This window comes from Larkinella punicea (genome assembly GCF_003334855.1).
GTDB classification, from domain to species: Bacteria; Bacteroidota; Bacteroidia; order Cytophagales; family Spirosomataceae; genus Larkinella; species Larkinella punicea.
Genome location: NZ_QOWE01000008.1, coordinates 172,059 through 229,729 on the forward strand (window position 1 = coordinate 172,059; position 57,671 = coordinate 229,729).

The 57,671-nt window shown below is 52.3% G+C and carries 40 protein-coding genes (2 of these 40 cut by a window edge); 27 read left to right on the plus strand and 13 right to left on the minus strand.

Features of this window, described 5'->3' with window-relative positions; genetic code table 11:
• The 6 genes in view from DUE52_RS11545 to DUE52_RS11570 are tightly spaced (at most 17 nt apart) and all read left to right on the plus strand, a layout consistent with a single transcriptional unit that may run on beyond the window.
• Positions 1–1,080 carry the 3' end of a baseplate J/gp47 family protein gene (locus tag DUE52_RS11545; protein WP_114406166.1) on the plus strand. Its footprint begins 1,878 nt before the window's first position, so 1,080 of the gene's 2,958 nt are visible here — the last part of the coding sequence; the start codon falls outside the window, past its left edge; the stop codon is at positions 1,078–1,080.
• Positions 1,081–1,096: 16 nt separating this feature from the next.
• Positions 1,097–3,796, plus strand: a complete 2,700-nt coding sequence (locus DUE52_RS11550) for a contractile injection system baseplate wedge protein (protein ID WP_114406167.1) — start codon at positions 1,097–1,099, stop codon at positions 3,794–3,796.
• 4 nt (positions 3,797–3,800) lie between these two features.
• Complete coding sequence (locus DUE52_RS11555) at positions 3,801–6,800, plus strand: PKD domain-containing protein (protein WP_114406168.1); 3,000 nt, start codon at positions 3,801–3,803, stop codon at positions 6,798–6,800.
• A gap of 17 nt (positions 6,801–6,817) precedes the next feature.
• Positions 6,818–8,281, plus strand: a complete 1,464-nt coding sequence (locus tag DUE52_RS11560; protein WP_133299823.1) for a contractile injection system tape measure protein — start codon at positions 6,818–6,820, stop codon at positions 8,279–8,281.
• Complete coding sequence (locus tag DUE52_RS11565) at positions 8,278–11,661, plus strand: eCIS core domain-containing protein (protein ID WP_114406170.1); 3,384 nt, start codon at positions 8,278–8,280, stop codon at positions 11,659–11,661. The genes DUE52_RS11560 and DUE52_RS11565 overlap by 4 nt, the downstream gene beginning before the upstream one ends.
• Positions 11,651–12,967, plus strand: coding sequence for an ATP-binding protein (locus DUE52_RS11570; protein WP_114406171.1), 1,317 nt, complete (start codon positions 11,651–11,653; stop codon positions 12,965–12,967). The genes DUE52_RS11565 and DUE52_RS11570 overlap by 11 nt, the downstream gene beginning before the upstream one ends.
• Here DUE52_RS11570 and DUE52_RS11575 read toward each other — a convergent pair.
• A complete protein-coding gene (locus tag DUE52_RS11575; RefSeq protein WP_114406172.1) occupies positions 12,943–14,010 on the minus strand; it encodes a LacI family DNA-binding transcriptional regulator in 1,068 nt (355 codons plus the stop codon). The genes DUE52_RS11570 and DUE52_RS11575 overlap by 25 nt on opposite strands.
• A 325-nt stretch (positions 14,011–14,335) precedes the next feature.
• Between DUE52_RS11575 and DUE52_RS11580 the strand changes: the two genes are divergently transcribed.
• From DUE52_RS11580 to DUE52_RS11605, 6 genes are all read left to right on the plus strand, one after another.
• Positions 14,336–17,389, plus strand: coding sequence for a SusC/RagA family TonB-linked outer membrane protein (locus DUE52_RS11580; RefSeq protein ID WP_114406173.1), 3,054 nt, complete (start codon positions 14,336–14,338; stop codon positions 17,387–17,389).
• Between the two features lie 99 nt (positions 17,390–17,488).
• Positions 17,489–18,964 (plus strand): RagB/SusD family nutrient uptake outer membrane protein, encoded by a 1,476-nt coding sequence (locus tag DUE52_RS11585; protein ID WP_114406174.1) that lies wholly within the window; start codon positions 17,489–17,491, stop codon positions 18,962–18,964.
• Positions 18,965–19,112: 148 nt separating this feature from the next.
• Positions 19,113–20,243 (plus strand): hypothetical protein, encoded by a 1,131-nt coding sequence (locus DUE52_RS11590; RefSeq protein WP_133299824.1) that lies wholly within the window; start codon positions 19,113–19,115, stop codon positions 20,241–20,243.
• A gap of 86 nt (positions 20,244–20,329) precedes the next feature.
• Complete coding sequence (locus tag DUE52_RS11595; protein WP_114406176.1) at positions 20,330–22,132, plus strand: FAD-dependent oxidoreductase; 1,803 nt, start codon at positions 20,330–20,332, stop codon at positions 22,130–22,132.
• Positions 22,133–22,242: 110 nt separating this feature from the next.
• Entirely contained in the window at positions 22,243–24,564 is a 2,322-nt protein-coding gene (locus tag DUE52_RS11600) for a discoidin domain-containing protein (protein ID WP_165840918.1), read from the plus strand.
• 81 nt (positions 24,565–24,645) lie between these two features.
• The gene (locus DUE52_RS11605; RefSeq protein ID WP_114406178.1) at positions 24,646–27,153 is read left to right on the plus strand and encodes a glycoside hydrolase family protein; all 2,508 of its coding nucleotides are present in this window, start codon (positions 24,646–24,648) and stop codon (positions 27,151–27,153) included.
• A gap of 27 nt (positions 27,154–27,180) precedes the next feature.
• Here DUE52_RS11605 and DUE52_RS32395 read toward each other — a convergent pair whose 3' ends face one another.
• Positions 27,181–27,333 (minus strand): hypothetical protein, encoded by a 153-nt coding sequence (locus DUE52_RS32395; RefSeq protein WP_165840919.1) that lies wholly within the window; start codon positions 27,331–27,333, stop codon positions 27,181–27,183.
• A gap of 27 nt (positions 27,334–27,360) precedes the next feature.
• On the minus strand, positions 27,361–27,801 hold the full coding sequence (locus DUE52_RS11610; protein ID WP_114406179.1) for a DUF6934 family protein: 441 nt from the start codon (positions 27,799–27,801) through the stop codon (positions 27,361–27,363).
• Positions 27,802–27,834: 33 nt separating this feature from the next.
• On the opposite strand from DUE52_RS11610, the gene DUE52_RS11615 reads away from it, so the two are divergent.
• The 8 genes from DUE52_RS11615 to DUE52_RS11655 all read left to right on the plus strand — a co-directional run bounded on the left by DUE52_RS11615 (position 27,835) and on the right by DUE52_RS11655 (position 37,609).
• Complete coding sequence (locus DUE52_RS11615) at positions 27,835–29,562, plus strand: sodium:solute symporter family protein (RefSeq protein WP_114406180.1); 1,728 nt, start codon at positions 27,835–27,837, stop codon at positions 29,560–29,562.
• An 8-nt stretch (positions 29,563–29,570) separates the two neighbouring features.
• Entirely contained in the window at positions 29,571–31,613 is a 2,043-nt protein-coding gene (locus tag DUE52_RS11620) for a glycoside hydrolase family 2 protein (RefSeq protein ID WP_114406181.1), read from the plus strand.
• Positions 31,588–33,885 (plus strand): FAD-dependent oxidoreductase, encoded by a 2,298-nt coding sequence (locus tag DUE52_RS11625; protein WP_114406182.1) that lies wholly within the window; start codon positions 31,588–31,590, stop codon positions 33,883–33,885. The genes DUE52_RS11620 and DUE52_RS11625 overlap by 26 nt, the downstream gene beginning before the upstream one ends.
• Positions 33,886–34,221: 336 nt before the next feature.
• The gene (locus DUE52_RS11635) at positions 34,222–34,473 is read left to right on the plus strand and encodes a hypothetical protein (protein ID WP_114406184.1); all 252 of its coding nucleotides are present in this window, start codon (positions 34,222–34,224) and stop codon (positions 34,471–34,473) included.
• A gap of 113 nt (positions 34,474–34,586) precedes the next feature.
• Positions 34,587–34,868 carry a hypothetical protein gene (locus DUE52_RS11640; protein ID WP_114406185.1) on the plus strand — a complete coding sequence of 94 codons (282 nt, stop codon included), beginning with the start codon at positions 34,587–34,589 and terminating at the stop codon, positions 34,866–34,868.
• A gap of 321 nt (positions 34,869–35,189) precedes the next feature.
• Positions 35,190–35,744 carry a peroxiredoxin gene (locus tag DUE52_RS11645; RefSeq protein WP_114406186.1) on the plus strand — a complete coding sequence of 185 codons (555 nt, stop codon included), beginning with the start codon at positions 35,190–35,192 and terminating at the stop codon, positions 35,742–35,744.
• Positions 35,745–35,854: 110 nt separating this feature from the next.
• Complete coding sequence (locus DUE52_RS11650; protein ID WP_114406187.1) at positions 35,855–36,445, plus strand: carboxymuconolactone decarboxylase family protein; 591 nt, start codon at positions 35,855–35,857, stop codon at positions 36,443–36,445.
• A 162-nt stretch (positions 36,446–36,607) separates the two neighbouring features.
• A complete protein-coding gene (locus DUE52_RS11655) occupies positions 36,608–37,609 on the plus strand; it encodes a c-type cytochrome (protein ID WP_114406188.1) in 1,002 nt (333 codons plus the stop codon).
• A 99-nt stretch (positions 37,610–37,708) separates the two neighbouring features.
• Here the strand turns inward: DUE52_RS11655 and DUE52_RS11660 are convergent, their stop codons facing one another.
• The 3 genes from DUE52_RS11660 to DUE52_RS32400 are packed head-to-tail and all read right to left on the minus strand — an operon-like array spanning position 37,709 to position 39,620.
• Positions 37,709–38,293: a Uma2 family endonuclease gene (locus tag DUE52_RS11660; RefSeq protein ID WP_165840920.1), complete on the minus strand. Its 585-nt coding sequence runs from the start codon at positions 38,291–38,293 to the stop codon at positions 37,709–37,711.
• A 41-nt stretch (positions 38,294–38,334) separates the two neighbouring features.
• Positions 38,335–39,414 carry a ferrochelatase gene (gene hemH / locus DUE52_RS11665; protein ID WP_114406190.1) on the minus strand — a complete coding sequence of 360 codons (1,080 nt, stop codon included), beginning with the start codon at positions 39,412–39,414 and terminating at the stop codon, positions 38,335–38,337.
• A 50-nt stretch (positions 39,415–39,464) separates the two neighbouring features.
• On the minus strand, positions 39,465–39,620 hold the full coding sequence (locus tag DUE52_RS32400) for a hypothetical protein (RefSeq protein WP_165840921.1): 156 nt from the start codon (positions 39,618–39,620) through the stop codon (positions 39,465–39,467).
• On the opposite strand from DUE52_RS32400, the gene DUE52_RS11670 reads away from it, so the two are divergent.
• A complete protein-coding gene (locus DUE52_RS11670; protein WP_114406191.1) occupies positions 39,619–40,554 on the plus strand; it encodes a hydrogen peroxide-inducible genes activator in 936 nt (311 codons plus the stop codon). The genes DUE52_RS32400 and DUE52_RS11670 overlap by 2 nt on opposite strands.
• Here the strand turns inward: DUE52_RS11670 and DUE52_RS11675 are convergent.
• The 4 genes from DUE52_RS11675 to DUE52_RS11690 all read right to left on the minus strand — a co-directional run bounded on the left by DUE52_RS11675 (position 40,551) and on the right by DUE52_RS11690 (position 45,206).
• Positions 40,551–41,819 (minus strand): DEAD/DEAH box helicase, encoded by a 1,269-nt coding sequence (locus tag DUE52_RS11675; RefSeq protein ID WP_114406192.1) that lies wholly within the window; start codon positions 41,817–41,819, stop codon positions 40,551–40,553. The two genes, DUE52_RS11670 and DUE52_RS11675, sit on opposite strands and share 4 nt — an antisense overlap.
• Positions 41,820–41,935: 116 nt before the next feature.
• A complete protein-coding gene (locus DUE52_RS11680; protein ID WP_114406193.1) occupies positions 41,936–43,651 on the minus strand; it encodes a DUF262 domain-containing protein in 1,716 nt (571 codons plus the stop codon).
• Positions 43,652–43,753: 102 nt separating this feature from the next.
• Positions 43,754–44,056: a hypothetical protein gene (locus DUE52_RS11685; protein ID WP_114406194.1), complete on the minus strand. Its 303-nt coding sequence runs from the start codon at positions 44,054–44,056 to the stop codon at positions 43,754–43,756.
• 67 nt (positions 44,057–44,123) lie between these two features.
• Positions 44,124–45,206 carry a complex I subunit 1/NuoH family protein gene (locus tag DUE52_RS11690; protein ID WP_114406195.1) on the minus strand — a complete coding sequence of 361 codons (1,083 nt, stop codon included), beginning with the start codon at positions 45,204–45,206 and terminating at the stop codon, positions 44,124–44,126.
• Positions 45,207–45,421: 215 nt separating this feature from the next.
• On the opposite strand from DUE52_RS11690, the gene DUE52_RS11695 reads away from it, so the two are divergent.
• The 3 genes from DUE52_RS11695 to DUE52_RS11705 all read left to right on the plus strand — a co-directional run bounded on the left by DUE52_RS11695 (position 45,422) and on the right by DUE52_RS11705 (position 50,227).
• Positions 45,422–46,744 (plus strand): cryptochrome/photolyase family protein, encoded by a 1,323-nt coding sequence (locus DUE52_RS11695; protein ID WP_114406196.1) that lies wholly within the window; start codon positions 45,422–45,424, stop codon positions 46,742–46,744.
• Between the two features lie 91 nt (positions 46,745–46,835).
• Positions 46,836–49,193: a TonB-dependent receptor gene (locus tag DUE52_RS11700; RefSeq protein WP_229312142.1), complete on the plus strand. Its 2,358-nt coding sequence runs from the start codon at positions 46,836–46,838 to the stop codon at positions 49,191–49,193.
• On the plus strand, positions 49,193–50,227 hold the full coding sequence (locus tag DUE52_RS11705) for a DUF4249 domain-containing protein (RefSeq protein ID WP_114406197.1): 1,035 nt from the start codon (positions 49,193–49,195) through the stop codon (positions 50,225–50,227). Before DUE52_RS11700 ends, DUE52_RS11705 begins: the two co-directional genes overlap by 1 nt.
• A gap of 3 nt (positions 50,228–50,230) precedes the next feature.
• Here DUE52_RS11705 and DUE52_RS11710 read toward each other — a convergent pair whose 3' ends face one another.
• Entirely contained in the window at positions 50,231–51,475 is a 1,245-nt protein-coding gene (locus tag DUE52_RS11710; RefSeq protein ID WP_229312143.1) for a lytic transglycosylase domain-containing protein, read from the minus strand.
• Positions 51,476–51,709: 234 nt separating this feature from the next.
• Entirely contained in the window at positions 51,710–51,919 is a 210-nt protein-coding gene (locus DUE52_RS11715; RefSeq protein WP_114406198.1) for an alkylphosphonate utilization protein, read from the minus strand.
• 164 nt (positions 51,920–52,083) lie between these two features.
• Here DUE52_RS11715 and DUE52_RS11720 point away from each other — a divergent pair, with 164 nt between their 5' ends.
• The 3 genes from DUE52_RS11720 to DUE52_RS32405 all read left to right on the plus strand — a co-directional run bounded on the left by DUE52_RS11720 (position 52,084) and on the right by DUE52_RS32405 (position 56,076).
• Complete coding sequence (locus DUE52_RS11720) at positions 52,084–54,579, plus strand: glutaminase family protein (RefSeq protein ID WP_114406266.1); 2,496 nt, start codon at positions 52,084–52,086, stop codon at positions 54,577–54,579.
• A 25-nt stretch (positions 54,580–54,604) separates the two neighbouring features.
• Positions 54,605–55,459 (plus strand): sugar phosphate isomerase/epimerase family protein, encoded by an 855-nt coding sequence (locus DUE52_RS11725; RefSeq protein WP_374755896.1) that lies wholly within the window; start codon positions 54,605–54,607, stop codon positions 55,457–55,459.
• Positions 55,460–55,932: 473 nt separating this feature from the next.
• Positions 55,933–56,076 carry a hypothetical protein gene (locus DUE52_RS32405; RefSeq protein WP_165840922.1) on the plus strand — a complete coding sequence of 48 codons (144 nt, stop codon included), beginning with the start codon at positions 55,933–55,935 and terminating at the stop codon, positions 56,074–56,076.
• A gap of 48 nt (positions 56,077–56,124) precedes the next feature.
• On the opposite strand, the gene DUE52_RS11735 is transcribed toward DUE52_RS32405, so the two are convergent.
• Positions 56,125–57,671, minus strand: the 3' portion of a protein-coding gene (locus DUE52_RS11735; protein ID WP_114406201.1) for an adenylate/guanylate cyclase domain-containing protein. 436 nt of this gene lie beyond the right edge of the window; only the last 1,547 of its 1,983 coding nucleotides appear in the window; its start codon lies beyond the right edge, outside the window; the stop codon is at positions 56,125–56,127.

Sequence of the window (57,671 nt, forward strand, 5' to 3'; positions counted from 1 at the left end):
AACCAGGTCCCGACGGTGGAATGGAGCGTGCTGGCCCGGAATCAATGGCGTTTGCTGACGCGGGACGAGGTACTTTCCGACACCACCAACCACCTGCTGACGTCCGGCATCATTCAATTTATCCTTCCGAAAGAAACAACAACTGACAATACGCTATTGGATGCTGGTTTTGTCTGGCTGCGTGCTGAACTGAAAACCAGTTCGGGGGCCGCGCCGATCGACAGCGTGTGCAATTTCGTGGGCCTGCACCCCCAGGCGGTTCTCGCCAACTTTACCGACCAGAACAACGATCCGGCGCATTACGATTTGCCGCTGGCGGCCGGAACCATCCAGAAGTTGCGCCGGAGCCTCGCGGCAGTGAAAGCCATCAAACAACCGTATGCGTCGTTTGGTGGTCAACCGCAGGAATCGGACGCAGCCTATTACACCCGCGTCAGCGAACGGTTGCGACACAAACAGCGGGCTGTCAGCATCTGGGACTACGAACACCTGGTTTTGCAGACATTTCCCAATGTGTATAAAGTCAAATGCCTGAATCACAGCAAAGTAAATACCAATGACCAGACCTTAACGGAACTCGCCCCCGGTCATGTCACCCTTGTGGTCGTGCCGGATCTGCGAAATTTGAAAGACGTAAACCGGTTTGAACCCCGGGTTGACCTGAACACATTGAGCGCGATCGCCCAATTTCTGCAACACCGGGCGGGCAAACCAGTCACAATTCAGGTCACCAACCCCCGCTACGAACGCGTGAAACTTCGTTTTCAGGTGGCCTTCCGACCCGGTTTTGAGCCTGCGGTTTACAAGAAAGTGCTCCAGCAGGATCTGATTGCCTACCTGACGCCCTGGGCGTTCGATACGCAGGCCGAAATCGCTTTTGGGGGAACGATTTACAAAAGCACCCTCCTCTACTTTATGGAACGAAGAGCCTACGTGGCGTTTGTCACGGAACTGAAAATGCAGCATTTCGTGGGCGACACCAGCACCGGGGAAGACCAGGAAGTCATTTCGGCATCGGACGCCCGGGCGGTTTTGACCTCCTTCAGCGCGCATGAAATAAACGACTTTACGGGATGTTAAGGCCCACCAACGACCGATGACCACCGCTTCCATCACGATATCGCCCGCTCCTCCCCTGCAACCGGCCTCCGATTATGCGGCCCTGCGCGAAGCCGGATTGGCCTACATCGAACGCTATGCGAGCGCGAACTGGACGGATTACAACACCCACGATCCCGGCATTACGCTGCTGGAACTCCTGTGCTACGCGATTACCGACCTGAGCCTCCGAACCTCGCTGGACATGAAAGACCTCCTGGCGTCGTCGTTCGGCAGTGGGGACGCGATGCAGGCGAGTTTTGTGACGGCCGGAAAAGCCCTGCCGACCAGCCCGGTTTCGGACCTGGATTACCGCAAACTTTTTATCGACATCGACGGCGTTCGGAATGCCTGGCTCGAACCGGCTTCGCAAACCATCTTTGTGAATTGTCAGGCAAAAAGCGGGGAAGCCCAGCTTGCTTACCACGCCTTCCCGGGCGTTTTGCCCAACAACCAGACTTCGTTTGCGCTGAAAGGACTCTACGACATTCAGGTGGATTTCGACCATTTTTTCGTTCAGCAGCAGGTGCGGGCCGGGACGTTTGCGGATGAAGCCGCTGGCCGTCAGGCGGTTTTAAAAAAGGTGCGGGAAACGTACCTCGCCAACCGAAATCTTTGTGAAGACGTGATGACGATCGGCGCGGTGCCCGTGCAATACGTCATGTTCTGCGCCGACATCGGCCTGGACAATGAAGCCAACGTCAGCGAGGTCTACGCCGAAATTCTGTTCCGCGTTCAGGACTACCTGGCTCCGCCGGTCAAGCGGTATTCGCTGGCGGAACGGCAGAACCATACCGACGCGGATGGAAACCGGCTGACTACCGACCAGATTTTTGACGGCCCGCGGCTGGCGAACGGATTCATCGACGACGACGAACTGGAGCAATCGGAACGGCGCAGCCGGGTGTATGCTTCCGACCTGATCAACCTCATGATGAGCGTGAAGGGCGTGAAAGACGTCCGAAAAGTATTGATGAACAAATGGAAAGCGGGCGATGCCTGTCTGAACGGCCCTCCCCTTGCCAATGGCGAACAGCGCTGGTGTCTGCACATCGATCCGCTCCATCAGCCGCAACTCTGTGCCAAAAACGTCGCCCTCTCGTTTTTTAAGGACATTATTCCGGTTGGTAGTCTGCGGGATAAAACGGCGGCATTGAACCGGTTTCAGGAATTGCAGGAAAAAGCGTACCGGGAAAACCGCAAAACCGTGAACGATCTGCCGGTGCCAACTGGTGAAATGTACGATTTGAAAGCCTACTCGTCCATCGCCAATGACCTGCCGCAAAACTACGGCGTCGGGCGTTTTGGGCTACCGGCCTCCGCTTCGGCCGAACGCCAGGCACAGTCCCGTCAACTGAAGGCGTATTTGCTTTTTTTCGATCAGATACTCACCAATTATCAGGCGCAACTCGCCAATCTGAAATCGTTTTTCAGCGCCGACCAGGACGCCCGGACCTATTTCGGACAACCGGTTACGGAACTGGCTGGTATTGACGAACTGTATGTCGACCCGGCGGGAGTATCCGATACCATCGATAACGTGCTGGCGAAACTGGAAGATTTTGAGGACAATCCTGTTCGGAAAAACCGCTTCCTGGACCACCTGCTCGCCCGTTTTGCCGAAAATTTCAATGATTATGCGCTGCTGATGCATTCCCTGTTTGGGGAGCGGGGAAGCGAAGAAATCCTGGAGGACAAGGTTCATTTTATCCGGGAATACGGTGAAATCTTCCGCTCGAAAGCTTATAATTATTGTAAACCGGCCTGGGAAACCGCGAACGTCGCGGGCATCACCCGCCGACTCGCCCGGCTGACCGGTATTCGCGGGAATAATTACCAGACATACACAGCCTCAGCGGTGACTGTGATGACCGCTTTTCCTTCGGCTGAAAACCCCGCCTTGTTTCAATTTCAACTGAAGTCACCGGAAAACGACACCCAATTTCTGGTGTCAACGACCGAATTTAACAGCGTGGAACGAGCCGAAAAGGCGATGAAAACCGCCTTTCAGAAAGTGCCTGCCAAAGGCCGTTTCAGGATGGAAGCCGTCGAAAACCGCTTTACCTACGCCTTGCTCGACTCGGTAAACCAGCCGATTGCCCAGTGTCCACGAACGTTTTCGACGCGAAAAGAGGCCGATCAGGATCTCGAAACCGCCCTTGAAACCCTGATTTACAGCGGAGAAGCTCTGTTTCTGGTTGAACACAGCCTGCTCCGCCCGAAAACAGAACCTTCAGATGCGTGGATGACGGTTTGCGTGGAACCCGGTTGTGACCACTGCGAACCGCTCGATCCATATAGTTACCGGGTGAGTATCGTTTTGCCCGGTTACACCATGCGGTTCCGCAACATCGACTACCGCCGGTATATCGAAAACCTGATTCGTTCGGAGCTTCCGGCTCATGTGCTGGCCCGCATCTGCTGGGTGAGCCGCGAGCAGTTGCACCATTTCGAGGTAGTTTACCAACCGTGGCTCGACGCCCAGGCGGCAACCTGCGCGGACCCAACTCTGGCCAATGACCAAGCAAAAGCGTTGATCGACCGACTAGAACACCCTGACTTTCATACCATTTACGAAACGGGGGTACTGCACGATTGCGACAACGAAGACGAAGAAATCCCGATCATTCTGAACCGTACGGCCCTGGGTACACTACCCCTGTCCAAACCGGAAGACCCTCCAACCCCCGACTCCTAACACCATGGCGAATCCTTATTTTGACGAAGTATATCCGGCAACGGGCACCCAACACTTCGATTTCAGCAAGTATGGACTGACCATTTTTCGGCCGGATTCCATTCTGACTGCCGAACAGCTAAACCTGTTGTTTGGCTTTTTGCTCAATCAGGAACAATTGACCCGAACCCGGTTGCTGGGCGTTGGCGTGGTGTGCGGACTGAAACCCAGCCTGAATCCGGACAACACCATCACGGTTTCGGCGGGTTATGGCGTCACCACCGACGGCGATTTGCTGAGCCTGGAAACGACGATTTACACCAAGGCGGTCGATTACGTCCTGATCGACCACCCGGATTACAAGCCCTTTGACGACAATTCGGATTTGAACCTCTGGGAAATCTTTCCGGCGAATTACACGGACGATACGCAAACGATCCTGCCCCTGACGGACCTTGATTTGTCGGACAAAGTGGTTGTTTTGTACCTGGAAAGCGAAGCGAAAGTTGACGACAAATGCACCGGTGTAGCCTGTGATGCGAAGGGAAAAGTGTTTTTGAATCAGCTTCGGGTGATGCTCGTTCGGAAGTCCGACGCCAACGCGCTGATTTCGACCGGTCTCCGTCAGGCGGCCGCTGCCTGCACCCGGCTACCGGTTTTGACCATGACGCGTGTGCGGCTCGACGACCGGCCTTATACGCCATCGCTGCAACGGTTTCAGGTGTTTCTGCGCAGAACCGCCGTTCGGCTCGCGGACGGTTTGCGCGATGCGTATGAACTGATCCGGGCGGTTGATCCGGCCAACCTCACACCCATGACCGCTCCGGCGAACACCTTGCTGGAACTGACACGCAAGGTCAGTGCCAATTACAACAGCCAGTATGTCTACGACTGGCTGAAGGATTTACACGACGCCTACACGGCGTTTCGCGAAGCGACTTGCCACTGGCTGGTTGCCTGTATGCCCCTGAACAACTCGTTTCCGAAGCATTTGCTGGCTGGCGAACTGGTCACCGAACCGGGTCTGTGCCAACCGCAATTCCGGCACGAATGGATCCGGTCGCAGGCTGTTGCCCCCGCAGCCGATTCTCGCCGGAAAGCCTTCTGGCTGTATCAGCGAATCCTGAAAATGATCGAGCTTTTCGATGTTCCCGAAACCCGTTTCGACCGGTTTTCCATCACAGGCCGTGGCACCGTCACGACGCTTATCTCCCTGAAAATCACGCCCGATCCTTACCGGAAGTCGCCAATCGATCAGCGGGCGATGCCGTTTTATTACCAGCCGGCCATGCGGGCGTTCTGGAGTTACGAGCAGCACAAACATTGCCGGACCGGGTTCATCCACTCCTATCACCGCCCCCAGCCAGCACTGCCTGAAATCCAGAATCCGTTTGCCTACGCCCTCGAAACCTACCCGTTTTACCGCATCGAAGGGTTTGTTGGCGCGGGGGTTTTGACCACGCTGAATGAGATTTTATCCCAGCGACGCATCCACAACCTGGCGTTCGAGGTGCTGGCCCTGCGGCTGGATGCCGACCAGTTGTTGATCACGCAGGATCAGCCGTTCGACTTTGCCGATCTGACGGCTGATTTCGAAGATCTTCAAGCGCAGATTCTTTGCCACGTCCCCGAAGTGGACGGCAGAATCCCGCCATTTGACCTCGCTCTCCCAATGACTCCGGCCATCTTCCGGGTTAGGTGGTCCAATTATCAACTCATTGTAAGTCGATTCGCAGGGCAGCGAGCAGCCATGTGTATTCTGGCCAAACTGCCCTTGCTGCAAAAATTAAAGGATGCGTACGAAAAACGCAAAGCCGCTTTTGAAGCCAACCTGACATTCGGGCCGTTTTTACTCCAACATCCGGGACTGGAACACGGCGCGGGCGTACCGCCGGGCGGAACGTTTGTGATGGTTTATAAAGATCCGGTGATGGCCCGAAAAGACCGCCGGTTGCGGAAAGGTGGTGAGTCCATCGTGGTGGCTGATTTTTACCTGCCCTACCGCTGCTGCGGCTCCGGCAACGGCATGCAGTTCGTCCTGCCCGAACCGCCCCCAACCGTCGAAATGCGGGACTCGTTCTGTCTGAATTCGTCAAAAGAGAAAATCGACGTCTCGCCCGATACCGGCTCGTTCGACAGCCCGCTGGTCACGAAAGAAGACGGGACTTTCTTCTTCAATCCAACGGAGGTGGGTACGCACAAACTGACGTACACCGTTCTTAACCGGGTGCCGGTTTTCGTTGAGGTGCGGGTACTGGCCCTTCCCACCGTCGGTTTCGATTCGGACAAATTGGCTGAGAACGAGGTCGTATTTGTCTACCGCTACACCGACGCCAAAATCCTGACCTTTGACTTTGGCGACGGTTTGGAACCGGAAAAAATAGCGGTGAACGGAAGTGGGGAAGGCCGGGTCAATCACAAGTTTTTGCTGAAAGAAGACGGTTCCGGGGAATTTGTCGTCACGCTGACAGCGACCAATGGACGCTGCGAAACCACCGAACCAGTCACAAACCGCGTCATTTTTGAACCGACTCCGCCAGAACCGATTGAACTCAAAGCCGAGGAATTCGTCTGTTTTAGCAAAGACATTAAACTGAAAGTTACGGGTAAACCTGCAGGGGGCAAATTTACTTCCGATACCCTGGAAATCAGCACCCGAACGGGTTCGTTCATCCCCAATGTCGAAGGGCTGCACACCGTTCTGTACACGGTGGGCAATCGGGCCGAAGGGGTCAAATTCTTCGTTCTACCGGAAACGTTTGCCATTGAAAACATCCAGACGCCCGTAACGAACATCTCCATTTCGTTCGAGATTGTTATTATGACTCCACCGGATGGGGTTGTGTATCAGTGGCGAATCGATGATCAACCGGCGATCACCCCCCTATCCTCTTCCCAGGAAGGGGGCAACAAAACCCGGTTTAAATTTGCCCGGCTGAGGCTGCTGGGCCAACAAATGAATTTGCAGATTTTTGCCAGAGACAAACCCGTTTGTGACATCAAAACGGTCGCGTTCCGTAGATAACCTTTTCGTTTCGACCTGTGTCTGTTCCGGTTTCCCATATCATCCAGCGCCAAACCGTCCGGTTGCACCTTCGCGAGCAGACGGATAGCTGGGCTGTGCAGGAACGGGCGAGTCGAATCCTCCAGCAAACGGACCTGTTAACCACCCTCGATGCGGTGCTGTCGGCCTTCGATTCAGCAGATGAATGGATCGAACTGGAACGGGTTGAGGTGGATTTGGGTGTGCTGTCGGCAGTCGGTTTTGAGGAACAGATTACCCGGAACTTGCCGGATTTGCTCCGACGGCAATTGGCTGACCTGATCCCGGAAGCTCGTTTTCACCACCCAAAAACCGCCGTTCGAAAAACCGGCGAGGTGGTCTTTGAAACGTTCCTCTATTTTCTGGAGACTGGGTTGCTCCCACCCACTACGCTCTGGCCCGAATCAAATCCGGCCTTTGAACAGGAGATTCGATCCGCCCTGTCGAGCCTAAACACCCCGCAAAAAGAAACGCTACGGGCGGTTTTGGTTCATCCCGCAACCCGGTTTCGGTTGGTAAACCAGTTTTCGGAGAACGTGCTGAGTGCGGTTTTCCGGGCATTGGGTTCCGGTCAGGAATCCGTGAGTCTGCGGTTGTTGAAGCATTTGCAGGCTTGGCGCGAAAGGCTCCCGGCGAGTCACTATCGGGCGCTGCTGACGGCCTTGACCGAAAAAACCGTTCAGGACCCGGAAGCGGTTTTACCAGCGATCGAAAACCGCTGGGCCGACATCCAGCCGTCCGACCCGGCCTTCAACCCGGCTCTTGAACTCCTCCTTCCTGCGTTTCAACAACCGGATCTCAAGTCGCGCATTTCCCAACCGAACAGCGCGAATCCAGGGGATCAGGTGTCCGAAAACGATGCTGGAAAAGAGAAAAGCAAGTCCAAAAAGGCTTCTTCAGATAATCAGATCGAAAACCGCCGGGAATCACCGACCGAAGTTCCCGTTGATGCGGTTTTTTACGTCCGAAATGCGGGCGTCGTGCTGTTGCATCCGTTCCTGCGGTTTTGTTTCGAAGCCTGTGGCTGGACGCAGGATGCGGTTTTCAGCAATACGGAAAGTCAGGAAAGAGCCCTGACCATGCTTCATTTTCTGGCAACCGGCGAACCCACAGCGGCCGAATATGACCTGTTGTTGCCTAAAGTACTCTGCGAAATACCCTGGAATTCGCCCGTTTCCGGAAAAATTAGCTTGACCGATGCCGAACAGGAAGAAGGCATCGGCTTGCTGAATGCGGCCATTGGGCATTGGGCGGTTTTGAAAAATACGTCACCCGACGGTTTTCGGGAAGGTTTTCTGCAACGGGATGGAAAACTGACGCTCCTGCCGAATGGGCTTTGGGAGTTGACGGTTGAATCGAAGGCGCAGGATATTCTTCTGAATCGTTTGCCGGTTGGTTGGGGTGTCGGCACGGTTTTGCTCCCGTGGATGAAAAAACAACTGACGGTCAACTGGGAATCATGAAAGCGACGCGCCAACACCAGCCCCTCGTTCAGCCGAAAACGACCAGCTCGTCTTCGAATCACGCGACGACGTCTCAGCCTTTTTTTGCCAAAACCGGCACACCATCGCGGAGTCAGCCGGAACCGTTTTTCAAAGCGCCCGTACAGACTAAACTGACGGTGGGCCGGGCCGACGACCGGTTCGAACGCGAAGCCGATGCCACTGCCGACCGCGTGATGCGGATGCCTGCTCCCAATCCCTCCGCCCGCCCGTTTTTCCCCGCTTCCGGGTTACTCCAACCGAAATCCGACGAAAAAGAAAAGAAAGAAGTTCGGCGAAAGGAAGCGGATACCGATACGCCGGTGATTCAGTTGAAAACCGAGGAGGAAGACAAAAAGAAAATCCAAAAAAAAGGCGACTCCGCAACTCCGGCTGTCAATAGCGGTTTCGAATCGCAGCTTTCGGCCAGCCAGTCGGGCGGACAACCGCTGAGTGCCGACACCCGGCAGTTTATGGAACCCCGCTTCGGTGCCGACTTTTCGGGCGTTCGCGTGCATACCGACGCACCCGCCGTTCAGATGAGCCAGTCCATTGGTGCACAAGCCTTTGCCTACCAGAATCACGTTTATTTCAACGAAGGAAAATACAGTCCCGGCACGCGTTCTGGGCAACATTTGCTGGCACACGAGCTTACCCACGTTGTACAGCAGGGTGCAGCCATTCAGCGAAAACCGCTGATTTCATCGGCAATGCCTGCGGTTCAGCGGCTGTTCGGACTTGATGTGGCCGGCACCATCGACGGCTGGCTGGCCAACTTGCCCGGCTGGCGTCTCCTGACGGTTCTGGCTGGTTACAATCCGGTGCTCCAGCGCGAAGTTCCCCGCTCGACAACCAACCTGATCGAAGGATTTCTGACGCTGGGCGGCCCCATCGGGGTATTGCTCTTCAACAAACTTCGCACGGAAGGCATCGTTGGCCGGATGGCCGACTGGATCGATACGCAGGTGGCCACGCTCGGCATTTCGTATGCCTACATCCGGGGTCTGTTCAGCCAGGCCTGGGACGACATGGGCATTACCCTCGGTATCAGCGGCAATCTGGACATCATCCGCCGGGTGTTTGCGCCACCCTTTGACCGGATCACGGCCTTTGTCAGACGGGTGATCAGTCAGGTTGTCGTGTTTATCAAAGAAACGATTGTTCGGCCACTGAGCACGCGGGCCCGGCAAATGCGCGGTTTTACGCTGCTGACGGTCATTATTGGCAAAGATCCGTTCACCGATGAGGTGGTGGAACGCAGCCCGACCAACCTCGTGGGCGGTTTTATGAGTCTGATGGAAAACGGCGACGAGCGGTTCCGGCAGATGCAGCAATCAGGCGCCTTGCAACGAGCTTTTACCTGGTTCAATGTAGAAACCACCCGCCGAAACCTGACCTGGGAGCGCATCAAGGGAATTTTTACCGCCGTCTGGAATGCGCTCACGCCCGAAGCCGTGCTGCATCCGCTGGAAACCATCAGCCGGATTGCCGGTCTGTTTTTCGGTCTGGCTGCCGACATCGCCGGTTTTGCGGGAGCCGCCCTGCTGCAAATGCTGGAGTTTATTTTCGAAGCCGTCATGGGTGCGGGGGGAGCGCGGGTACTGGCCATTCTGAAACGGGCGCGGGCCACGTTCCTGATCATCATCCGCGATCCGGTGCGGTTTGTCGGCAATCTGGTGCGGGCGGGGGTGCAGGGATTCCGGCAGTTCATGCAAAATGCCCTTACCCACCTTCAGCGCGGCCTGGTGGGCTGGCTGCTGGGCGCGCTGGAAGGAGCCGGACTCACGCTTCCACAAACCTTTGATTTACATGGCATTTTATCACTGGTCTTGCAGATTCTGGGGCTTACCTACCAGAACATCCGTGCCAAACTGGTGCGGGCGACGAGTGAGCAATTCGTCAGCCGGATGGAGCAGGTGTTTGATTTCCTGCGGATTCTGATCACCCAGGGACCGGCAGCGGCCTGGCAAAAGATTGTGGAATACCTCGGCAACCTGCGCAACATGGTGCTTGACGGGGTCATCGCCTGGGTTCGGCAAACAGTGATTGGTCAGGCCATTATCCGCATTGCCTCCATGCTGAACCCGGCCGGGGCGGTGATTCAGGCCATTATGGCGACCTACAACACGGTGATGTTTTTCGTTGAACGCATCAACCAGATTGCCGCCGTGGTGGAGTCGTACGTCGATTCGATGGCTGCCATTGCCGCCGGTAACATTGTCGCAGCCGCCAACCGGGTGGAAACCACGATGGGGCGAATGGTGCCGGTCATGATCAGCTTTCTGGCGCGGCTGCTGGGGCTGGGCGGTATTTCTAACACGATCCGGAACACCATCGCCCGCATCCGTCAACCGGTCGACCGGGCTTTGGACCGCGTCGTGGATTGGGTCGTGGCGCAGGGACGGCGGCTGGTGGGGCGTGTTACGGGCGGCACCCCTGCTGAACGCGTTAATAGTGCGTTGGCAACTGCGATTCCAATTGTTAATCGTTTTGCTGGCCGACCAGTCACCAGCGTAGTATTGATGCCGCTACTGGCGGCTTTAAAGGTGCGCTATCAGCTAAGTTTACTGGAAGTAATACCTACCGACCAAGGGGTTTGGGCTGTTCGTGCCGCTGCCAGCCCTCCTACTCAGCAAAACACCCAGGCGCAAGTCCCAGGTGCCGGAGCAAACGCATCCACAACTCCTACCACTTTGGTTCCCATTGGCTCATGGATCAAAAATTTGCAAATGAATGGTTTTGAACGGGTGAGCAACCAAGCAAGCGTTCTTCGAAGAATTGCCGCTACTGGTCAACTTCAACCTGTTTCCTTCCTGACAGATAAACCCGACGGGGGTGGCAATACATTGAGCTATTCCGGCGAAGGTACGCAATGGCAGCGCACAGCATTTACCCACGGCTCCAGTTATGTCATGCCAGCTGGCTCGGGTGCCGGTTTCGTGTTAAAAATGCCCCATCGTGGGTCAGCCGCCATCAGACCCAACTTTTACAATGACTCCTCCAGCAGCCGAAGCGCCATTGTAAGAAGCAAATTACCCGCGCTACTTCATCCCACCCAACCTACTAAATTCTTAAGTGATGCCCCCTTGTCAGACGAACGAAGAGAAGGATATATGGAAACATTTAACGGGAAAGCTGTCATTCCGATCGGTAAAGCTTCAGCGGATCATACACCCTCTTTAGCCGAACACTGGACAAATAACCAAGGAAATTCAGTTGCTCAAGCCATCCGTTTGTCCTGGAATCAGTCAGCGGGAAATTATCGGATCACATCTTCCGAATATAACATCAGACGAGGCAGTGGCGGCACCCAATACACTGAAGTCGTAGGAATTTCTTTCAGAGGACCCAATGAACCATAATCTCATCAAAACCGTCGATTATCTTCGCATCCGAATTGGCTGGCGTCTGGATCTGGCGTCAAAGTCTGGCGCAGCAATTCCCTTACTTCCGGATTTAGATTATGAAGAAAGTACTTTTTTTACCCACTTTTTAGCCCAAAGCGGGCTTAATGAATTAGAATTGCTTTTTCTCCTCCTCGCCCTCGCTCCCCACCTCCAACCCGGTTTTTTCGATGCCATCATCCGCGAACACCTGCCCGATGGCGGGGATTTTCCGGAATTCGGCGGGGTGCGCGGCTCCAACCACCGGGGACTTTTGCCCACCGGCGAAACCGCCCTGTTCGTGCTGGCAGGGAATGACCTGGAAAAACGACTGGCACTGTACGACTTATTCAGCCCCGACCATTTTTTCGCCCGCGAACGAATTCTGTCCCTCGAAGACGTCAAAACCGGCGAACCGCGCCTGAGCGGTCGGCTCATTCTCGATCCTGACTATGTAGAATTGTTTACCACCGGGCGGGTGTCGGCTCCGGCCCTGAGTATGAATTTCCCGGCGCAGCGCATCCGTACCGACATGGAATGGACAGATCTCGTGCTGCCCGTGCCAACCTTCACCCAGATTCGCGACATCGAACACTGGATTCAGCATTACGACACGCTGCGAACGGACTGGAAGATGGGGCAAAGGCTGAAACCCGGTTATCGCGTCCTGTTTTACGGCCCGCCCGGTACGGGCAAAACCCTGACGGCCACCTTACTCGGCAAATACACCAACCGAGACGTCTACCGCGTGGATTTATCACTGGTGGTTTCCAAATATATCGGCGAAACGGAGAAGAACCTGGCTAATCTGTTCGATAAAGCCCACGCCAAAAACTGGATTCTGTTCTTCGACGAAGCCGACGCTCTCTTTGGCAAACGCACCGAAACCCGCGATGCCCACGACCGGTATGCCAATCAGGAAGTGGCGTTTCTGTTGCAGAAAATCGAAGAATTCGACGGTCTGGTCATTCTGGCGTCCAATTTGAAGAGCAACATCGATCCGGCTTTTGCCCGGCGGTTTCAGGCCATGATTCATTTTCCACTCCCCAACGCAGCCGAACGCTTGCTGCTGTGGCAGAAATGCCTGCCGCCCTCCGCCCGGCTGGCCCCCGAGCTTCCGATGGAGCAACTGGCCGGTCGGTACGAACTTTCGGGCGCGGCCATTCTCAACATCATCCAGTTTTGCGCCCTCCGCGCGCTAAGCCGGAAAACCGACGTTCTGGCAACCGCCGATGTGGTGGAAGGCATCCGGCTGGAATTTCAGAAAGAAGGCAAACTGGTCTGATCGGCAAATCCGGTCGGGTTTTCGCCGGTTACCGTTGAGCCACGAATAATCAGTCGCGTTGGCAAAACCACCAGCTCCGGTTCCGGACGTTCGTCGTCGGCGGCCAACTGATTGAGCAACAGACGGGCCGCTTCCCGGCCAATTTCATCGACCGGTTGAGAAACCGTCGTCAAGCCGGGTTCGATGAGGGCCGAAATCGGGTCGTCGCTGAAACCGACGATGGCAATGTCTTCCGGAATGCGCAGCCCCCGGCTTTTAATGACTTTCAACGCTTCGATGGCCGTGGGGTCATTGATCGCAAACAGGGCGTCGGGCGGCTGGGGCAGATTCAGCAAATGGTTGACATAAATGTTGGCTTTGTCGAGCGTCAGGTCGTAAGAAATAATCAGCGCCGGATCGATAGGAATCTGGTGGTTCGTCAGGGCATCCCGGTAGCCGTTCAGGCGGGAGCGGCTGTTTTGCAACGAATCCGGCCCGGAAAGGTGGGCAATCCGCCGTTTGCCGGTTTTGATCAGGTGTTCGACGGCCTGGTAAGCGCCTTCATAGTCATCGACGGCCACTTTCGACACACTCATCTCATCGACAATCCGGTTGAAAAACACCACCGGAATCCCTTTCCGGTCGAATATCTTAAAGTGCTCGAAATTCCGCGTCTCCTTCGTGTGCGACACCAGAATTCCGTCTACCCGACTGGCTAACAGCAACTTGGTGTTGACAATCTCCGTTTCGTACGACTCGTTCGAGTGGCAAATCACGACGTTGTAGCCCGCTTTGGCCAGGACATCCTGCGCCCCAATGATCACCTTTGGAAAAAAAGAACTCAGGAACTCCGGTACCATGATGCCGATGGTCTGCGTCCGGTTGGTCAGCAATGAAATCGCCAGTTGGTTGCGCTGGTAATCGAGTTCGGCCGCCAGTTCCAGCACCCGCTCCCGCGTTTTTACTTTCACGTTCGGATGCCCCGTCAGCGCCCGCGAAACCGTCGACTTCGACAGGTTGAGCGTATTGGCAATATCGATAATGGTAATCTGATGACTCTTCATAAATAGTACTATTCAAATAAATATAGCCTTTTCAGGGCAATAATACAACATGATTCCCGATAATTGCGCCTTCTTTTTGGGAACATTCCCATGATTTTGGGAATGTTCCCAAAAATATAATTCAATTTTTTCTTTTCAAAATTACTATTCAGTCGTAATATCAATCAGGAAAAGCAAAAAAACCAGATTTAGTTGGTTTTAACCCGGTAAAAGACTTATTCAACGGTCAAACCGTCTTCTCAAACTAAACTGGCTGGCCCTTTTTCTTAAATTGTAAATTTTCAATACCAACCTTTAACCATAAGGACAATGTCCAGATTTACGTATGCGGCCTCTTAAACCTAACTGGCTGGCAAGCGGACTACTCTGTCTCCTCTTGCTGCCCCTCTCTTTCTCATCTTTTGCTCAGGCTGGCCGTGGTGCCGCCATCCGCGGTCGGGTCACCTCCGGTACGGAAGCGTTGCCGGGTGTCAACGTCATTTTGAAAGGTACCCAACAAGGTACCACCACCGATGTCAATGGCCAGTATTCGCTGACCCTGCCGGATGGGGCTGCCGAATCGGCCACGCTTACGTTTTCTTATATCGGCTACGCTTCGCAGGAAGTGAAAGTCGGAAACCGCACCACGATCGACATATCACTTGAGTCGGACGACCGGGCGCTGAGCGAGGTCGTCGTCGTTGGGTACGGTACCCAGCGTAAAGTGGAAACCACCGGGGCGATTGCGTCGGTAAAAGCCGCCGATCTGGTGCAGACGCCGGTGGCCAACGTCGCGCAGGGTTTGCAATCGCGGGTGGCCGGGGTTCAGGTCAACCAGAATACCGGCGCGCCGGGCGGTAACATCAGCGTCCGGATTCGGGGAACGAACTCGATCAACGGCAACTCCGAACCGCTGTATGTCGTCGACGGTATTCAGATTTCCAACAGTGGCGGCATCAACGACGTCAGCCCACTTTCGACCATCAACCCGAACGACATCGAGTCGGTGGAAATCCTGAAAGATGCCTCGGCGTCGGCAATTTACGGTTCACGCGCGGCCAATGGCGTCGTGCTGATCACGACCAAACGCGGAAAAACCGGGGCCACCCGGGTTACCGTCGACAGCTATTACGGTGTTCAGAAAGTGAATAAAACCTTACCGGTTTTGAATGCGTCACAATTTGCACAACTGGAAAACGAGGTATTCAAGAACAATTTCTACCCGAATCCTTCTACGCTCGGTGAAGGCACCAACTGGCAGAACCTGATTTTCCGCGAAGCACCCATTCAGAACCACCAGTTGTCGATCAACGGGGGGACGGAAAAAACGCAGTTGGCTCTCTCGGCCAATTACTTCGATCAGGACGGGATTATCATTAACTCGGCTTTCAAGCGGTATTCGTACCGGCTGAATGTGGATCACAAAGTGAGCGACCGCGTCAAGATTGGCACCAGTATCTTAGGCAGTTACGCCATCAACTCCGGCATCACGACGGGTTCACAAACCATCGGCGACGCGGCTGTCGTAACGGCATCCATTCTGGGTGCAGCCATTGGCGCTCCGCCAACGCTGGTGCCTTACCGGACCGACGGCACGTTGTTTCCGTTTGGCGAGCAGGCCGGTGGGCAATACCGGGAAGTGACTAATCCGCTTAACTTCGCCAGCGTCCTGAACCGGAACGCCATCAAGCGGACGCTCGTTAACTTCTACGCCGATTTCAACATCCTGAAAGGCCTGAACTACCGGGCTTCTTTCAACGCTGATATTCAAAGCAATTTGCGCGACGGCTACACCCCCCGCTCCATTGTCAACCGGTCGGACCTGAACGACAATTCCGGCTCCGGGTTTAAAGTCAACGGCAACGGTCTGGCACTGCTGCACGAAAGTATTCTGACGTACAGTACGAGTTTCGCCACCAACCACACCTTTAAAGCTACGGCGGTGATTGCGTCGCAATCGGAACAGTATAACTCCAACCAGATCAACGCCAACGGTTTTCCGAACGATGCCACCCAGAACGACGCTCTTCAACTGGCCCTGAACCGCACCGTAACGAGCAGCCGGGACCGTCAGCGCCTGGATTCCTACCTCGCCCGGGTCAATTATGGCTACAAGGACAAGTTCTTTCTGGATTTGACGGCGCGGGTCGATGGATCGAGCAAGTTTGGCGCCAACCACAAATATGGTTTGTTTCCGGCGGTTTCGGCAGCCTGGCGGCTCATCGAGGAACCGTTTGCCAAAAACCTTTCCTGGCTTTCGGATCTGAAACTGCGGGGTAGCTACGGGATTACCGGGAATGCCGCCGGGATCAACCCCTACCAATCGCTGGCGACAGTGTCGGCTTCCGGCAGTGACTACAACCTGAATCACCTTTTCGTCACCGGCATCAACCCCTCGGGTATTGCCAACCCCGATTTGCGTTGGGAACGTTCGGCCCAGGCCGACATTGGCCTCGACATCAGCCTGCTCAACAACCGGATCAGCTTCATCGTCGATGCGTACCAGAAAACCACGAAAGATTTGCTGTATGTGAAAGCCCTGCCGTTGAGTTCAGGCTACAGCACGATTACCGGCAACTTCGCTTCGCTCGAAAACAAAGGATTGGAGTTCGCGGTGAACGCCCGGATTCTGGACGGCCCGCTGAAATGGAGTGTATCCGGTAACATGACGTTCAACCGCAACAAGGTGGTGGATCTGGACGGTGGCACCACGCAGGAACGGTTCATTACGGCCTATTCCGTCTTGAAAGTCGGTCAGCCCCTCGGCCTTTTCAAAACCTACGTGTATGACGGCATCAACCAGACCGGTGAAACCATTTTGCCAGGCTACGACGGGCGACTGGGTGGGCTGAAAGTGAAGGACATCAACGGTGACGGTGCTATTTCGGCCGCCGATCAGATGATTACCGGCAATCCGAACCCGGATTTTATCTACGGTTTTTCTACCAATGCCTCCTTCAAAGGCTTTGATTTGAGCATGTTCCTGTCGGGTTCACAAGGCAATGACATCTACAACGCGGCCCGTCTTTCGTTCGAGATGCCGCTGGGACAACGGAATCAATTTGCGGGTCTGGCCAACCGCTGGTCGGCCACCAACCCGAGCAATACGTACGTAAGTGGTGCTCAGGCGGGTCGTTTGCCGGTCACCAGCCAAGTGATTGAAGATGGTTCGTACCTGCGCTGCAAAAACTTGACGCTCGGCTATACCGTGCCCCGCATCAAGGGAATTCAGCAGATCCGGGTGTATGTGAGCGCCAACAACCTGTTTACGCTCACCAACTACAGCGGTTTCGATCCGGAAGTGAATACCTACGCCGGTTCAAACACCGCCATTGGCATCGACAACCTGGTGTATCCACAAGCCAAGTCGTTCCTTGGTGGTTTACAGGTCACGTTTTAATCGTTGCCCCTAAATCCCCTAAAGGGGACTTGGACACAGAACTCCGTATCTAAAGTCCCCTTTAGGGGATTTAGGGGCAATAAACCCACAAATCAAACTATGAAAAAAATAATCATCCCGATACTAGCCGCCCTCTGTTTGACGGGCTGCGAACTGGACGAAACGATTTACTCGTCCATCTATACCGAAGCGTTTTACAAAACCGCTGCCGACGCCGAAAAGGGTCTTATTGCGGCATACGATCCCTTTGCGGATATGTACAGCGGCCCGGCCGGAACCCTGATTGCGGATTTCAGCGACGACCAGACCTATCCACGGGGTGTGGTGGGTCGGAACACCCTGACCCTCTTCACCTACGACGTCAATTACACCACCCAGAAAAGTAACTCCCGGACCAACGAATCACCCCAGCAAATCTGGGCGTCGGGTTACGACGGGATTGAAAAAGCCAACTGGATCATTGCCAAGGTTCCGGATGCGGTGATGGACGAAACCCGCAAAAAGCAGATCATTGGCGAGGCTTATTTCCTGCGGGCATTCTACCACTGGATGCTGACCAAAAACTTCGGTGATGTGCCTATCAAAACCACGCCCAGTTATTCGGAAGCCGATGCGGTGGTAGGAAAAAGCCCGAAAGCGGAGGTTTACAAACAAATCTATGCCGATCTGGACCAGGCTTTTGCCGCCGGTTTGCCCTCCTATCCGGCCGTAGATAAAGGTCGCCCGGCCAAGGAAGTGGTCAACGCACTTTACGCCAAAGCGGCTCTGTATAATGAAGAGTGGGCCAAAGCCCTCGAAAAAGCGCAGGCCGTGATTACGTCAGGAAAATATTCCCTGATGCCGGATGTGCGCAATGTCTACAAATACGATCAGGAAGATGCTGCCCGCATCGAAAACATGTGGGCCTACGAAGTCGATCCGATCTCGCCGGGCCGGTCACACCAGTTGGTGGGTCTGTGTGGCCCGGCCGCCAGTGGTGGACCGGAATATGGCCGGACGACGTTCGGGTCAATGTTCGCCTATATGTCTTTTTACAAATCTTTTTCGACACAGGACAAACGTCGGCAGTTATTGGACACGACATACGTGGATAAAACCGGCAAAACCGTTCCGCAACGAAGCATTACGCCGATCACGACCGAAGGCGTTCTGATCAAGAAATACCAGGACCCGGTTTCTACACAGGGCTTGATTCCGAACATTCCCATCTTCCGCCTGGCTGATATGTATCTGATTGCCGCCGAAGCCGAAGCCCGTTTGAACGGCGCAACACCGGCTGCCTACGGCTACATCAACACCGTTCGGAAACGCGCGGGTCTGGCAGATCTGGCGACAGGTTTGAGCAAAGATGCATTCATCGAAGCGGTTTTGCAGGAACGGGCGTGGGAGTTTTTTGCCGAAGGCGACCGCTGGTATGACCTCACCCGCACCGGTAAATTCCTGACGGTAATTCCGAAAGCAGTCAACCCGGTGTATCCCGTCCGGAACGTCACGGCGAAGAACAAATACTTCCCGATTCCGCAGGATGAACTGAACGCCAATCCGAAACTGGAGCAAAATCCGGATTGGAAATAGTGGATCGGTTTTACGCTTGTTGCCCCCAACCCCCTAAAGGGGGCTTCCACCATCTGGATGTTTAAGCCCCCTTTAGGGGGTTGGGGGCAACAAGCGAAGAAATGGTGTACGTCTAAACAGCCTCATCATACCCTTTAAACGACCCTACATGAACCAACTACGTGGTTTATTTTCACTATTGGTAGTCTTTCTGCCGCTTTTTCGGTTTTCGGAAGTGGCTGCGGCTGCGGAAACGAAGCTGGAAAACGTCCGGGAATTTACCATCACCGAAAACGACACCACGACCTACACGCTCAAACTGGCATTGGACGAAAACGACCAGCCGTCGTATTTCTTCCGGAATATTTTCACACCGGTTTGCCTCACGGGCGAGTGCAAACCGGTGTATATCAATTTTTACTGGGATTTGCTGGGCAACTACACCCGATTCGATTTTCCACCCGGCGAGGTGTTAACCAAAATGGACCACCGGGAATTCAAACAGGAGGACTACGACAAGTTGCAGGACATTCTGAGCCGTCCGAATTCGCTGCTCAAAGACATTGCGATGGAGGATCTGGTTGGCAAAGGCACCGAAAACCTGGCCGACTCGGTGGATGCGAAAGCCGGGGCTACCCTGAAAACCGTGAAGAATGAGGTGATCGACGGGGCGGTTTATACCTGTTATACCCTCTGGCACATCGCCCACGGTTCGGTGGTCGATGAAATGCTGAAAATTACGGAAAGCTACAAAAGTGAGCCGTTGCTCCACCGGTTTCTGACCGGCACCAACCATTTTTACCAGTATTGGGCAATGGAGCGGGTGATCGACAAAACCGGAAAGCTGGCTGAACCGTTCAGCACGGATGTTCTGAAGATCATTCGCGGGAAGAACGTGTTCACGGCGCGATTTGCGTTGCAGAAGATCGGTGATCCGTATTTTTTCGACCCGAGCCGACAGGTTTGGTTGTGGGAAACGTATCGAACGGCACCTTATCCTTTGCAGCTCGTAATTCTGAAAAAACTGACCAAAATCCCGTTCCGCGCGCCATTGGCCGAAATGACGGCGAAGGATTTGGTCAAAACCAATTCCGAGCAGTTTGCTTTGCTGTTGAAATTGCTGGCCGACCAACCGAAATTGCCGGAAAAAGCGATGCAAAATCTGGCCGCTCATTTGACAAATCCGAATCCCGATTATGCAACCGAAATTTACCGCGTCCTGACGGCTTTTCATCCCAAAAACCGGGATGTTCTTGCAAAGATGACTGCCTATAAAACAAAACGCCCCTCAATCCCCTAAAGGGGACTTTTTGCATCCGGAGGATGCTGTGTCCACGTTCCTTTTAGGGGATTGAGGGGCTTCAAGCAAACACAACCAATAACCTTATGAAAACCCTTTTCCGAACCTTTATCTTCCTCCTGGCCTCCCTGCAACTCGTTGCGCAGGACCATGTCTTCGTTGAAACGGAATCGTTTGACAACAAAGGCGGCTGGGTCATCGACCAGCAGTCATTTGTTGTCATGGGCTCCTCCTACCTCATGGCCCACGGTATGGGTCGGCCCGTGAAGGATGCCGTGACAAACGTCAATTTCCCCAAAAAAGGCAAATACCAGATTTGGGTTCGCACCAAAGACTGGGCACCGTTCCCGAAAGGGCCGGGAAAATTTCAGGTCGTCGTGGATGGAAAACCGCTGAAAACCGTCTTTGGCGAAAGTGGCTCGGATGCCTGGAAATGGTATTCCGGTGGCGAAATTGATGTCAAAAGCGATCAGGTAAAACTGGCAATCCACGACCTGACCGGTTTCAACGGACGCTGCGACGCCATTCTGTTCACCAATGCCCCCAAGTTTACGCCGTCTGACAAACCGGAAGAGCTGACCGCTTTTCGGAATAAATTACTGAACCTGACCGGCAAACCCACCGAAGCCGGAAATTTCGATTTAGTCGTCGTGGGCGGTGGCATTGCCGGAACCTGCGCGGCCATTTCGGCGTCGCGGATGGGATTGAAGGTGGCACTGATTCAGGATCGTCCGGTTTTGGGCGGCAACAACAGTTCTGAAGTTCGGGTGCATTTGCGGGGCGATGTCGATAAAAACCATTATCCCAAACTGGGCCGGATTGTCCGGGAAATGGACAATGGCGATCCGGGAAACGGACATCCCGATGGGCTGGAATACGGCGATGCGCGGAAAACGGACATCATCAAGGCGGAACGAAACATCACCTTGTACCTGAATACCCACGTTTATAAAATCGAGAAAAAAGGCAACACTGTAGCCGCCGTGATCGGGCGCGACATCGCCACCAACAAGGAAGTCCGGTTTACAGGAACGTACTTTTCCGACTGCACCGGCGATGGCACGCTGGGCTATCTGGCTGGAGCCGACTACCGGTTTGGCCGGGAAAGCAAAGCTGAAACCGGGGAGTCACTGGCGGCCGAAAAAGCCGACAATTTTACGCTCGGCACCTCGAATTTGTGGGCGTCGCTGGAGCGGGATACGGCTTCTTCGTTTCCCGAAACGCCCTGGGCGCTCCCCTTTTCGGATGAATACCACATCGACGAAGCCCGGGCCGACTGGCAGTGGGAAACCGGTTTCGGGAACCTCAACACCATTACTGATGCCGAAAAAATCCGCGATCACAACCTGCGGGCGGTTTACGGCAACTGGTCGTATCTGAAGAACAACAAAAAAGCCAAGTACGGCAAGCGCGAACTGGCTTGGGTGGCCTACATCGGCGGCAAGCGCGAATCCCGGCGGCTGCTGGGCGACCACATTCTGACCCAGATGGACATTCAGGAGGGCAAACAACACCCGGACGGCACCGTCACCGCCACCTGGACGATCGATTTGCATTTCCCGGACGCCAAAAACAGCAAATACTTTGAAGGTCAGGAATTTTTTGCGGGAACGAAACACATCAAAGTCGCGCCGTATACGATTCCATACCGCTGTCTGTATTCTAAAAACATCACGAACCTGTTCATGGCTGGTCGGAACATCAGCACCACGCACGTCGCGTTTGGCAGTACCCGCGTGATGCGGACCTGCGGGATGATGGGCGAAGTCGTCGGTTTTGCGGCTTATGTTGCCAAAAAATACAACACGACACCGCGTGGGGTCTATCAGGAACACCTGCCGGAATTCATGGCGATTATCAAGGACGAACCCACGGCGGCCAAACCTTAACTTTTTGTCGTTTGAAGTCTGACGTTTAAGGTTTGATGCATGTCTTTAAATTCGAGATGTGCCCCTTTCACTGGTTAAACCTTAAACGTCAAACCTTATACTTTTTCAACATGCCTTCAACGTTCCCCAACATCCCGGTTTGCCTGCGCATGATCACCCTGACGGCGGTGCTGTTTTTCCATCGCGATGCAGTCCATGCCCAGTTGGTCAATCTGGCCAAAGGAAAAGCGGTTTCGGGGTATCCGGTGATTGCCGACAACCCGTTTCAGCATCTGGTCGATGGCAACGACGCGACAGTCTGGTATACCTCACCGGCGGCTCCGGTCAATCATTTTGAAGTGAATCTGGGAAAACCGTATGCCATCGACCGGGTGTTGCTGCGCGGGTTTCGCGGGAAAGACAAGGTGCGGATTCGGGTCTCGACCGGCGGAGCCTGGAAAGAGGTATTCAACAATCCCCAGCCCGACAAAGCGCTGATTGCTTTTGAGCCGGTGACGACGGATCAAATCCGGGTAGAGTATTCCGCCAAACAAGCCACCGGTTTCCCCGAATTTGAAGTCTATTCCTATGATCCGCAGCCTGTTTTTGTGAATCAGATTGGCTATAATTTGAAAGCTCCTAAACGGTTTACGGCACCACTGGCGGTGGATGGCACGGCGTTTTCCGTCGTAGATTCAGAAGGCAAAAAACCGTTCTCCGGAACCATCAAAGGGCACATCGGCGATTTTACGGCGTTTCAACCGACAAACGCCGGCCCCTATACCATTGTAGTGGATGGCGAGAAAAAAGGCACGTCATTTCCGTTCGACATTGCACCCTATGTCATCGAACAGGCTTCGTATGGCCCCGCGCTGGCGTTCATGATCGACGACCGTTGCTGGTACGGCAACTCAGATGGGTATTCGCCGACGGACAAAAATGCGGACTGTCCGTCGCTGGGTGTGGCCTGGCGCGACAGCCACCAGTTTTCGTTCGAACTTCCGGCGCTGATCGCGCTGTATTCCGCCAATCCCGAAGCGTTTTCGACCGAACGGATGCCCGTCGAGGGAATTTATACGGGGGTGCGTGAAAAACTGCCCGAGAACACGCCCGAGATTGTCCGGTTGATTTACTGGGCGGTCGACGTGTATCTGCGGGGTCAGGTGAATCATACGCTGCTGAAAGAACAACTGGCGTATTTTGTCTATGCCTACCCCGACCTGAGTCCGTACATTCCGCAAAAAGTCTACGTCGAAGCCCGCGATTACCTCTTCAAAATCTGGGGTGATGAGAAGAAAGACCGCTGGCATTGGTACGACCTCGAACATTCGGCGAACCTGTTTCAGACCTACACGCTGATTGGAACCGGCAAGGGGCAGTTTCCGCCGGGGCATTCGATTGTGCCGAATCTGATGCTCTATGAAGTTGCCAAACGGGAAGGCCGGAAGGATGCCGACGCGTATTTCAAAGCCGCCTTCCAGCAAACCGACTGGCTGATTAAAAACCTCGACTGGCAGGACCCAACCTCCACCAAAGGCCAGCGGATGAACGAGTATGTCACGATGGATGCCCTGGCGTATTTCCTGAAAACATATCCGAAAAAAGCGCCGAAAGGACTGTCCGAAAAAATTCAGGACTGGGCGAAAGTCACGATTTCGCGGTCGGATAACCTGTGGGATTACCGCAAATATGCCGACAACAAATGGGTGATTGCCGACATCAAAGCCACCTCCGACCCCACCTACAACCCGACCGGGAGTTTCAACGAACCCGGTAACATCGCCGGTTTTCCGGCTCCGGCCCTGGCGGCTGCATCGGTTTTGACTGATTCAAAAACACAAAATCGATTGCGCGAACTGGCAACGGCGCAGATGGACAACGTCTACGGTCGCAACCCGACCGGGCGGCATTTCTGCTACGATGCCCTGACCGATTTCAAAGGCGCGGATTTAGGCTGGTTCAAGGAACTGGAAGGCGGAGCCGCTCTGCTCCAGACGGTTCGGGGCGTGTTGGATGGCTCACCGAAAGAAGGCGTTTATCCCTATGATCCGTATTCCGGCGACCCCGGCCACACGGAAGGCTGGGTCACGTTCAATACCGCCTGGATCGTCGGCCTGGCGTATCTGGCCGCTGATGTCACAAACGTCGAGTTCTATGACGCGACCTTCACAACCCGCATTCAGGAAGCTAAACCGGGCCAGAAAGTCGGTGTTCGGTTGACGGCACCGCTCAACCTGAATACGCAGAAAAATGAACAGGCGTCGGTTGTTTTGACCAACGCGAAGGGCAATCAAAATCGGGTTACGCTGAATGAGCAGGGCACGAACGGCGTGGCTTTCCAACAGGTGATCGATCTGGCGGGCAGCCCGGTTTCGGTCGGCAAAAATGAAGTTCTGCGGGCTTCGTACGGATTGGGCGCGTTTAAAAAAGAAGCCGTTCTTAAAGTGAAGTGAGGTGTTGACCATTGACCATAGACGATGGTCGATTGACGATGGTCAATGGTCAATGGTCAATAAACTGATTAACTAATTACCATGAAATACAGCCTTAGTATCGTACTTGGATTCGTCAGTCTGACCGGTTTTGCCCAGACGTCGAAGAAACTCAGCCTGTCGAACGGAAAAGTTCAGTTGGTGTGGGAATCGACGACTGCGGGCTGGCGGTTGCAGAAAGTGGCCGCCCAGAAAGGGAAACAATGGCAGATGTTTGCCCAGGCGTCCGGCGAAAACACGGTGTTGTATGCCGCCGAAAAACCGTCGGAACTGCCCCAGCAAACCTTCAAAACCATCACGGGCGAAGAGTTTCCGGGTGAACACTACCATTATCAGACGAAACAATGGGCAGAAAGCACGAACCCGGTTTCGCTGAATACCGCCGGACAGGCCACGCATTTTTTTCCGAAAGAAGGCAAACAGGCCGGCAAAAACAGCCTGACCTTTCGGCAGGAAACTGAAACCGCTACGATCAGCACCGAATGGAGTCTGGACCCGAAATTCCCGCAGGACATTGTGGTTAAGCAAACGCTGGTCGCTAAAAAAGGCGGTTATTTTTCGCTGGCGAGTCCTTCACTTGCCACGGTTTCGGAACAAACGCTGGCGTGGGCGACGGTGCCGGGGTATTTTCAGGGCAATACAATGCAGCCCAATTTTGTGCTGGCCTACGCCTACGGACACGGTATTCCGAGCCTGCCCGTGGTCTACCGCGAACGCTGCGCCAGCACGCTCAGTCCGATGATCAGCACCAAAAACGGCTTGACACTTTCGGTGATTCCCGAACCCGGTTTGGCCCGCGATCCGTGGGCGAACGACAAAATCACGCAAATCGACTGGAACATCGGCCTGTCGCACATGAACCGCAAGGCCCAGCTTTCGCCGACGCTCTATTTCCCGGTTTTGGGCGAACCCAAATCCGCTTTGAAGTCGGGCGAAAGCATCAGCTACACGTTCCGCTACAGCCTGACCGACGGCGACTGGTTCAAGGCGCTGAACCATACGGTGTACGATATTTATCAGTTTAAAGAATCGCTGGCGTTGCGGCAGAGCAAGCAATCGCTGACCGACCGCATCCAGAAAATGCACAATTATTTGACCGACCCGAAAACGTCGCTCTGGAATGTGGAGGAATTTGAAGGCAAGAAAATCGGCGCGCAGTCGTATCTGGGGGGCGTCGTTGGCTCGAACAAAGACGCCATGAAAAACTCCGATTACGGCGCGATGTGGATGCTGGCAACCGCCACCGGCGACTCGTTGCTGACGAAAAATGTGTTGCCCTACGCCGAAAACTTTAAGCTGGTGCAACAGGAAACCAACAACGGTTTTTTCAAGGGAGCCGTTGAGGGACAGTATTATCTGGCCAAATCGAAGAAGTTTGTCGAAGAATGGGGCGCGGTGGTCGAACCGATTGCGCTGACGTATTACACCTTGCTGGACATTGGGAACATGCTGCTGTTCGAACCGGAAGATCAGGAGTTGAAGGAGCGGTTGCGGTTTGGTGCCGAGCGCTTGCTGACCTGGCAAAAACCGGATGGCAGTTGGGCCGTGGCCTACGACAAGAAAACGGAACAGGAAATTTTCAAGGATGTGCAGGACGTTCGACCGACTTTTTACGGCATGATTGTCGCCCACCGCATCCTGAAAGACCCCAAATACCTCGCTGCGGCCCGGAAAGGAGCCGATTGGCTGATCAAAAATGCCGTCGAAACCGGGAATTTTCTGGGCGTTTGCGGGGATGCCCGCTACGCACCGGATTTTGCCACCGGCCAGTCGGCGCAGGCCTTTCTGGATTTGTATGATCTGACGAAGGACGAGCGGTACAAAGCAGCCGCCATCACGTCGGCCAAGTTGTATACCACCTCGATTTATACGCACCCGATTGCCAGCCACAAACTAAAAACCGTGAATGGCGCGCAAAAAGAAGATTGGGAAATCAGTCAGGCGGGTTTGAGTTTTGAACACGGCGGCATTTTCGGCTCGGCCACCCGGCTCGGCCCGATTCAACTCGCCAGCCACGCCGGGATGTTCATCCGGATGTATGGACTGACGAAAGAACCGATTTTTGCCGACATGGCGCGGGCCGCAGCCATTGGCCGTGATGCGTTTGTCGATCCTAAAACGAGTGTCGCTTCCTATTACTGGCAGGCCATGAACCGGGGCGCGGGGCCGTATCCGCATCACGCCTGGTGGCAGGTGGGCTGGCTAACGGATTATTTACTGGCCGAAGCGGAACTCCGTTCGGGGGGCAAAGTGGTGTTCCCGCGCGGTTTTGTAACGCCTAAAGTGGGACCGCACCAGACCTACGGTTTTGCGCCGGGAATGGTGAATGGTGAGAAGGCCAGCCTATTGATCGACGAAACACTGGTGAAAATTAACAATCCGTCAGTGGATTACATTCTGGCCAAAGCAGAGAATAAGGTATTTGTGGTTTTGCTGAACAACAGCGCCCAGCCTTCCGATTTCCAATTCACGGCGGGAAGTCAGAAAACCGTGTCGAAAAAGCTGCCGCCTTTTGGGCTGGAAGTGGTGACGATTGAGAACAAGAAATAATAAGCAGAACGAAGCGATGTCGAGACTCTATTCTTTTGGGGGTAACTTGGGAAGCCCCGATTTTTTGAGTACCGCATTGACTCGTTCTAACTTTTCAGCGAAGAGCGGTTTTCCATCTTTTCTGATTCTGTTAATAACCGGTTCTACCTGATCATCAATAGATTGACCTTTCGTTTTCATGGAATGCCTTTTAAGTGAAATTAACGATTATTTCTTCTGGACCAAAAAAAACTCGTATTGGCGATTTGATTGAAAAGTCTCCCATTCATCATCATGATAGCCAAACAATGAAAACAATTCAGAAAGTTCTTGAAAACTATGATTGATTGCCATTCGATAAAGTCGGTTACGAGCCGTCGAGTTTCCGGAAAAAACAATCCATCGTTCCGGAAATTGTTTAAGATGTCCATTGACAATTTGAAAGATCGTCGCCAGAATTTTGGTAGCATCACCATTATCACTGATGATACGATCGTCAAACGACTGGGTAAGAGGATCAAAATCGGCCAAAGCAAGATTGTAAGTGTGTTCAACACCCGTTGGAGTGATCGAAACCAGTTTTTGAATTACGCCTTTGGGACCAACACTTTCAAAGAAAAATTCAGTGGTCTTCAGGCTTTGCCGGAATGAATAACTCGGATAATACACAGTTAATATTTTTACATACAAATATAGAAAATCTTGAATACAACCATTGATACCGCCGTCATCCTTGTTTTCTCGGCTTTTGTGCTGGGCATCGGGATGCTGTTTGCCCGAACGGGGCGCAACCTGAAATCCTTCTTTGCGGGTGGAGAAGCCGTGCCGTGGTTCATTGGTGGCCTGTCGCTGTTCATGAGCTTTTTCTCCGCCGGAACGTTCGTGGCCTGGGGTTCCATCGCCTACAAACACGGCTGGGTGGCCATCACCATTCAGTGGACCATGTGCATCGGGGCTTTGATCACCGGTTTGTACCTCGCGCCCCGCTGGAAAGCCGCCGGTGCCCTGACAGCCGCCGAGTTCATCCGTGAACGACTGGGGCTGACGGTCCAGAAAGTATACATTTTCATCTTCACCCTTGTATCGGTTTTCATCAAAGGATCGGTGCTGTATCCGGTGGCCAAGCTGGTCAGTTCGTCGCTGAACCTGCCGCTCGTTCCCTGCACCATCGGATTGGGAATTTTCATGATCGCTTACACCGCCGTCGGCGGACTCTGGGCGGTGATGGTGACCGACATTCTGCAGTTTGTGGTTTTGTCAGCCGCCGTGTTCATTCTGCTGCCGCTTTCGCTCGACAAAGTCGGCGGTTTTGACGGTTTTACGAACGCGGTTCCGGACGATTTTTTCAACCTTCTGAACGGTGAATACACCTTCGGATTCGTGGCGGCTTTCGTGATTTACCACATCTGCTACATCGGCGGCAATTGGACGTTCGTGCAACGCTACACCAGCGTCGACAGTCCGAAATCGGCCCGGAAAGTGGCGTTTCTGTTTGCGGGATTGTACCTCGTCAGCCCGGTGATCTGGATGTTACCGCCGATGATCTACAAAGCCATTAACCCTTCGCTGACCGGTCTGGATACCGAAAACGCCTACCTGATGATCTGCAAGCTCGTGTTGCCGCCGGGTCTTTTGGGACTGATGCTGACCGGCATGTACTTTTCAACCTCAGCCAGTGCCAACACGGCGTTGAACGTGGTTTCGGCGGTTTTCACCAATGACATTTACAAAGGGTTGATTAATCCGAAAGCGTCGGACAAACAACTGATGCGGGTGGCTCGCGGCTCATCGTGGTTTTTCGGCGTCGGCATGATCATCATTGCGCTGATGGTTCCGGCGGCTGGCGGCATTGTGGAAGTGGTCCTGAGCATTTCGTCCATTTCGGGTGGTCCGCTGCTGGCTCCTCCCCTCTGGGCGCTGTTTTCCAAACGCCTGACCGGAAAAGCGACGCTCTGGGTAACCGGTATTGGCCTGACCGTCAACCTGTTTTTCAAAGCGGTTTCGCCCTGGATGCTGGATTTCAAACTGACACGCGGAGCCGAAACGATTATTGGCGTCGGCTTACCTCTACTGCTTCTATTGGCCTATGAACTCTGGGCGAGATCCCGCGAAAAGGTAGCTGATGAGTACCTGACGTATCGCGCAGCCGATAAACAAAAACGGATCGATGCGGCCGAAGCCGTCAGTGAAGAAGAAGCAATTGAAGTGAAGAAACAAAACCGCTTTGGCTTGCGGGTGATTGCCGTATCGCTGGTTTTCACCGCCGTCATGCTGTTCGGACTGAGTTTCCTGACCACGCAGGGGGCTGGCATCACGGCGGTTATTTCCGGGGTCGTCCTGGCCGGTTCTTTCATTCCGTGGCTGGCGTCCCGTCGGGTTCAAATCCCTTCAGGGCTGCAACAACCGGAGAAAATCATCAAAACACATTGATTCCTCACATGAGACAACCTCTGATCATTCTATTTTTAGTACTCCAGTTCGCCACGGTTTCGTTCGGCCAGTACAGCATCCGCGACCCAAAAGCCATTCCACTGCACGGCGAATGGGTATTTGCGATGGACCCAAACGACGTCGGCGAAACCGGAAAATGGTACCGCGAAGACGCCCCGCTCAACCGCTGGAATAAGGTGACGGTGCCGCATTGTTTTTCGGTCGACCCGCGCTACCAGTTTTATACCGGTACGGCCTGGTATCGCCGGACGTTTCCGTGGCAACCGACCACCGGCAAACGCGTGTTGCTCCATTTCGATGCCGCGTATTACAAAACCGTCGTCTGGCTCAACGGGCAGAAAGTTGGTTCGCACGAAGGCGGGTACACGCCGTTTCACTTCGATGTAACGGATTTCCTGAAAGCGGGTGCTAACACCATTGCGGTTTCGGTCGATAACAACACCTGGAAAGTCGGCACCATTCCGGGGTCGAAAGACAACAACGAACCCAACGATCCGTTTCCGGGCTGGGTCAACTACGGAGGTCTGATCCGACCGGTTTACCTTACCGTCGAACCGGCCGTGTATGTCGAAAATGTAAAAATCGAAGCGACGCCGGATTTGACGAAAGGAACCGCCACGCTGAAGATCAAAACCCGGATTCGCAACACCACCGGTCAAACGAATGCCCCCAAGCTGACGTTTCGGGTCGAGCAGGCCGGAAAAGTGATTCCGCTCAACTGGAAACAGCAACCCGGTTCGGCTGCCAATCAAACCCTGGTGCTGGAGGCCGAAACGGCACTCAAAGCCGCCGAAGTGAAACTCTGGAGTCTCGATCAGCCGACCTTGTACGACATTCAGGTGATTGCCGCTACCGATACCGTCCGGACTCATTTTGGCATTCGTAAAGTAGAGGTTCGCAATGCGCAACTGTTGCTGAACGGCCAGCCGATCAAGGTAGCGGGCGGAAACCGCGTGGTCGATTACCCCGCTCTGGGATCGCTGGAACCGGACTGGCTGGTCGAAAAAGACCTGCGGCTGATGAAGGAAGCGGGCATGGAACTCCACCGCCTGACGCACTACACACCCTCCGAAACCGTCTACGACTGGGCCGACCGCAACGGGATGCTGATCATCACCGAAGCCGGTAACTGGCAGATTACGCCAAGGTTGATGGACAATGATACCATCCGCACCAAATTCCGGCAGCAGTTCCGCGAGATGGCCGAGCGCGACTGGAACCACCCCAGTGTCATCGCCTACAGCGTGGGGAATGAATATTTGTCGGAGCAACCCGCCGGGCAGCGCTGGACCAAAGATATGATTGCCTACGCCCGTGAGCTGGATCCCACGCGATTATACACTTTCGCATCGATGCGGCTGAACATTCTGCCCAAAAAACCGGAAGACGAAGCCAGTCAGTATTGTGATTTTATCTCGACCAATACCTACGGGAATCACGCCAACATCCTGAAACACATTCATTCGCTGTATCCCGACAAACCGATTTTCATTAGTGAATACGGCACCCGGGCCGATGGCAACAATGGCGAAGCGGGTCAGGTTACTCACCTTGAAAAGTTCCTGAATGATGTCCGGCCACTGCCCTATGTGGTGGGAGCGTCGTGGTGGTCGTTCAACGATTACCTCAGCCGCCACGACGGCACCAATCCCGACGGCACCCGGCCCTGGGGCCTCGTCCGGCACGACCGCTCGAAACGGCCGCTGTATGCGACTCACCAAACCGGTATGGCTCCGTTGACGATTGAAAAATTAAGCTGGAAACCCGGCCCGGAAGGCACACATGCCCTCACGATCCGGCTAACGGCCCGGCCCGATTTTCCGGCGTATGCCTTGAAACAATACCGCCTGAAAACCGGTACAGCCACCCAACTGATTCCCGATTTACAACCGGGCCAAACCACTGACATTATACTTCCGGTAACCGGTTTCGATAAAACAATGACCGTTGAGGTTGTGAAACCGACGGGCTTTTCAATTCTAACGCAAACGATTGATCTGACGAATGATACGCGAACAAGCAACCGATAAACGAAGTCCGAAAACCGTCCGGTACGAGGCTGATTTGGTGGTGGTAGGCGGAGGACTTTCCGGTACCTGTTGTGCCATTACGGCGGCCCGGGCGGGCATCCAGGTGGTGCTGGTGCAAGACCGGCCCGTACTGGGCGGCAACTCTTCCAGCGAAGTCCGGCTCTGGGTTCTGGGAGCCACCTCGCACATGGGCAACAACAACCGCTGGGCGCGCGAAGGCGGTTTTATTGACGAGCTTCTGCTCGAAAACCTGTACCGGAATCCGGAAGGGAACCCGCTGATTTTTGACACGATCCTCCTCGAAAAAGTTGTCAACGAGCCGAACATCAAGCTCCTGCTGAACACCGCAGTCTACGAAGTGGAGAAGTCCGCGGCCGGCGCTCCGGATGCCGAAACCATTACGGGATTGAAGGCTTTTTGCAGCCAGAACAGCACGGCCTATGAGTTGGTGGCCCCACTTTTCTGCGATGCCTCGGGCGATGGCGTCGTGGCGTTTCAGGCCGGGGCCGCGTTCCGGATGGGTGCCGAGTCGCGGGAGGAGTTTGGGGAGAAATTTGCGCCAACGGCCGAGTATGGCGAACTGCTGGGGCATTCACTTTACTTTTACTCGAAAGACACCGGCAAACCGGTGCGGTTCGTGCCGCCTTCGTATGCCCTTCAGGACATCACCCAGATTCCACGCTACCGGCGATTCAACACCAAAGAATTCGGTTGTCAGTTGTGGTGGATCGAATACGGCGGTCGGCTCGACACGGTTCACGAAACCGAAACCATCAAGTGGGAACTCTGGAAAGTGGTCTACGGCGTCTGGAATCACATCAAGAATTCCGGGCAGTTTCCAGAAGCCGAAACGATGACGCTTGAGTGGGTGGGGCAGATTCCCGGCAAACGCGAAAGCCGCCGGTTTGAAGGCGATTACATGCTGACACAGCAAGACGTAGTCGAACAACGCACGCATCCCGACGCCGTGGCATTCGGTGGCTGGTCGCTGGATTTACACCCCGCCGACGGCGTTTTTTCCGAAAAACCGGGTTGCAACCAGTGGCACAGCAAGGGACTTTACCAGATTCCATACCGCTCTTTTTACAGCCGAAATATCAAAAACCTGTTCATGGCCGGACGAATTATCAGCGCGTCGCACGTCGCTTTTGCTTCCTCGCGGGTGATGGGAACGAGTGCGCACGGCGGACAGGCCGTTGGAATGGCCGCAGCTTTGTGTACCCGCGACGGTCTGTTGCCCCGCGACCTGACCGAACCGGTCCGGATGCAGAAATTACAGCAGGAACTCCTGAAAACCGGTCAGCACATTCCTAGGTTAGTGCTTCGCGACGAAAACGACTTAACCCAAAAAGCCACCCTTTCGGCTTCCAGCGAGCTGGTTTTAAATGAATTACCGACCGACGGCCCTCTGGTTCCGCTGACGGCCTCAGCCGCCCAGATGCTGCCTTTGCCTGCCGGGCCGGTTCCGGGGTTGACGGTTTGGGTTAGTGCCGACCAGGCCACCACATTGACGGTTGAACTGCGTCGCAGCAGCAAACCCGACAACCACACGCCGGATGTAACCCTGCAAACGCTTTCGCTTTCGCTGCCAAAAGGCAAACAGGAACTGGATCTGAATTTTGAAGCCGTCCTGGAAGAACCGGGGTATGTTTTTGTAACCTTTTTGAAAAACGAGCACATTCGGCTGCAATACAGTGCGTTGCGGGTGACGGGTATCCTGTCGGTTTTCAACAAAATTAACGCGGCAGTTTCCAACTTTGGCAAACAGGAACCGACGGAAGACATCGGGGTAGATGCGTTCGAATTCTGGACGCCCGAACGGAGACCCAAAGGCCAGAATATTGCCTTGAAAATCGATTCCGGTATTGCGCTTTTTGGCGTCGAAAATCTGCGCAACGGGATTCAGCGGCCGACGAATCAACCCAATGCCTACGTAGCGGCCCCCAACGATCCGAATCCGACGGTTACTTTAAGCTGGCCTTCACTCCAGCGCATCGGCCGAGTGGAACTGTTCTTCGACGGCGACTTCGACCACCCGCTCGAAACCGTGATTATGACGCATCCGGAGACGGAAGTCCCGTTTTGTGTTCGTCAATACATCCTCTGTAATGATCGCAACGAGCGTATTTTTCAGGAAAGCGACAATCACCAAACCCGCAATACGATCCGGTTTGAGAAGCCCGTCGAAACCCGCAGCCTGACCATTCACCTGAAAACCATGAATGGGCCGGTTCCGGCGGCTTTACTGGAGGTGCGGTGTTACGCCGAATAGCATTCGAACTTTCCCAATTCCCGGGTTATTCCCGAATCGGATTAGTCGGTTCGGGAATAACTCTTTATAAATCAGCCAAAAGAAATAATTTGTTTTCGTAACTAATAAAGCCTATCTAGCGTTATATCCAGTATATGGTGCAGCTTCTCCATCATCGATTTTGGCTTCCTGGTTGACAAGTACCGATAGGCTGCCACTCTTCTTTTTTGTAAAGCACTGTATTTCAGAGTAGATATCATGATTATCGAGTTGGTCTGATCATGGTAAAACGACCGCTTGGTGCCTTTATCAACCGGTTTGTTGGCCGCTCTTTCACTATTAAACAACATAGAGAAAATGGTACATGCGATTCATTTGCTGAAAGAAAAAATTAAAACGATCGGAGTAACGCAATGGAACAACCTGCTTCATCGGGTTTTCCGGCCGGTTATCGGACCTTCACAATCCATTTACGATTCAGTGGGGAACGGCATGTTTGGATTCGATCAGGCCCCGGCCAAAAGTTATCAATTGATTCCCGTCGAAACGAATAAACCCACTTTTCAACCACAGAAATCGAAGCAGTATCTTCTGGAAGATATTCGCTAATCGACTACACGTTGAAAACGATTTCAGTAAGCAGTCTTTCTGTGAATTGACCCGCTTATTGGACCATTTGCTCCGAAAATTCGGGCAAATACAATGACTTTTTATTTTACAAAATGAACGAATTAGCCACCAAGCTCCAAAAAATGCAGGAATTTGGCACACCCACCGTCGGTGGTTATGTCATTACAAACTTTTACCGGTCTAACGCCCACAGTGGGCCAACCACCTATCGGTTGCATTTTAAAAGAGAAAAAGATTTAACACCTCCTTCGTTTGACGTTGTCATTCAATACACCGAAGCATTTCAGGTAGACTACAAAGATCCGGGGCACGATACGGAACGGCTTACGTTTCCTACGTATGAATCGGTTATGGCCTATCTAGCCGCCAAGTAGTACCCAAATCCATACATTCTATAGACGCGAAGTTGAGTCGTGGCGAAATGATCTGATCATTTTCCAGCTCAGTTTCGCGTTTTTATTTTTAAAATAATCTACTATACTAACAATATATTTACAGAACCTCCTTGTTGTTAAAAATATATAATTTTGCACAATTCAAACATACCTATGAGATACCTTCTGATAACGAAGGAGTTAAAAACCGCATTGATTTTATCTATACTGCATCAATAAATCGAATTTACATCCTACCTACTTTTTTTGCATTTTTGTACAGAATTTAGATTATACAACCTGTATAAATACTTGCAAACCATGAAAAATCAAATTGTTTCCGTCGGATCAACATTTCCGGATTTCAAAAAACTGGCCGTTGTATCGCTGGACAAAGGCAACGAGTTTTATGAAATTTCGTCGGACGATCACAAGAACGCCGGCAAATGGCTGGTGATGTTCTGGTGGCCGAAAGACTTTACGTTCGTATGCCCCACCGAAATCGCCGAGTTCAACAATAAGTTCGAAGATTTCGCCGACCGGGATACGATCGTGATTGGTGCTTCGACCGACAGTGAATTTGTTCACCTGGCGTGGCGCAAAAACCACGACGACCTGCGTGGCCTGAAATTCCCGATGCTGGCCGACACGTCAAAATCTCTGGCCGAAGAACTGGGTATTCTGGAAGCCAACGAAAAAATTGCTTATCGCGTCACCTACATCGTTGATCCCCAAGGTATTATTCGCTGGGTTTCAGTAAATGACCTGTCTGTTGGCCGGAATGTGAACGAAGTCATCCGCGTTCTGGATGCCCTGCAAACCGACGAGCTTTGCCCCTGCAACTGGGTGAAAGGCGAAGAAACGCTAACGGCTTAATATTAATTGTGAATGAGCGGATGAGTGATTGAGTGAATAGCTCCGCCAAATGAAACTCCCTGCGGAGCTATTCACTCATTCTATCATTCACTCATTCACTCATTCAAAAGATGACCACGTCCATTCAAAACGAAACCATACTGTCGCTGCTGACCAATCTGGGATTGGATACGTCGGCTTCCTATCCGTCACTCGAAACGCTGGGACAGGTCGACCACCGGTATTTGCGCGATCTGAAAATCAACGTTGGCAACGTGCTGAACAGCAGCCAGAATCTGTCGAAAAAGCACGCTTATCTGCTGGCGTTGTCGGTTGCTGCAAATGAAAAATACCAGCCACTGATCGACAGCTTTTCATCCATTGCCCGTCAGGAAGGCGCCACGGATGCCGAAATCGCCGAAACGCTGGCCTGTACGTCGCTGTTGAGCACCAACAACGTTTTTTACAGATTCCGTCACTTCACCGGAAAAGATTACTACCAACAGACCCAACCCGGTATTCGGATGAGCATCATGATGAATCCGGTGTTGGGAAAAGAATTTTTCGAGTTGGTTAGCCTCGTTGTTTCAGCCGTCAACGGGTGTGAATTGTGCGTTCGCTCGCACGAAGAAAGCGTCTTGAAACACGGTGCCACGGAGGCCCGGGTTTTTGACGCCATCCGGTTAGGGTCAGTCGTAAAAGGGCTGATTACCATCTTATAACGTACTGCTTACACTTCATCGACCAACCTGCGGGGCTTTTTAAAGTCTCGCAGGTTTTTATTTGCCAAATAATAAAACAAGCTCCTTGATGTAACCACTTCCCGCACATTTTAAATAAGTTTACCTGTCAGAAATACCTATTCCTTCCTTTAACACTATAGCATGAAAAAGTTACTACGAATTCTCTTAATCGCCGTCGGCGTTATTGTTTTGATTGGCATTGGCGGTTTCGCCTATGTGAAACTGGCCCTGCCCGATGTCGGCCCGGCACCGGAGCTAACGATTCAGGCCGACTCGGTGCAAATTGCCCGGGGCCGGTATCTGGCCAACCACGTGGCGGTTTGTGTCGATTGCCACTCCGAACGGGACTGGAACATCGTCAGCGGCCCGGTTATTCCGGGAACTGAAGGCAAAGGTGGTGAAGCGTTCACCCGCGAAATGGGTTTTCCGGGTGTATATTATGCCCGTAACATCACCCCAGCCCACCTGAGCGGCTGGAGCGACGGGGAAATCTACCGCGCCATTACGGCGGGTGTCAGCAAAGACGGCAGTCCGTTGTTTCCGGTTATGCCCTATGGCAATTTCGGTCAGGCCGACCCGGAAGACATCAAGGCCATCATTGCCTACGTGCGCACACTGAAACCGATTGAAAACAAGTCCATTCCGAGCCCCGAGTCGGACTTTCCGATGAGTTTGATCATCAACACCATTCCGACCCAAACCGAGGGAGGTAAGCGCCCAGATCCGGCCGATTCCATCGCTTATGGCAAATACCTGACAACGTTTGCCAGTTGTGGCGACTGCCACACGCCCGTAGACGACAAGGGCCAGCCGCTTCCGGGGATGGCCTTTGCCGGTGGGCGGCAATTTCCCATGCCCGTCGGAACCGTTCGTGCGATGAATCTGACGCCTGATGCCGAAACGGGACTGGGTTCGTGGACAAAACAGGCTTTCATTGCCCGTTTTAAGGCTGCCGAAAAAGATTTTAAACACCCCTCTACCGGCGAATTTGAAGGATTTAACACCATTATGCCCTGGATGATGTATGCCGGCATGAGCGAGCAGGATCTGGGCGCCATCTTTACGTACCTCAAAACCGTTCCACCAGTGAAGAACGCTGTCGTGCGGTTCACACCGAAGGGGAAAGAAGTTGCGAGTCGGTAAACCGCATCGGTTTATTTCTGTTTACTGAGACGAAAGGGCAGTGTAGTTAAAAAACTGAATTTTTAAACGAGTGAAGGCCCGCTCAGCAGCGGGCCTTCGTTATTCGGGCTCTTCCTGAACATCGACGCCCAGGTAAATTTCGCTCATGGGAATCTCCGCATCGACGGACTCCAGCCGAACGGTATCTGTTAGTCTCCAGTAGGAAGCGATTCGCCAGAGATCATCTTCCACTTTGGTAAATACATCCACCAGAACGCGATCGGGGCTTATTTGAACGTATTGTTGAAACGACGGAACCTGGCGGTACAACCGAAATTTCCAGCGTTTATCGTATCCTTTCGTAGATGGCGAAAATACCTCAATGATTACGATGGGGTTATTAGCGGCATTCTTGTTAATCCCAAAAGTCTGCAACGGGCCGCAGATGATGCTGGCATCGGGATAAACATATTGACTCTCCGACAGGGCGAGGGCAAGATCAGAATTATAGACGCGGCACGGTTTCCCTTTCAAACTGTTTCCCAGTTCACGCGTTGTGTTCGTTCCAACCAAACTGTGAGCGGGAGTCCCACCCGCCATATCATAAATGACACCATTGATGTATTCATGTTTGACGTCTGATTCCTGCTCCAGCGCAAGGTATTCTTCGACGGTATAATGAGTTTTTTCAACTATCTGACCCATAGTCCTTTGCTCTAAAATCTCAATATACTGAAAATCTGACATTAAGCCGTCCGCTTCACCAGGTCGACCAGGGTTTCGATCCAGATGGGGCTGTCGTTCAGGCTTTCGACCAACTGCCAGCGTTCACCGCCGTGTTTTTCAAACAATTCCCTGTATTCAACGCCCACTTCAATGATGGTTTCCAGGCAATCAGCCACAAACGCCGGGGAAAAAGCCAGCACACTTTTGACGCCTTGTCTGGCCAGTTGCGGGATCACATCATCCGTGTACGGCTGAATCCAGGGATTTTTTCCCAGTCGGGACTGAAAACAGGTTGTGTATTTCCCTTCGGGAATGTCAAGTTCCTTCACCAGTCGCCGGGTGGTGTCGAAACACTGCGCCCGGTAACAATACTGGTTCATGGCGTGCAGTGAATCGCAGCAATCGCCCAGTTTACACACCTTTCCCGTCACGTCGCCTTTCAAAATCTGGCGTTCGGGCAAACCGTGGTAGCTGAACAGCACGTGGTCATAGTCTTCCTGCGCCATGTATTTTCGACCCAGACGGACAAATCCTTCAATAAATTTGGGGTGATCGGAAAACCGGTTGGTGAAGCGAATCTGTGGAATCACCTGCCACTTGCCGACGATTTCCATCACTTTTTCATACACCGAACCCGTACTGGCCGACGCATACTGCGGAAAAAAGGGAATGACAATGATCTCAGTCAAACCCAGTTGCTGAAACGCCGAAAGACCAACGTCGATGCTCGGATTCTGATACCGCATGGCTAGTTTCACCACATAATCGTCACCCAGCTCTTTTTGCAGTTCCCGCTCCACCACTTCACCGTAATGCTTTAAGGGAGAACCGTTTACAGTCCATACTTCCCCGTAGACCTTCGCCGACTTGGGAGCGCGAAACGGCGCAATGATCCCATTGACCAGAAACGTGCGGGACACCACCGGAATGTCGATCACCCGACCGTCCATCAAAAACTCGCGGAGGTATTTACGGACATCCGGCACCGACGGGCTGTCGGGCGTGCCCAGGTTGACAATCAGAACGCCGGTTTTACCAGGCTGTTTCTGAACGGAAATTGATTGCTGCAAAACAGGCAGGGCCTGACCGGGTACTTCCATAGTGAATAACTTGATTGACAAATCAAAATTACAACGGAATTGGCATCAACTCAATCACTATCTTTTATTTTTGTATCGAAATTATTTATAATCAATAGAGGGCTAAAAATGGCCGGATGGTTGAAAATGTTTAAGAGCCACCAGCAATCAAAACCGCCTAAGCCATTCAAACCATCATAACCATTTAAGCCATCACGACCATTCATGACCCTTTCGCAGTTAGAATACATTGTTGCCGTTGATACCCACCGCCATTTTGCCACTGCCGCCGACCATTGCCACGTTACCCAGCCCACGTTGAGTATGCAAATCCAGAAGCTGGAGGATGAGCTGGGGGTGTTACTGTTCGACCGGTCGAAGCAACCGGTGGTGCCAACGGAAACCGGCCAACTCATTCTGAATCAGGCGCGTGACGTATTGAGAACCGCCCGGCGGATTCCGGAAATTGTGAAAGAGTCGAAAGAGGATTTTAGTGGCGAGCTACGATTGGGCATCATCCCGACGCTGGCACCTTATTTATTGCCCTACTTCATTGGCCAGTTCATCGACCGGTATCCGGCCGTGACGGTCCACATTCAGGAGATGATGACGGAACAGGTGCTGGAGCGACTGAAAAACGGGCTGATCGACGTCGGGATTGTGGTAACGCCACTGGATGAAAATGGTCTGCTGGAAATTCCGCTGTTCTACGAGCCTTTTGTCGTTTATGCCTCCGACTCCCATCCGCTTTTTCAAAAAACCGCTATTTCGGCGATGGATTTAAAAACCGACGGTTTATGGCTGTTGACCGAAGGGCATTGCTTTCGAAACCAGGTCGTTAGCCTGTGCGGAAACGACAAGCGGCTGAACGGTAGCCAACCGCTGCGCTACGAAACGGGTTCGCTCGAAACACTCATCAAACTCATTGATAAACAGGATGGTTTTACGCTTCTTCCCTATCTGGCGACCCTTGACATGGACGCAATCCGGAAGGCCCGCACCCGGCCTTTCGAGGCTCCACAGCCGGTGCGGGAAGTCAGTCTGGTGATGCACCGCAGCTTTCTGAAGCGGAAGCTGATCGATGCGTTGAAGCAGGAAATAGTAACCCACTTGCCGGCCGAACTGACTACGAAGAAAAAAAATACAATCGTTGGTATCTAACGCCGTCCAAACCGTCGGCGGCTACCACCCCGGAAATCACTGCCGGCACTTTCGCCCCGGCTTCCGTTGGAACCGCTGCCCGATTGCGTCCGCGATGACTGCCCCGTACCGGAGGAGGCCGCAGCGGTTTCCATCGGATACGGATGGTTATCAATCACCGGTATAGGCCTGGTAATCAATTTGTTAATGTCGCGCAAATATTCTTTTTCTTCCGCATCACAAAACGACAGCGCAATGCCGTCGTGACCCGCACGGCCCGTCCGGCCAATCCGGTGAACATACGTCTCCGGGACATTGGGCAGTTCGTAATTGATCACGTGCGACAGTTCATCGACGTCGATGCCCCGTGCGGCAATGTCTGTAGCCACCAATACCCGCGTTTGTCGGCTTTTAAAGTTCGTCAGGGCGCGCTGGCGGGCGTTCTGCGACTTATTGCCGTGAATGGCTTCCGCCTGAATACCGGCTTTCAGCAGATCTTTGGCGACTTTATCAGCACCGTGTTTGGTGCGGGCAAACACCAGGGCCGATTCAATGGCCTTGTCGTTGAGCAGGTGGATGAGCAGGCGTTTTTTGTCGGTTTTGTCCACAAAATAAACCGCCTGCTTCACTTTCTCTGCCGTCGAAGAAACCGGTGTTACTTCCACCCTGACCGGTTTACGCAGAATCGTATCGGCTAGTTTGGAAACGTCCGGCGGCATGGTGGCGGAGAAAAACAGCGACTGGCGTTGGGCGGGCAATTTGGCAATCACTTTCTTGACATCGTGAATGAAGCCCATGTCGAGCATCCGGTCGGCTTCGTCGAGAACGAACAACTCGATATGCTGCAAATGAACGAACCGTTGGTTCATCAGATCCAGTAGACGGCCCGGCGTGGCAATCATGATGTCGACGCCAGCTTTCAGGGCGAGTGTCTGCGAATGTTGCGGAACTCCGCCGAAAATAACCGTATGACGCAGGTTCAAATACTTTCCGTAGGCGGCAAAACTCTCTCCGATCTGGATCGCTAATTCGCGGGTAGGCGTCAGAATAAGGGCTTTAATCGGGCGGGGACCGCGTTCCGGACCTTTTCCGGCTTCCAGAATTTGCAGGATGGGAATGGCAAAGGCGGCCGTTTTTCCGGTACCGGTCTGGGCGCAACCCAGCAAATCCCGGCGTTCCAGCAAAATGGGAATAGCCTGTTCCTGTATGGGGGTGGGGGTCGTATATCCTTCGGCGCTCAGGGCCTTCAGAATGGGCTCAATGAGCGCTAATTTGGTAAAAGACATGTGTTGAATTTAATACTTGTACCTGTACAACCCTGCCAGGACAAATAAAGTGCCATTACACCATCAACAACCGCCAAATGATAGGAAAGAAAGGCAAGGGGAGGAAAAGCAACTTTCTATTGTATCTTCCAAATTCCTGTAGCTATTTTAGCTAAGCGCATCTGACGATGCTGGATCATCTTTACTGTCCAGTCAGTAGCTGTTATTTCATTGCTCAAAGCGAATTTACTCGTTTTGTAGACCTCAATTTTATCTTTCATTATTTTTTGTGCAGCGTCTCTTCCATTTTTACTAGGCTCTAAAAGTGTTAAATTACCAAGCATGTATACATTACGAGAGTGTTCTTCATCTGAAAACATCTGGGACCAGTCTTCATCCATATTTTCTGGCAAAATGTGTTCAATTGTTCCATCGTCTAAATCATAGCTTGCATTTACTCCACCTGCCAAATATGATTCTATTTTATATAAAATATACCTAGCAATTTTTTTTTGCTGGCTGTTCGTTGTATTGAACATCTTCAATGTAAAATAATTGCGAAAGTTATCGTCATTTATATATAAAATTTTCAAATCATTAATAATTTGCTGCACTTGTTGAAAAGAACCACTGTACACTTTGTTAGCGATTTTATTATAAGCTTTTTCCATATCATTAGTTTGCAATTTTCCAATCACGTTATAACGAAATGAAATAGTAACAACTGCTGATAGAACCTTCTTAAAATCAGGTAAAGAAAGTTTATCGTAAGCAACCATCAGCAACGAGTGGCAGAGAGTTACTCTAAATAAATTTAAACTATTTATTAAATCTTTTACCTCTTTGTCCCCACCCCAAAGTTCGTCTTCAGAATTAAATAGTGCATTGTAGGTGTAGGAATACCCTTCTAAATGGCCTAATAAGTCAAAAACATTTTGATCTGTTTTAACAAAATGTTTTTGACTTTTAAACAATCTATCTTTAGTAACAAGAGAGCTTCTTGCATTTAAATAGTGCCTTAAAAAAATTGGAAATTCTTTAAGTCCAATTGAGTCAATTATCTTCTTCCATTGTCCTTTTAATATGGATAAATCGCTGCTACTTTTTGCAACCAAAGAAAAAATATAGTTTTTCAATAAATCAGTAGAAGTTAGATCTATACCTCTTGAATTCAGAGTTTCAAAAACCGTGTAAGCGTTTAGCTCATCTCTGACAGTAATTTGAATAAACTTAAGTTGTTCACCAATTGACTTTGATAGAAAAGCAGTTACCTCACCGCCATTAGTTAAATTATTAGGAAATAATATATCAATTTGTTTATTAAAAAATATATATGCATCCCAAAGTAATTTTTCCGAATCGCTAAGTTTACTATAATTGACTGGCGACCTAAAGTTTAATAACCTTTGTTGATAAAAACCATCGTTATTCTCGTTAAGAAAAAGCTTACTGGAGTATAATAAGGATGATGGATCTTTTTTACCTATATAATCACGCATTAGAATTTCTATACGTTCTAAATTATTAGTTGTTTCAACGCCAGAATCAGCTAAATTTTTAATTTTTCTTATAACAGATAAAATCAATAAGCTTAATGTTGTAAAACGTTGTTGACCATCGATCACTAAATATTCCTTATCATCCTCGTTTCCTGATATTTGTAACACAATCGACCCCATATAATGCGGATTACCAGTCTGATATACCGTTACTAAATCATTCCATAAATCTTCCCAATTATCCTGCTCCCATGAATAATCTCTCTGAAATGCAGGAACTCTGTAAATCTTCCCATTTCCTAAAATCTCATTTAGACTCAGAGTTTTAGTATCTAACAAACTAGTTATTGCCATATTTAAACAGCGTTATATTATTACCATCAAACCACAAATAACCATTAAGCTCTTAAGAATCAGATTATATATTTCGATTAATACCAATGATTCCCTAAGCATTTACTTTCCTAATTGACTCAGATCTATATTTTTCACTAATTCCTTCATCGAATAATGTTTTGCCTGAAAAGCTTCTTTTGCGGTTTTATAAACCTTGGATTCTGTCAGAAACTCATTAAAATCTCCCTCCGACATATCGCCCCAGGAACCTGCTAAATTCAAAACCGCTTTCCTTGTTTCTTCTGTTGCTTTCCCATTCCGACTGAACTGGGCCAGAAATTCGTCAACTTGTTCCAAATGCTCAACCGGAATGGCACTCAGTTTTTGCAGGATCGACTGGTATGTTTTTTCAGTTGTGGTCATGGCAATACATTTTTCATTGAACACATTTGATCACCTTATTGGTTGCATACGGCGTTTATTTACACACTCACACCATCAACAACCGCCAAACGCCGGAAATCAGCAGTAGAATCAGTCCGATAGGCGTCAACACTTTCCAGCACAGAAACATCATCTGATCGACCCGGACACGGGGCAATGTCCAGCGCACCCACATCTGCACCAGCACCGCCAGCATGGCTTTTGAGAACAGCCAGAACACGCCGGTGATATTGCCCCAGGCGGTTCCGGGCAGGCCACTCGTCCAGTCGGCCAGGCGCAGGGGCCCGAGATTTGGCAGGGGTGTATTCCAGCTTCCCAGAAATAAAATGGCTCCCAGAAAAGAAACCAGCAGCATCATGGCGTATTCAGAAAGCATCAAAAGGGCAAACCGCATCCCGCTGTATTCGGTATTATAACCACCGACTAATTCGGATTCGCCCTCGGGCAAATCGAACGGGGCGCGGTTGCTTTCGGCCAGCGTCGTGATGAAAAAGACGATGTAGGCAATCAGTAGAAACGGATTACGGAGAATATTCCAGCTAAAAATACCACCCCAGTTCGTCACGTCGACGCCCAGGGCTTTCAATCCGAACAGGTAATTGGTTTCCTCAGTATAGATGCCCTGCTGAAAACTGATGGTCTGTAAATTCAGCGTCTGGCAAATCATGACGGCGCAGAGAATGGTCAGACCGAGCGGTATTTCGTAGGAAACAATCTGCGCCACCGAGCGCATGGCGCCAAACAGCGAGTACTTATTATTAGACCCCCAGCCCGCCATCAGAATGCCGATCACATCGACGGAAACAATCGCCATCAGGTAAAATACGCCCACTTCCGTCGCCGAGCCTTGCAAGTCGGGGGTCAGCGGCATGACGGCATAGCCCGCAAAAACCGAGGCAAAAATGATCAGCGGAGCCAGCAGAAACAGCTTTCGGTCGGCTGCTTTCGGCACAATATCTTCTTTCTGAAGCAGTTTCAGCAAATCCGCAATCAGTTGCAGCAGCCCGTATTTTCCCACTACCATTGGCCCCAGCCGGTCCTGAATAAAAGCAGAAACTTTCCGTTCGAGGTAAACCCCAACGACCACAAAACTAACGGCAATGACTAAAAATATCGGAAGAGCGAGCATAATGTACCCACGGACTTTAGTCCGTGTATGAGACCTGAGCAATACCCCCAACCCCCTAAAGGGGGCTTTCAAATCCGGATGTTAAAGCCCCCTTTAGGGGGTTGGGGGTATTTAATTTTCAAATATAGGCATGACAAGCTTATTATTGCGGACTAAAGTCCGTCGGTAAGGTAAACATTTCTGTTGAACCAGCCGTTGCCCAGAAAAACCATCGTATGTCAAAACCTTCTTCTGCACCCGTCGCCCTGTTTTGGTACCGCCGGGATTTGCGCCTGAACGACAATGCCGGTCTCTACCATGCCCTCCGCAGCGGTTTTCCGGTTTTGCCCGTTTTCATTTTTGACCAAACCATCCTCGATGCGCTCGACGATAAGCACGACCGTCGCCTGGAATTCATTCACAACACCGTTCTGGAAATGCAGCAGGAGTTTCGCAAAATCGGGACATCACTGCTGGTTCGGTATGGAAAACCGCTGGACATCTACCGCGACCTGCTGAAAGAATTCAATATTCAGGCGGTTTTCACGAATTATGATTACGAAGTCTACGCGAAGGAACGCGACAAAGCGGTGGCCGATCTGCTCTCCGAAAACGGGGCGGAGTTTCATGCCTACAAGGACCAGACCATCTTCGACCGCGACGAGGTGCTGACCGGCAGCGGATCGCCCTACACGGTTTTTACGCCCTACAGCCGCAACTGGCACCACAAGCTGACCGACTTTCACCTCAAATCGTATCCCACAAAAAAATATTACGCCAACTTCCTGAAAACCGCTTCACTGCCCATTCCGACACTGGAAGAACTGGGTTTTAAACCAGTGAAAGAACCGTTTCCGGGAAAAACCGTCCAATCGGACCTGCTCAAAAATTACAAGGAAACCCGTGATTTTCCGGCCATCCAGGGCACGAGCGAGTTGAGCATTCACCTCCGTTTTGGCACCATCAGCATCCGCGAACTGGCCCGGAAAGCCAAAGAGCACAACTTCACGTTTCTGAACGAACTGGTCTGGCGGGATTTCTATTTTCAGGTGCTTGACCATTTTCCGCACGTCGAAAAATACTCGTTTCGCCGGGAATATGACGGTGTTCCCTGGCGTAATAATGAAGACGAATTTCAGCGCTGGTGCGAAGGCCGAACGGGTTATCCAATTGTGGATGCGGGTATGCGGCAACTGAACGAAATTGGTTGGATGCACAACCGCGTCCGGATGATTACCGCCAGTTTTCTGTGCAAACACCTGCTGATCGACTGGCGGTGGGGCGAAGCCTATTTTGCCAAAAAACTGCGGGATTATGACCTGTCGGCCAACAACGGCGGCTGGCAATGGGCGGCTGGTTCGGGAACGGATGCCGCGCCGTATTTCCGGGTTTTCAATCCAACGTTGCAGGCCCAGAAGTTTGATCCGAAAGGCGAATACATCCGCCGGTGGGTTCCCGAATTCAATTCACTTAATTATCCAGAGCCGATGGTGGAGCATACGATGGCGCGAAACCGGGCCATCGAAACCTATAAAAAAGGGCTGGCGGCTGCGAAATAGCGCAAAAATTGCATTAATAAAATTGTATCTTGGATGATTACAACCTAATACGTGGTTTTGGTGTCTATACGACTACAACTTTTTGCAGTGCATGCCGAACCGTTTCCTTTTCTGCTTCGCATTCTTTCTGCTCGTTTTTCAGGAACTTATTGCTCAACGGGTGATGCTCAGTGGCACCGTCATGCGTGCCGATACGACGCTGCCCATTGTAGGAGCCAGTGTGTTCGTGACCGAATCCGGTGCGGGAACGACGACCGACGAACAAGGCCGGTTTTCGGTTTCGTTGCGACCCGGTTCCTACCACATTAGCCTTTCTGCCGTCGGTTTTAAATCGGACCGGCCGTTTATCGTCGTCAATGCGAACCGGACGGCGGTTTTTCGGCTGATTTCCCAAACGTTTGAACTCGATGAGGTGGAAGTCCGCGACCGGCGCGCGGATCAGAATGTGAAAGATGTCCGGATGAGTCAGATTCAACTGGATGTCCGGCAGTTGAAGAAAATGCCGGTGGTGCTGGGCGAACCGGACATTCTGAAAGCCCTGACGCTGCAAGCCGGTGTTTCAACGGCGGGCGAAGGGACGGGCGGTTTCAATGTTCGCGGGGGGCGAACCGACCAGAATCTGGTGCTGCTCGACGGCGCGCCGATGTATAACACCTCACATTTGCTCGGTTTTTACGCCAACGTCAGTTCGGATGTGGTGCAGGACATAAACCTCTACAAAGGCAGTTTTTCATCCCAATATGGCGGTCGGATTTCGTCCCTCCTGCTCGTCAACACCAGAGCCGGCAACGGCGAACGCTGGCGGCTTTCGGGCGGCATCAGTCCCATCAGCGGACGTGTGGTGATCGACGGGCCGATTGCCAAAGGGCTGACGTTGATGGCCGCCGGGCGCGTAGCCTATCCCAACTGGATTCTGCAATCATTTCCGGAACGCAGTGCCGCCAAAGAAAGCCGAGCTTTTTTTTACGACGGCAATCTGAAACTCAACTACGCACCCAATGCCGCCAATACGGTTTCGCTGTCGGCCTACCGCAGTGCGGATCGCTTCAAATTTCCGGGCGACACCACCTACGGCTGGCAGTCGAACGTGGTGTCTGGTTGGTGGAGCAGCCTGCTAAGTCGGAATCTGCAACTGAACGTCAATGCCTTATACAGCGGTTATCAATACCATGTCGATGGCGAAACCGAGGGATACACCTTCCGGCTGACCTCCTACATCCAGCACCGCGAAGCCAAAGCCGATCTGTTTTACACCCTCTTCGATAAACACAAACTACAGGTGGGCGCGAACGGGATTCTGTACCGGATTCAAAAAGGCGACCTTGAACCGACGGGTGACAATTCGAGCATCAACCCGAAAACGCTGGAACCCGAAAACGCCCGCGAACTGGGTATCTATGCCAACACAGAATGGATTCTGACACCGGCGATTACGCTTCAGGCCGGACTGCGGTATTCGACGTTCAGCCAATTGGGGCCGCAGACGGTGTATCGTTATGCCGAAAAAGTGCCCCGAACGCCCGAAACCGTGGTCGATTCGACGGTTTTTGCCGGTGGAAAACCCATTCAAACCTACGGCGGCTGGGAACCCCGGCTGGGGCTGCGGGTGCAACTTTCGTCCAGCATGTCTCTGAAGCTTAACTACAGCCGAAACCGTCAGTACATCCACCTGATTTCGAATACCACCGCCATTACACCCTCGGATTTCTGGAAAGTCAGTGATTCGTTTGTTCCCGCCCAGGTGGCCGATCAACTGGCCATTGGCCTATTTAAAAACCTGAACGACAACGCCATCGAACTCGCCGTGGAAGGCTATTACAAAACCATTGACAACCTGGTGGAATACCGCAACGGGGCTACGCTGCTGTTGAATGAACGGCTGGAAACCGATCTGCTCCAGGCCCGTGGCAAGGCCTATGGCGTAGAGTTGAGTGTCGCCAAAAACAAGGGAAAACTGACGGGACAGTTCAATTATTCCTACGCCCGGTCGCTCGTAGCGGTTCAGACGGCGTTCAGCGAGTTGCAGGTCAATCAGGGCGATTATTACCCATCGAATTTTGATAAACCGCACAACCTGAATGTGCAGACCCGGCTGGCGATGCGCTACAACTGGACGTTTACGACCAACTTCGTCTACAGTACCGGCGTTCCAGCGACCTACCCCGATGGACAATACGTATTTGCCAACCAGCCGACACTCAACTATTCGAAACGCAACGCCGACCGGATTCAGGATTACCACCGGCTGGATGTTGCCTTCTCGAAAGACACCCGGTTGAGCAACCGCCAGACGCGTTATAGCATCTGGACCATCGGGATTTACAACGTGTACGCCCGTAAAAACCCGTATTCGGTGTATTTCAACCGCTCCAATTCCCGGACGGACGCGTACCGGTTGGCCGTGTTTGGCACCCTGATTCCGTCGATTACCTATAATTTCAATTTCTGATGAAGCAGTTGGCCTTTGTGTTGGTGATTTTGAGCGGATTGTTGTCCTGCATCGATCAGGTTTCGTTGCCCATCCGCAATGAGGCTCCGCAGTTGGTGGTCGATGGGCTGATTACCAACGAAAAACCGCCTTACAGCGTCCGGCTTTCGTATTCAGGCAGCTTTACATTCGATCAGGAAAATCCGCAGGACCAAAAGGTAACGGATGCAGTCGTGACGCTGAACGATGACGCGGGGCATTCGACTCCAATGGCGCACGATGCATTGAATGCGGGTTATTATCGGACGACTGACGCTGCGTTTGTTGGACAACCGGGCCGCAGTTACACCCTGACGATTCGTTTGGCTGATGGAAAAACCTATATTTCGGCACCCGAAAAAATGCCCGCCGTTCCCGGTATCGACAGCGTTTACGCCCGGTTTACGCCCACCGAAAGCATCACCTTACCCTATCAGTATTATTTTTACCTCGACGCAACTGACCCTTCCGCGCAGCAAAATTTTTACCGCTGGACGGCTTATGCCTACACCGCCCGACGGTCAACCGGGGTGCCGTGTTGCCTGGGCTGTACAGCCATTTGTTTTGATCGCTGCTGGGTGCAGTATTTTAGTCAGGATATTAACATCATGTCCGACAACGGCATCGATGGAAACCAGCTTCGACAGCAACTCGTCATGCGTTCGCCGATCTATACACCCGGCCCCACGCTGGTCGAAGTGCAGCAGTACAGCCTGACGTCGGCGGCTTATCAGTTCTGGAAACTATTCAAGGAACAGCAATCCCGCACCGGGACCATTTTCGATCCATTACCCGCTTCGGTAATCGGTAACATTTCCAATGCCAGCCAATCTGACGAGAAGGCGCTGGGTTATTTTGGCGCGTCGGCAGTGGTTCGGAAGCGGTTTCGGGAGCGCGGGGATGCAACTTACGGCACGGCGATTTACGGGTATATCAATTCCATTCTGATTCCGGAGAAAGATTGTCGGCAAACCTACGGCTGGCTTACTCCCGTGACCGAGCCCAGCGGTTGGTGATGATTACAGGACTTTCCAGCCCACCATCCAGGTTCGGCCACCCGGTTTGAGTTGATCCGCTTTCGGGAGCGGCACCCCCGCAAGCCCGGTTTGCGGATTGAGGCAGATCAACGTGAGTTTATAGGCTTTCTTGTCGGCATCGGCCACCAATTTGGTCGAGCGTAGGAAAATCTGGCCCGACTGGCGGTCTACATCGTCAACCGTGGCATAGAGCACATCATTTTTGCCCAGTTTCTGATCACCGATTACTACTTCCTTTGTCAGTTTGAATTCCCACGTTTGCCCGATAGCCACCTTACCCGGTTTGAACAGTTCGGCTTCAACGTCGCCCTTGAACAAAACCGCATTTGACGCTTTCAACTTCGACAGGGTGCCCAGCAGGCTATCGACCGAAGCGGTTTCAAACCGCAATTCCAGGCTTTCTTTCGGCTCGATGGCCAGCCCGACCGGTTCTGGTTCTTCGGCCGGAATCAACCCTTTCGCGATGGCTTCGGCCCGTTCCCGTTCGTAGGAGTTTCCCGCCGATGCCATCAGATTATTGGTCAGGTATTGACCCGGAAACTGAAAAAACTCCTTGACGGCCACGATTTTATAGAGGTAATCGCTCGTCTCGGCGTTCATCGACAAAAAGTAGTAATTGCTCTCCTGCTGTTTTTTCATGTGCGATTGCATCCGGCCAATCCCACCGTTGTAGGCAGCCGCCACCATCGTCCACGAGCCCAGATTTCGGTACAGAATCCGCAGGTAGCGACACGCGGCATCGGTCGATTTGATCAGATCCTTGCGCTCATCGACCTTATCGTTCCGTTTCAAACCCAGTTCATCGGCGGTTTCGGGCATGAGTTGCCAGTAGCCCGTCGCGCCCTTGTGGGAAACCGCATCGGCTTTAAGGCCGCTTTCCACCACGGCCAGGTATTTGAAATCGTCGGGAATGCGGTATTTTTTCAGAATCGGCTCAATGATCGGGAAGTACTGCGAAATAGCCCGACGGCGAAAATTGATCAGGTGATTTTGCGACGCCACATTCCGCATCAAGGCCATCGACAGGTTGTGCGCCACGGCTCCGCTTTCTACCGGAACCGGCTCCCCGCAAAAGTTTACGCCCATCGGTTTGGGTACCGAAACCGACCGCGCGGGCAGTTTACGAGCCATTTTGCGGAAAGACCGCTGAGCAAAAACCGTCGTTGCCAGCGTAAAGCTGAAGAAACTAATTAGGATAATCGAAAAGAAGAATCGTTGTTGATGCACGCCTATAACCTTGGTTGTCAATGGGTAAAACGATCACACAGGCTTTTGTGTTCATTTTAGACGCGGTTTTTAGGGAAAGGTTACGGTCTGCTGGTCGAGACCGGGCGGCCGGCGCCGTTGTAATCGCCGGGCGACCCCGCTCGACCCACTCTGTTGCGGATCGCCGGGCGACCCCGTTTGAATCCGCAACAGAGTTGAGTCAATTCAAAAAATCTCACTCCAACCCATCGGTCATCACACCTTCTGCAAAAACTGCGTTTTCAGCACCATCACCGCCCGGTCAACCTTTCCTTCAATTTCCTCCGCATCGTCCGTAAGCCGGATATTTTTCACAACCGTTCCTCTTTTCAGCGTCGTAGAACTGCCTTTCACTTTGAGATCTTTGATCAACTTCACCGAATCGCCTTCGGCAAGCGTTGTACCATTGCTGTCTTTTACGTCCATTTCGTTTCCGTTTTGAATTGTGGCCGCGAAGATAGGACTTCTTCGTTCAAACATTTCCTGACCAAGTAGAAAAAGACCATCCAATGATTTTTAATACATTCGTGCTTTCCGGCAGTTTTGAAACTTTCTACGCCGGAATAGCACTCAACCAACCATTCGTTCTAATGAAGATTCGATTTACCGCTCTTTTTTTTCTCAGTGTACTCCTTTCCATTGCCAAACATCCGGTGGTGGCCCAACGGCCTCCCGCCTACCCGCTGATCACCATCGATCCGTATACGAGTATCTGGGCATTTACCGACAAGCTCAACGAATCGCCCACCCGCCACTGGACGGGCAAAAACCAGCCACTCGACGGCCTGGTGCGCGTCGATGGCCGGGCCTACCGGTTTATGGGTGCCGAAATGACTACGCTCAAACCGGTGATTCCAACAGCCCTAACCACGGGCTACGAATTGCAATATACTTTTCAAAAACCGGGTGATGGCTGGGAAAAGCCGGGTTTCAAACCTTCCGGCGATTGGAAAACCGGACAGGCACCCATCGGCGATGGAGCCTCCAGCAACCCCGTCAAACCCGCCACGCTCTGGAAAACCAAAGAAGTCTGGTACCGGCGCACCGTGACCGTTTCGGATCTGAATTTTGAAAACCCGGTTTTGTATTTGAGTCATGACAACGATGTGGTTGTATACATCAATGGCGTCAAAGCGTTTGAAAGCGGCCCCGGTTATATCGGTGATTACAAGACATTCTCCCTGTCTCCTTCGGGCAAAGCAGCGTTAAAAAAAGGAAACAACCTGCTGGCAGTGAGTTGTATCAACCCCGTTGGAGGTGGGTATGTCGATGTGGGTTTGGTGGATCAGCGAAAAGTAAATCTGGGTGCGCCGGTGGCCCTGGCCCAGCAACAGAGCGTGAAGGTTCAGGCCACCCAAACAGAATACCGGTTTGCCGCCGGGCCCGTCAGCCTGACTGTAAATTTTACGACGCCCTTGCTGCTGGATGACCTCGATGTGGCCACCCGCCCGGCTTCTTATCTGACCTACACCGCCCAATCGACCGACGGAAAACCGCACACGGTGGAGGTCTACACGGCGGCTTCGGGCCTGTTGTGTGTGAACCAGCCCAATCAGGAAGTGGTTGGCAAACGGTCCTCGGCCGAAGGGCTGACGGTTTTGTCGATCGGTACAACGGAGCAGAACATTCTGGGGCGCAAAGGCGATGATGTCCGGATCGACTGGGGTTACGCGCTCCTGGCGGCTCCAACGGCGTCGACCACGCAGACCGGCATCGGGCAACCGGCAGCTCTGTTCCGCAGTTTTGTCAGTACCGGAAAAGTGGTCGATGAAGCCAACCAGCCGACTTCCGCCGACAACCGGTCGCTGGCGGTTTCGCAATCGCTGGGCTCGGTGACGCAAACGCCGAAAACCGCGCACGTGATTCTGGGATACGATGACATTTATTCTGTTCAGTATTTTGGCAAAAATCTGCGGGCGTGGTGGCGCCGGGACGAGTCTATGACTACGGAAAAAATGCTGGCTGCGGTAGAAAAGGATTATGCCCAACTCACCGAAAAATGCCGCCAGTTTGATCAGAAACTGCACGCTGATGCCGAAAAATCGGGCGGAAAACCGTATGCCGATCTGTGCCAGTTGGCCTACCGTCAGGCGATTGCGGCCCATAAAACCGTGGCGGGTCCGAAAGGCGAAGTGCTGTTTCTGTCCAAAGAAAATTTCAGCAACGGCTCTATCGGAACCGTGGACGTGACCTATCCATCGGCTCCGCTTTTCCTGATCTACAACCCGACCTTGCTGAAAGGCATGATGGAGCCGATTTTTCAGTATTCCGAAAGCGGGAAATGGACCAAACCCTTTGCCGCCCACGATGTGGGAACCTATCCCCTTGCCAACGGTCAAACCTACGGCGAAGACATGCCGGTGGAAGAAAGTGGCAACATGCTGATTCTGACGGCCGCCATCGCTGCCTCCGAAAAGAATGCCGACTATGCCAAGCAACACTGGCAAACGCTGACCACCTGGGTTGATTACCTCAAAAAAGACGGTTTCGATCCCGCCAACCAGCTTTGCACCGACGATTTTGCCGGTCACCTCGCCCGCAATGCCAACCTGAGCATCAAAGCCATCATGGGCATTGCGTCGTATGGGCATCTGGCGAAGCAACTGGGGCAGGCAGAGGTCGGAGAACAACACCTGAAACTGGCCCGCGAGCTGGCGCAAAAATGGGTACAAATGGCGCAGGATGGCGATCATTACGCCCTGACGTTCGATAAGCCACAGGGAAGCTGGAGCCAGAAATACAACCTGGTGTGGGATAAACTCCTGGATCTGAACATTTTCCCAAAGGAAGTAGCCGAAAAAGAAATCCGGTATTACCTGACCAAACAACAACCTTTCGGCCTGCCGCTGGACAGCCGCAAGACCTACACCAAATCGGACTGGATTATCTGGACGGCCACCATCGCCGACAAACCGCAGGATTTCCAGCAACTGGTGCTGCCGGTTTTCAAGTATGCCGACCAGACCCCCAGCCGGGTGCCGCTGGGCGACTGGCACGAAACCACCGACGGCAAGCAGGTCGGTTTTCAGGCGCGTTCGGTGGTGGGCGGTTATTTCATTAAACTGTTACACGATAAACTCCATTAATTTACTTTTTTTAATCAGACCCATGATGAAAAACCAATTATCCCTTGTATTGCTTACCGCTCTGCTCCTGGATTTCAGCAGCGGTTTTGCTCAAAAGAAAATCTACACCTTTCCGATTGGTATTCAGTCGTATACCTATCGAAACAGCTTCCCGAAAGGTGTGGCCGCCACCCTGGACACAATTCAATCGCTGGGCATTACGGAGATGGAAGGCGGAACTCCGAAAGGCGTGACCACCGAAGAATTCAGGAAGATGCTGAAGGAGCGAAACATTTCGATTCCGGGCACGGGCGCGGGCTACGAACAACTGGTGAAAGACCCGATGGAAGTAGTTAAGAATGCCAAAGAACTGGGTTCCCAGTTTGTAATGTGCGCCTGGATTCCGCATCAAAAAGGCAATTTTACGCTGGAAAACGCCAAGAAAGCCGTGGAAGATTTCAACCGGGTGGGCAAAGTCCTGAAAGAAAATGGTCTGACGTTCTGTTACCACAACCACGGTTTTGAGTTTCAGCCGTATGAAGACGGAACGCTGTTCGATTATATGGTAAAAAACACCGATCCCCGCTACGTTTCGTTCGAGATGGACATTTTGTGGGCTACCCACGGCGGGGCTGATCCGGTCAAACTGCTCAACAAATACGGCAACCGCTGGAAACTGATGCACTTGAAAGACCTCAAAAAAGGCGTCAAAGGCGATTTCACCGGCAATACGCCCCAGGAAAACGACGTGGTTCTGGGAACCGGGCAGATCGATATGCCGATGGTGCTGAAAACCGCCAAAAAAGTGGGGATTAAGCATTATTTTATCGAAGACGAAAGCAACATCTGGAGTGAGCAGGTTCCGAAAAGCATCGCGTATTTAAAAAACCTGACCGAGTAACTTTTCAAGGCCCCAATATAGAGGACAGGACGAAGTGGCGCAGGCGGCTTCGTCCTGTCCTTTTTTATGGCTGCTGCCTTTTCACAGAGACTCACCTATTTACTAACCGGTAACCACTTGTTATCTATTGGTGACAATAACTTGAGAACTGCCTTTACTTTTGTTACAGGCATCAAAGCGCTGTTTTACCACATCGCTCAGTAGTTATTCCCTGAAAAACTTAAAAATAACCACTAAATAAGTACAAAAACGTCCTACTTCACGTTTTTAACCACGGAAAGCAGGTGACATATTGTTACTAAATTCACAAGGCCGGGAAACAAATGGCACAAAGTTTGAGATTGAGTAGTTATCTGTCGCAGGATGGTATACGCTATACTTAGAACGATCTTATGATTACGAAAGCTGTTTTCAACGAAGCCTTTAATCAAATCGGGGTAAACCGAGTCGAAGCAATACCGGATACTCATAAAATGGCAAAATACCGTAAAAAAACGCCTTACAAACTCAGTATGCAGAAGGCAGCCCTCTGGTTTGTGATTCTTTCTGTTGCTGCGGGTTTTGCGTTTTTGTGGTATAAATTGATTGCCCGGCTGATTATGGCGATTCTGGAGTAAACAGATTTTTTTGGCCTGAATCTTGCTAGATAGGAATGCACCGATTTTTTAATCGGTTTCCTCTACCGCTCCCGGTATTCCTACTGCTACCAATTCCTCCGCGTAATACATATCCAGTGCTTCTTTGTTTTTCACCGCAATCTTCCCGCGATAGCTGCATCGAATCTGCTCTTTCACCAGACGAAAGGTGGTTTCGGAAATGTTGACTTTCCCTGCTTCTCCGTACTGCTCCATTCGGGCTGCGGTATTGACAGTGTCTCCCCAGATGTCATAGGCAAACTTTCGATCGCCCACGATGCCGGCCACCACCGGCCCGGTATGAACCCCAATCCGAAATTCGAAATGCTGCTGCCCGTTGGCCTGCCGCTCGTGCTGGTTTCGAAGCAGGAACGCCCGCATCTCCAGAGCCGCCCGAACCACCTCGACCGGATTTTCGGGGTATACAACCGGCAATCCCCCGGCGCATAAATACGCATCGCCGATGGTTTTGATTTTTTCGATGCGGTACTGGCTCAGAATCGCATCGAATGAGCGGTAGTAATAATCGATCTCGCTGACCAGTTCTTCCGGGGAAAGCCGCTCGCCCATGCTCGTAAAATTCACAATGTCGGTAAACAGCACCGTGACCCGCTCGAACCGGCGTGGCTTCGAACGCCCGGTTCGTTTCAATTCTTCGACCACCTCCGCGGGCAGAATGTTGAGCAACAGCTCTTCCGACCGCTGTTTGGCTGCCTGAAGTTCTTCGGTGCGCTGCTGCACTTTCTGTTCCAGCATCGCGTTCTGCTCGCTCACCAGCCGCTTGTTCTCGACCAGCAACCGGATTTGCTCCTGCTCGGCTTCCTGACGCCGTTTTTTCAGCAGGTTCACCTTGTAGGTAAGTGCCACGGCAAAAAACAGAATTTCGACCCCGACGCCCAGGTGAATGCTTTCGTAGGTCCAGAAACTGAACTGTAGCTGACCATAGGTATACATCAGGAAGACAAAGATACCGATGTAGAAAAACAGGTTGCCTGCGATGTAAAACAAGGCCGGTCGAAAACCCTTGCGCAGCGTAACAAGGCCGGCCATAATACTGAACGTTCCTTCCAGCAAAACCACCACCGGCACAATGTCGATCTGACGACCCAGTTGATAATTCAGACTGACATTCGCCACATTCAGGACGAAACTAATCAGGTAAAGAACGACGATGCCAATACCGATTTTATAAAACCGGGGAGCCTGCAAACGCAGCCGGAGAAACGTCAGCGTGAAAAGGATATGCAGAACGCCGGTGACGGAAGACAGGGCGGCTGAATACCGTTCGATAGATGGATTGGCGGGCCAGAAAAACTCGCTGGTATGTCCCCGGAACAACGCCATGAGAAGTCCGATAAAAAACACCCAGATCGCATACCGAAGATTTCCCTGTTCGCGCAAACGAATGTAAAGAACGAGGCTGTAAACGATGATAATCAGAATGAATCCGTAATAAATTCCGTAAAATAAATCGGAATAGTGCTGGCTTTCGATCAGCCGGGTGGTCGATAGGGCATAAATTGGCAAAACGCCCGTATAAACCCCTTCCATGTAGACATAGAAGGTGTGGGTCTGGC

Coding starts and splice junctions, on each gene's coding strand:
- DUE52_RS11550 (WP_114406167.1), top strand. CDS start 1,097: ATGACCACCGCTTCCATCACGATATCGCCCGCTCCTCCCCTGCAACCG.
- DUE52_RS11555 (WP_114406168.1), top strand. CDS start 3,801: ATGGCGAATCCTTATTTTGACGAAGTATATCCGGCAACGGGCACCCAA.
- DUE52_RS11565 (WP_114406170.1), top strand. CDS start 8,278: ATGAAAGCGACGCGCCAACACCAGCCCCTCGTTCAGCCGAAAACGACC.
- DUE52_RS11570 (WP_114406171.1), top strand. CDS start 11,651: ATGAACCATAATCTCATCAAAACCGTCGATTATCTTCGCATCCGAATT.
- DUE52_RS11575 (WP_114406172.1), bottom strand. CDS start 14,010: ATGAAGAGTCATCAGATTACCATTATCGATATTGCCAATACGCTCAAC.
- DUE52_RS11580 (WP_114406173.1), top strand. CDS start 14,336: ATGCGGCCTCTTAAACCTAACTGGCTGGCAAGCGGACTACTCTGTCTC.
- DUE52_RS11585 (WP_114406174.1), top strand. CDS start 17,489: ATGAAAAAAATAATCATCCCGATACTAGCCGCCCTCTGTTTGACGGGC.
- DUE52_RS11590 (WP_133299824.1), top strand. CDS start 19,113: ATGAACCAACTACGTGGTTTATTTTCACTATTGGTAGTCTTTCTGCCG.
- DUE52_RS11595 (WP_114406176.1), top strand. CDS start 20,330: ATGAAAACCCTTTTCCGAACCTTTATCTTCCTCCTGGCCTCCCTGCAA.
- DUE52_RS11600 (WP_165840918.1), top strand. CDS start 22,243: ATGCCTTCAACGTTCCCCAACATCCCGGTTTGCCTGCGCATGATCACC.
- DUE52_RS11605 (WP_114406178.1), top strand. CDS start 24,646: ATGAAATACAGCCTTAGTATCGTACTTGGATTCGTCAGTCTGACCGGT.
- DUE52_RS32395 (WP_165840919.1), bottom strand. CDS start 27,333: ATGAAAACGAAAGGTCAATCTATTGATGATCAGGTAGAACCGGTTATT.
- DUE52_RS11620 (WP_114406181.1), top strand. CDS start 29,571: ATGAGACAACCTCTGATCATTCTATTTTTAGTACTCCAGTTCGCCACG.
- DUE52_RS11625 (WP_114406182.1), top strand. CDS start 31,588: ATGATACGCGAACAAGCAACCGATAAACGAAGTCCGAAAACCGTCCGG.
- DUE52_RS11635 (WP_114406184.1), top strand. CDS start 34,222: ATGGTACATGCGATTCATTTGCTGAAAGAAAAAATTAAAACGATCGGA.
- DUE52_RS11640 (WP_114406185.1), top strand. CDS start 34,587: ATGAACGAATTAGCCACCAAGCTCCAAAAAATGCAGGAATTTGGCACA.
- DUE52_RS11645 (WP_114406186.1), top strand. CDS start 35,190: ATGAAAAATCAAATTGTTTCCGTCGGATCAACATTTCCGGATTTCAAA.
- DUE52_RS11650 (WP_114406187.1), top strand. CDS start 35,855: ATGACCACGTCCATTCAAAACGAAACCATACTGTCGCTGCTGACCAAT.
- DUE52_RS11655 (WP_114406188.1), top strand. CDS start 36,608: ATGAAAAAGTTACTACGAATTCTCTTAATCGCCGTCGGCGTTATTGTT.
- DUE52_RS11660 (WP_165840920.1), bottom strand. CDS start 38,293: ATGGGTCAGATAGTTGAAAAAACTCATTATACCGTCGAAGAATACCTT.
- hemH (WP_114406190.1), bottom strand. CDS start 39,414: ATGGAAGTACCCGGTCAGGCCCTGCCTGTTTTGCAGCAATCAATTTCC.
- DUE52_RS11670 (WP_114406191.1), top strand. CDS start 39,619: ATGACCCTTTCGCAGTTAGAATACATTGTTGCCGTTGATACCCACCGC.
- DUE52_RS32400 (WP_165840921.1), bottom strand. CDS start 39,620: ATGAATGGTCGTGATGGCTTAAATGGTTATGATGGTTTGAATGGCTTA.
- DUE52_RS11675 (WP_114406192.1), bottom strand. CDS start 41,819: ATGTCTTTTACCAAATTAGCGCTCATTGAGCCCATTCTGAAGGCCCTG.
- DUE52_RS11680 (WP_114406193.1), bottom strand. CDS start 43,651: ATGGCAATAACTAGTTTGTTAGATACTAAAACTCTGAGTCTAAATGAG.
- DUE52_RS11685 (WP_114406194.1), bottom strand. CDS start 44,056: ATGACCACAACTGAAAAAACATACCAGTCGATCCTGCAAAAACTGAGT.
- DUE52_RS11690 (WP_114406195.1), bottom strand. CDS start 45,206: ATGCTCGCTCTTCCGATATTTTTAGTCATTGCCGTTAGTTTTGTGGTC.
- DUE52_RS11695 (WP_114406196.1), top strand. CDS start 45,422: ATGTCAAAACCTTCTTCTGCACCCGTCGCCCTGTTTTGGTACCGCCGG.
- DUE52_RS11700 (WP_229312142.1), top strand. CDS start 46,836: ATGCCGAACCGTTTCCTTTTCTGCTTCGCATTCTTTCTGCTCGTTTTT.
- DUE52_RS11705 (WP_114406197.1), top strand. CDS start 49,193: ATGAAGCAGTTGGCCTTTGTGTTGGTGATTTTGAGCGGATTGTTGTCC.
- DUE52_RS11715 (WP_114406198.1), bottom strand. CDS start 51,919: ATGGACGTAAAAGACAGCAATGGTACAACGCTTGCCGAAGGCGATTCG.
- DUE52_RS11720 (WP_114406266.1), top strand. CDS start 52,084: ATGAAGATTCGATTTACCGCTCTTTTTTTTCTCAGTGTACTCCTTTCC.
- DUE52_RS11725 (WP_374755896.1), top strand. CDS start 54,605: ATGAAAAACCAATTATCCCTTGTATTGCTTACCGCTCTGCTCCTGGAT.
- DUE52_RS32405 (WP_165840922.1), top strand. CDS start 55,933: ATGGCAAAATACCGTAAAAAAACGCCTTACAAACTCAGTATGCAGAAG.